The organism is Vitreimonas flagellata, from assembly GCF_004634425.1.
In the GTDB taxonomy this organism is placed as follows: domain Bacteria; phylum Pseudomonadota; class Alphaproteobacteria; order Caulobacterales; family Aquidulcibacteraceae; genus Vitreimonas; species Vitreimonas flagellata.
In genome coordinates this window covers 1,035,027-1,088,173 of the sequence record NZ_SBJL01000001.1, presented here as the reverse complement: position 1 = coordinate 1,088,173, position 53,147 = coordinate 1,035,027, and the positions used below count along the sequence as shown (strand labels likewise).

64 protein-coding genes and 1 tRNA gene (2 of these 65 cut by a window edge) are annotated in these 53,147 nt (G+C 63.0%); 30 read left to right on the top strand and 35 right to left on the bottom strand.

Annotated features, from left to right (window positions below; genetic code table 11):
* Positions 1-360, top strand: the 3' portion of a protein-coding gene (locus EPJ54_RS05600; protein WP_135210665.1) for a hypothetical protein. It extends 108 nt beyond the left edge of the window; only the last 360 of its 468 coding nucleotides appear in the window; its start codon lies beyond the left edge, outside the window; the stop codon is at positions 358-360.
* Here the strand turns inward: EPJ54_RS05600 and EPJ54_RS05595 are convergent.
* The 4 genes from EPJ54_RS05595 to EPJ54_RS05580 are packed head-to-tail and all read right to left on the bottom strand — an operon-like array spanning position 357 to position 4,452.
* Positions 357-1,574 (bottom strand): BaiN/RdsA family NAD(P)/FAD-dependent oxidoreductase, encoded by a 1,218-nt coding sequence (locus tag EPJ54_RS05595; RefSeq protein WP_135210664.1) that lies wholly within the window; start codon positions 1,572-1,574, stop codon positions 357-359. The genes EPJ54_RS05600 and EPJ54_RS05595 overlap by 4 nt on opposite strands.
* On the bottom strand, positions 1,571-2,281 hold the full coding sequence (locus EPJ54_RS05590) for an SDR family NAD(P)-dependent oxidoreductase (protein ID WP_135210663.1): 711 nt from the start codon (positions 2,279-2,281) through the stop codon (positions 1,571-1,573). Before EPJ54_RS05590 ends, EPJ54_RS05595 begins: the two co-directional genes overlap by 4 nt.
* 44 nt (positions 2,282-2,325) lie before the next feature.
* On the bottom strand, positions 2,326-3,846 hold the full coding sequence (purF, locus tag EPJ54_RS05585) for an amidophosphoribosyltransferase (RefSeq protein ID WP_135210662.1): 1,521 nt from the start codon (positions 3,844-3,846) through the stop codon (positions 2,326-2,328).
* A gap of 6 nt (positions 3,847-3,852) precedes the next feature.
* Positions 3,853-4,452 carry a CvpA family protein gene (locus EPJ54_RS05580; protein WP_135210661.1) on the bottom strand — a complete coding sequence of 200 codons (600 nt, stop codon included), beginning with the start codon at positions 4,450-4,452 and terminating at the stop codon, positions 3,853-3,855.
* Between the two features lie 134 nt (positions 4,453-4,586).
* On the opposite strand from EPJ54_RS05580, the gene EPJ54_RS05575 reads away from it, so the two are divergent.
* Both EPJ54_RS05575 and EPJ54_RS05570 read left to right on the top strand, forming a co-directional pair.
* On the top strand, positions 4,587-5,627 hold the full coding sequence (locus tag EPJ54_RS05575) for an MBL fold metallo-hydrolase (protein ID WP_135210660.1): 1,041 nt from the start codon (positions 4,587-4,589) through the stop codon (positions 5,625-5,627).
* A gap of 73 nt (positions 5,628-5,700) precedes the next feature.
* Complete coding sequence (locus EPJ54_RS05570; RefSeq protein WP_135210659.1) at positions 5,701-7,239, top strand: acyl-CoA synthetase; 1,539 nt, start codon at positions 5,701-5,703, stop codon at positions 7,237-7,239.
* A 199-nt stretch (positions 7,240-7,438) separates the two neighbouring features.
* Here EPJ54_RS05570 and EPJ54_RS05565 read toward each other — a convergent pair whose 3' ends face one another.
* The gene (locus EPJ54_RS05565) at positions 7,439-7,843 is read right to left on the bottom strand and encodes a hypothetical protein (protein ID WP_135210658.1); all 405 of its coding nucleotides are present in this window, start codon (positions 7,841-7,843) and stop codon (positions 7,439-7,441) included.
* 170 nt (positions 7,844-8,013) lie between these two features.
* On the opposite strand from EPJ54_RS05565, the gene EPJ54_RS05560 reads away from it, so the two are divergent.
* Entirely contained in the window at positions 8,014-8,382 is a 369-nt protein-coding gene (locus EPJ54_RS05560; RefSeq protein ID WP_135210657.1) for a hypothetical protein, read from the top strand.
* Positions 8,383-8,460: 78 nt separating this feature from the next.
* Positions 8,461-8,946, top strand: a complete 486-nt coding sequence (locus tag EPJ54_RS05555; protein WP_135210656.1) for a hypothetical protein — start codon at positions 8,461-8,463, stop codon at positions 8,944-8,946.
* A gap of 21 nt (positions 8,947-8,967) precedes the next feature.
* Here the strand turns inward: EPJ54_RS05555 and radA are convergent, their stop codons facing one another.
* Positions 8,968-10,335, bottom strand: coding sequence for a DNA repair protein RadA (radA, locus tag EPJ54_RS05550; RefSeq protein ID WP_135210655.1), 1,368 nt, complete (start codon positions 10,333-10,335; stop codon positions 8,968-8,970).
* A 54-nt stretch (positions 10,336-10,389) separates the two neighbouring features.
* Between radA and EPJ54_RS05545 the strand changes: the two genes are divergently transcribed.
* The 3 genes from EPJ54_RS05545 to EPJ54_RS05535 are packed head-to-tail and all read left to right on the top strand — an operon-like array spanning position 10,390 to position 12,019.
* Entirely contained in the window at positions 10,390-11,139 is a 750-nt protein-coding gene (locus tag EPJ54_RS05545) for a TMEM175 family protein (protein ID WP_135210654.1), read from the top strand.
* Positions 11,136-11,615: a glutathione peroxidase gene (locus EPJ54_RS05540; protein WP_135210653.1), complete on the top strand. Its 480-nt coding sequence runs from the start codon at positions 11,136-11,138 to the stop codon at positions 11,613-11,615. Before EPJ54_RS05545 ends, EPJ54_RS05540 begins: the two co-directional genes overlap by 4 nt.
* Positions 11,612-12,019 (top strand): NUDIX domain-containing protein, encoded by a 408-nt coding sequence (locus EPJ54_RS05535; protein WP_135210652.1) that lies wholly within the window; start codon positions 11,612-11,614, stop codon positions 12,017-12,019. The genes EPJ54_RS05540 and EPJ54_RS05535 overlap by 4 nt, the downstream gene beginning before the upstream one ends.
* On the opposite strand, the gene EPJ54_RS05530 is transcribed toward EPJ54_RS05535, so the two are convergent.
* The 9 genes from EPJ54_RS05530 to rpsF form a co-directional block, all read right to left on the bottom strand.
* Positions 12,016-12,498 (bottom strand): hypothetical protein, encoded by a 483-nt coding sequence (locus EPJ54_RS05530; RefSeq protein WP_135210651.1) that lies wholly within the window; start codon positions 12,496-12,498, stop codon positions 12,016-12,018. The genes EPJ54_RS05535 and EPJ54_RS05530 overlap by 4 nt on opposite strands.
* On the bottom strand, positions 12,495-13,256 hold the full coding sequence (locus EPJ54_RS05525) for an ABC transporter ATP-binding protein (protein WP_135210650.1): 762 nt from the start codon (positions 13,254-13,256) through the stop codon (positions 12,495-12,497). The genes EPJ54_RS05530 and EPJ54_RS05525 overlap by 4 nt, the downstream gene beginning before the upstream one ends.
* Positions 13,257-13,262: 6 nt before the next feature.
* Entirely contained in the window at positions 13,263-14,033 is a 771-nt protein-coding gene (locus EPJ54_RS05520; protein WP_420823034.1) for an MlaE family ABC transporter permease, read from the bottom strand.
* Complete coding sequence (alr, locus tag EPJ54_RS05515) at positions 14,033-15,070, bottom strand: alanine racemase (RefSeq protein ID WP_275574747.1); 1,038 nt, start codon at positions 15,068-15,070, stop codon at positions 14,033-14,035. The genes EPJ54_RS05520 and alr overlap by 1 nt, the downstream gene beginning before the upstream one ends.
* A 19-nt stretch (positions 15,071-15,089) precedes the next feature.
* Positions 15,090-16,553: a replicative DNA helicase gene (locus EPJ54_RS05510; protein ID WP_135210648.1), complete on the bottom strand. Its 1,464-nt coding sequence runs from the start codon at positions 16,551-16,553 to the stop codon at positions 15,090-15,092.
* Between the two features lie 140 nt (positions 16,554-16,693).
* Positions 16,694-18,613, bottom strand: coding sequence for a S9 family peptidase (locus tag EPJ54_RS05505; RefSeq protein WP_135210647.1), 1,920 nt, complete (start codon positions 18,611-18,613; stop codon positions 16,694-16,696).
* 115 nt (positions 18,614-18,728) lie between these two features.
* Entirely contained in the window at positions 18,729-19,310 is a 582-nt protein-coding gene (gene rplI / locus EPJ54_RS05500) for a 50S ribosomal protein L9 (protein WP_135210646.1), read from the bottom strand.
* A gap of 12 nt (positions 19,311-19,322) precedes the next feature.
* Positions 19,323-19,601, bottom strand: coding sequence for a 30S ribosomal protein S18 (gene rpsR / locus EPJ54_RS05495; protein ID WP_135210645.1), 279 nt, complete (start codon positions 19,599-19,601; stop codon positions 19,323-19,325).
* Positions 19,602-19,604: 3 nt separating this feature from the next.
* Positions 19,605-20,006 (bottom strand): 30S ribosomal protein S6, encoded by a 402-nt coding sequence (rpsF, locus tag EPJ54_RS05490; RefSeq protein WP_135210644.1) that lies wholly within the window; start codon positions 20,004-20,006, stop codon positions 19,605-19,607.
* Between the two features lie 212 nt (positions 20,007-20,218).
* Here rpsF and EPJ54_RS05485 point away from each other — a divergent pair, with 212 nt between their 5' ends.
* From EPJ54_RS05485 to mltG, 7 genes are all read left to right on the top strand, one after another.
* Positions 20,219-20,677: a hypothetical protein gene (locus EPJ54_RS05485; protein WP_135210643.1), complete on the top strand. Its 459-nt coding sequence runs from the start codon at positions 20,219-20,221 to the stop codon at positions 20,675-20,677.
* A gap of 11 nt (positions 20,678-20,688) precedes the next feature.
* Positions 20,689-21,630 carry an ACP S-malonyltransferase gene (fabD, locus tag EPJ54_RS05480; RefSeq protein WP_135210642.1) on the top strand — a complete coding sequence of 314 codons (942 nt, stop codon included), beginning with the start codon at positions 20,689-20,691 and terminating at the stop codon, positions 21,628-21,630.
* A complete protein-coding gene (locus EPJ54_RS05475; RefSeq protein WP_135210641.1) occupies positions 21,630-22,145 on the top strand; it encodes a DUF1697 domain-containing protein in 516 nt (171 codons plus the stop codon). The genes fabD and EPJ54_RS05475 overlap by 1 nt, the downstream gene beginning before the upstream one ends.
* A gap of 23 nt (positions 22,146-22,168) precedes the next feature.
* Positions 22,169-22,909: a 3-oxoacyl-[acyl-carrier-protein] reductase gene (gene fabG / locus EPJ54_RS05470; protein ID WP_135210640.1), complete on the top strand. Its 741-nt coding sequence runs from the start codon at positions 22,169-22,171 to the stop codon at positions 22,907-22,909.
* Positions 22,910-23,038: 129 nt separating this feature from the next.
* Complete coding sequence (locus tag EPJ54_RS05465; RefSeq protein WP_135210639.1) at positions 23,039-23,275, top strand: acyl carrier protein; 237 nt, start codon at positions 23,039-23,041, stop codon at positions 23,273-23,275.
* A 16-nt stretch (positions 23,276-23,291) separates the two neighbouring features.
* Positions 23,292-24,572 (top strand): beta-ketoacyl-ACP synthase II, encoded by a 1,281-nt coding sequence (gene fabF, locus EPJ54_RS05460; protein ID WP_135210638.1) that lies wholly within the window; start codon positions 23,292-23,294, stop codon positions 24,570-24,572.
* Positions 24,572-25,636: an endolytic transglycosylase MltG gene (gene mltG, locus EPJ54_RS05455; protein ID WP_135210637.1), complete on the top strand. Its 1,065-nt coding sequence runs from the start codon at positions 24,572-24,574 to the stop codon at positions 25,634-25,636. The genes fabF and mltG overlap by 1 nt, the downstream gene beginning before the upstream one ends.
* Before the next feature lie 73 nt (positions 25,637-25,709).
* Here mltG and EPJ54_RS05450 read toward each other — a convergent pair whose 3' ends face one another.
* Positions 25,710-25,979 (bottom strand): hypothetical protein, encoded by a 270-nt coding sequence (locus EPJ54_RS05450; RefSeq protein ID WP_135210636.1) that lies wholly within the window; start codon positions 25,977-25,979, stop codon positions 25,710-25,712.
* 107 nt (positions 25,980-26,086) lie between these two features.
* Between EPJ54_RS05450 and EPJ54_RS05445 the strand changes: the two genes are divergently transcribed.
* The 3 genes from EPJ54_RS05445 to EPJ54_RS05435 are packed head-to-tail and all read left to right on the top strand — an operon-like array spanning position 26,087 to position 28,207.
* Positions 26,087-26,956 (top strand): YicC/YloC family endoribonuclease, encoded by an 870-nt coding sequence (locus tag EPJ54_RS05445; RefSeq protein WP_167755587.1) that lies wholly within the window; start codon positions 26,087-26,089, stop codon positions 26,954-26,956.
* A complete protein-coding gene (gene gmk / locus EPJ54_RS05440) occupies positions 26,946-27,584 on the top strand; it encodes a guanylate kinase (RefSeq protein WP_135210634.1) in 639 nt (212 codons plus the stop codon). The genes EPJ54_RS05445 and gmk overlap by 11 nt, the downstream gene beginning before the upstream one ends.
* Entirely contained in the window at positions 27,584-28,207 is a 624-nt protein-coding gene (locus EPJ54_RS05435) for a D-Ala-D-Ala carboxypeptidase family metallohydrolase (RefSeq protein ID WP_135210633.1), read from the top strand. Before gmk ends, EPJ54_RS05435 begins: the two co-directional genes overlap by 1 nt.
* Here EPJ54_RS05435 and EPJ54_RS05430 read toward each other — a convergent pair.
* Positions 28,195-29,655, bottom strand: coding sequence for a M48 family metalloprotease (locus EPJ54_RS05430; protein WP_135210632.1), 1,461 nt, complete (start codon positions 29,653-29,655; stop codon positions 28,195-28,197). The two genes, EPJ54_RS05435 and EPJ54_RS05430, sit on opposite strands and share 13 nt — an antisense overlap.
* 144 nt (positions 29,656-29,799) lie before the next feature.
* Entirely contained in the window at positions 29,800-30,579 is a 780-nt protein-coding gene (locus EPJ54_RS05425) for a PhoH family protein (protein ID WP_135210631.1), read from the bottom strand.
* Positions 30,580-30,913: 334 nt separating this feature from the next.
* On the opposite strand from EPJ54_RS05425, the gene EPJ54_RS05420 reads away from it, so the two are divergent.
* Entirely contained in the window at positions 30,914-31,453 is a 540-nt protein-coding gene (locus tag EPJ54_RS05420; protein ID WP_135210630.1) for a gamma carbonic anhydrase family protein, read from the top strand.
* A 91-nt stretch (positions 31,454-31,544) separates the two neighbouring features.
* Here EPJ54_RS05420 and EPJ54_RS05415 read toward each other — a convergent pair whose 3' ends face one another.
* Both EPJ54_RS05415 and EPJ54_RS05410 read right to left on the bottom strand, forming a co-directional pair.
* A complete protein-coding gene (locus EPJ54_RS05415) occupies positions 31,545-32,075 on the bottom strand; it encodes a DUF4339 domain-containing protein (RefSeq protein ID WP_167755586.1) in 531 nt (176 codons plus the stop codon).
* Between the two features lie 90 nt (positions 32,076-32,165).
* Entirely contained in the window at positions 32,166-32,798 is a 633-nt protein-coding gene (locus EPJ54_RS05410) for a PilZ domain-containing protein (RefSeq protein ID WP_135210628.1), read from the bottom strand.
* 167 nt (positions 32,799-32,965) lie between these two features.
* Between EPJ54_RS05410 and EPJ54_RS05405 the strand changes: the two genes are divergently transcribed.
* Positions 32,966-34,627 (top strand): choline dehydrogenase, encoded by a 1,662-nt coding sequence (locus tag EPJ54_RS05405; RefSeq protein ID WP_135211192.1) that lies wholly within the window; start codon positions 32,966-32,968, stop codon positions 34,625-34,627.
* Positions 34,624-35,271 carry a Pr6Pr family membrane protein gene (locus EPJ54_RS05400; protein WP_135210627.1) on the top strand — a complete coding sequence of 216 codons (648 nt, stop codon included), beginning with the start codon at positions 34,624-34,626 and terminating at the stop codon, positions 35,269-35,271. The genes EPJ54_RS05405 and EPJ54_RS05400 overlap by 4 nt, the downstream gene beginning before the upstream one ends.
* Here EPJ54_RS05400 and EPJ54_RS05395 read toward each other — a convergent pair.
* Entirely contained in the window at positions 35,268-35,798 is a 531-nt protein-coding gene (locus EPJ54_RS05395) for a PAS domain-containing protein (protein ID WP_135210626.1), read from the bottom strand. The genes EPJ54_RS05400 and EPJ54_RS05395 overlap by 4 nt on opposite strands.
* Before the next feature lie 59 nt (positions 35,799-35,857).
* Between EPJ54_RS05395 and EPJ54_RS05390 the strand changes: the two genes are divergently transcribed.
* Positions 35,858-36,037: a hypothetical protein gene (locus EPJ54_RS05390; protein ID WP_135210625.1), complete on the top strand. Its 180-nt coding sequence runs from the start codon at positions 35,858-35,860 to the stop codon at positions 36,035-36,037.
* 82 nt (positions 36,038-36,119) lie between these two features.
* On the opposite strand, the gene EPJ54_RS05385 is transcribed toward EPJ54_RS05390, so the two are convergent.
* Positions 36,120-36,554, bottom strand: coding sequence for a hypothetical protein (locus EPJ54_RS05385; RefSeq protein WP_135210624.1), 435 nt, complete (start codon positions 36,552-36,554; stop codon positions 36,120-36,122).
* A gap of 118 nt (positions 36,555-36,672) precedes the next feature.
* On the opposite strand from EPJ54_RS05385, the gene gatB reads away from it, so the two are divergent.
* Positions 36,673-38,157, top strand: a complete 1,485-nt coding sequence (gatB, locus tag EPJ54_RS05380) for an Asp-tRNA(Asn)/Glu-tRNA(Gln) amidotransferase subunit GatB (RefSeq protein ID WP_135210623.1) — start codon at positions 36,673-36,675, stop codon at positions 38,155-38,157.
* 2 nt (positions 38,158-38,159) lie between these two features.
* On the top strand, positions 38,160-38,507 hold the full coding sequence (locus EPJ54_RS05375) for a gamma-glutamylcyclotransferase family protein (protein ID WP_135210622.1): 348 nt from the start codon (positions 38,160-38,162) through the stop codon (positions 38,505-38,507).
* Here EPJ54_RS05375 and EPJ54_RS05370 read toward each other — a convergent pair.
* Positions 38,504-38,683 carry a hypothetical protein gene (locus EPJ54_RS05370; RefSeq protein WP_135210621.1) on the bottom strand — a complete coding sequence of 60 codons (180 nt, stop codon included), beginning with the start codon at positions 38,681-38,683 and terminating at the stop codon, positions 38,504-38,506. The genes EPJ54_RS05375 and EPJ54_RS05370 overlap by 4 nt on opposite strands.
* Positions 38,684-38,818: 135 nt before the next feature.
* Positions 38,819-39,322, bottom strand: a complete 504-nt coding sequence (locus EPJ54_RS05365; protein ID WP_135210620.1) for an RcnB family protein — start codon at positions 39,320-39,322, stop codon at positions 38,819-38,821.
* Positions 39,323-39,632: 310 nt separating this feature from the next.
* Here EPJ54_RS05365 and EPJ54_RS05360 point away from each other — a divergent pair, with 310 nt between their 5' ends.
* From EPJ54_RS05360 to EPJ54_RS05350, 3 genes are all read left to right on the top strand, one after another.
* Complete coding sequence (locus tag EPJ54_RS05360) at positions 39,633-40,388, top strand: glutathione S-transferase family protein (protein ID WP_135210619.1); 756 nt, start codon at positions 39,633-39,635, stop codon at positions 40,386-40,388.
* A gap of 133 nt (positions 40,389-40,521) precedes the next feature.
* Positions 40,522-40,791: an SEL1-like repeat protein gene (locus tag EPJ54_RS05355; protein ID WP_135210618.1), complete on the top strand. Its 270-nt coding sequence runs from the start codon at positions 40,522-40,524 to the stop codon at positions 40,789-40,791.
* A 90-nt stretch (positions 40,792-40,881) separates the two neighbouring features.
* Entirely contained in the window at positions 40,882-41,571 is a 690-nt protein-coding gene (locus EPJ54_RS05350) for a thermonuclease family protein (RefSeq protein ID WP_135210617.1), read from the top strand.
* Between the two features lie 93 nt (positions 41,572-41,664).
* On the opposite strand, the gene EPJ54_RS05345 is transcribed toward EPJ54_RS05350, so the two are convergent.
* Positions 41,665-43,356 carry an exopolysaccharide biosynthesis polyprenyl glycosylphosphotransferase gene (locus EPJ54_RS05345; RefSeq protein WP_135210616.1) on the bottom strand — a complete coding sequence of 564 codons (1,692 nt, stop codon included), beginning with the start codon at positions 43,354-43,356 and terminating at the stop codon, positions 41,665-41,667.
* 131 nt (positions 43,357-43,487) lie between these two features.
* On the opposite strand from EPJ54_RS05345, the gene EPJ54_RS05340 reads away from it, so the two are divergent.
* Positions 43,488-43,578, top strand: a tRNA-Ser gene (locus EPJ54_RS05340).
* A gap of 453 nt (positions 43,579-44,031) precedes the next feature.
* Here the strand turns inward: EPJ54_RS05340 and EPJ54_RS05335 are convergent.
* From EPJ54_RS05335 to EPJ54_RS05295, 9 genes are read right to left on the bottom strand one after another with little or no spacing between them, the layout of a single operon-like run.
* The gene (locus EPJ54_RS05335) at positions 44,032-44,742 is read right to left on the bottom strand and encodes a PepSY domain-containing protein (protein ID WP_135210615.1); all 711 of its coding nucleotides are present in this window, start codon (positions 44,740-44,742) and stop codon (positions 44,032-44,034) included.
* A 22-nt stretch (positions 44,743-44,764) separates the two neighbouring features.
* Positions 44,765-45,619, bottom strand: a complete 855-nt coding sequence (locus EPJ54_RS05330) for a CopD family protein (protein ID WP_135210614.1) — start codon at positions 45,617-45,619, stop codon at positions 44,765-44,767.
* Positions 45,619-45,975: a copper resistance CopC family protein gene (locus EPJ54_RS05325; protein ID WP_135210613.1), complete on the bottom strand. Its 357-nt coding sequence runs from the start codon at positions 45,973-45,975 to the stop codon at positions 45,619-45,621. Before EPJ54_RS05325 ends, EPJ54_RS05330 begins: the two co-directional genes overlap by 1 nt.
* Before the next feature lie 22 nt (positions 45,976-45,997).
* A complete protein-coding gene (locus tag EPJ54_RS05320) occupies positions 45,998-46,369 on the bottom strand; it encodes a copper resistance CopC family protein (RefSeq protein WP_239590767.1) in 372 nt (123 codons plus the stop codon).
* Between the two features lie 17 nt (positions 46,370-46,386).
* Positions 46,387-47,259: a copper resistance protein B gene (locus EPJ54_RS05315; protein ID WP_135210611.1), complete on the bottom strand. Its 873-nt coding sequence runs from the start codon at positions 47,257-47,259 to the stop codon at positions 46,387-46,389.
* Entirely contained in the window at positions 47,256-49,058 is a 1,803-nt protein-coding gene (locus tag EPJ54_RS05310; protein WP_135210610.1) for a copper resistance system multicopper oxidase, read from the bottom strand. Before EPJ54_RS05310 ends, EPJ54_RS05315 begins: the two co-directional genes overlap by 4 nt.
* A 16-nt stretch (positions 49,059-49,074) precedes the next feature.
* The gene (locus tag EPJ54_RS05305) at positions 49,075-49,596 is read right to left on the bottom strand and encodes an RNA polymerase sigma factor (protein ID WP_239590766.1); all 522 of its coding nucleotides are present in this window, start codon (positions 49,594-49,596) and stop codon (positions 49,075-49,077) included.
* Between the two features lie 32 nt (positions 49,597-49,628).
* Entirely contained in the window at positions 49,629-50,072 is a 444-nt protein-coding gene (locus tag EPJ54_RS05300; protein ID WP_135210608.1) for a Spy/CpxP family protein refolding chaperone, read from the bottom strand.
* Complete coding sequence (locus EPJ54_RS05295; protein ID WP_135210607.1) at positions 50,069-50,344, bottom strand: hypothetical protein; 276 nt, start codon at positions 50,342-50,344, stop codon at positions 50,069-50,071. The genes EPJ54_RS05300 and EPJ54_RS05295 overlap by 4 nt, the downstream gene beginning before the upstream one ends.
* A 158-nt stretch (positions 50,345-50,502) precedes the next feature.
* On the opposite strand from EPJ54_RS05295, the gene EPJ54_RS05290 reads away from it, so the two are divergent.
* Entirely contained in the window at positions 50,503-50,757 is a 255-nt protein-coding gene (locus EPJ54_RS05290) for a hypothetical protein (protein WP_135210606.1), read from the top strand.
* Between the two features lie 10 nt (positions 50,758-50,767).
* On the opposite strand, the gene cueR is transcribed toward EPJ54_RS05290, so the two are convergent.
* On the bottom strand, positions 50,768-51,193 hold the full coding sequence (gene cueR / locus EPJ54_RS05285) for a Cu(I)-responsive transcriptional regulator (protein ID WP_135210605.1): 426 nt from the start codon (positions 51,191-51,193) through the stop codon (positions 50,768-50,770).
* A gap of 94 nt (positions 51,194-51,287) precedes the next feature.
* On the opposite strand from cueR, the gene EPJ54_RS05280 reads away from it, so the two are divergent.
* Positions 51,288-53,147 carry the 5' portion of a heavy metal translocating P-type ATPase gene (locus tag EPJ54_RS05280; protein WP_135210604.1) on the top strand. 537 nt of this gene lie beyond the right edge of the window, so 1,860 of the gene's 2,397 nt are visible here — the first part of the coding sequence; the start codon lies at positions 51,288-51,290; the stop codon falls past the right edge of the window.

Genomic DNA, 53,147 nt, shown 5'->3' with positions numbered 1-53,147 from the left:
CGGATATTCCAATCCGTGGCGGCTGGCTTGCTCGGACGCGACGCGGCGGTGGCGGGCGGCTGGAACACAGCCGCGCTTGGGCTCGCGCTTCACTTTGTCATGACGACGATCATGGCCGCGTTCTTCGTCGCGGCGAGCCGCGCCGCACCTGCGCTCAATCGCACGCCGCTGTTGAGCGGGATCGTGTACGGGCTCGGGCTCTACGCGGTGATGAATTTCATCGTCGTGCCGTTCTCTGCGGCGGGCGATGGCGTGATCCAGGCGCCCGAATTCAATCAATTCTTCTATGGCGGCCTGCTCGCGCACACGCTGCTCGTGGGCGTGCCGATCGCGCTTATCGCCAAGCGTTTCGAAAACTAGATTACTTGGCCCGCGGCCCAGCCGCTGGACCAGGCCCATTGGAAATTATAGCCGCCGAGCCAGCCGGTGACGTCGACGGCTTCGCCGATGAAGAAGAGGCCAGGTACGGCGCGCGCTTCCATTGTTTGTTGCGAGAGCGCGTTGGTGTCGACGCCGCCGACCATGACTTCGGCTTTCGCATAGCCTTCATCGCCATTCGGTGTGAGCGTGAAGGATTTGCAGCTGCGCATGAGGTCGATCAGTGCGCTGTCTTTGAACGCGCCAATTTCTTGGACCGCCGGCGTCTCGCCGGCGAGGATTCCGGCGGTCCAAGATTGGAGCAACGCCGTCGCCAAGCGCTCGGACATGAATTCCGCCATCACGGTTTTCAATTGCGCCTTTGGTCGTTCGCGTTTGCGGGCGGCGAGTGCGTCTTCGGGCGCGTCGGGCAGCCAATCAATGCTGATGCTCTCGCCTATGCGCCAATAGGACGAGGCTTGCAGGACCGCCGGCCCTGAGAGGCCGCGATGCGTGAAGAGTGCGGCTTCGCGGAATGACGCTTTGCCTGCGCGCGCGATCACGTTGGCGGAGACGCCAGAGAGCGGACGCATCCAAGCAAGGTCAGAGTCAGCGAAGGTCAGCGGCACGAGGCCGGGGCGGGTTTCAATGACGGGAATGCCGAATTGCTCGGCGATGTCGAAGGCAAAGCCTGTCGCACCAAGTTTCGGGATCGGATAGCCGCCGGTGGCGATGGTCAGCGTCGCGCTCTCGAACGCGCCCATCATCGTGTCGACGACAAAACGGTCGCTGCGTTGGACGGCATTGATGCGGTAGAGCGTGCGAATGTCCACGTTCGCTGCCGCGCATTCATCGAGCAGCATGCGCACGATCTTTTGTGACGAGCGCGCGCCGTCGCAGAAGAGTTGCCCGAGCGTCTTTTCGTAATGCGTGATGCGGTGCTTCTGGATAAGCGCGAGGACGTCGTGCTGCGTGTGCCGCGCCAGCGCCGAGCGTGCGAAATGCGGATTGGCGGAGATGAAGCGATCGGGGGCGGCGTGCAGATTGGTGAAATTGCAGCGCCCGCCGCCGGAGATCAAAATCTTCGCGCCGACTTCCGCATTGTGCTCCAGCAGCAAAACGCGCCGCCCGCGCCGGCCCGCATGAAACGCCGCATAAAGCCCCGCAGCGCCGGCGCCAATGATGATGCTGTCGTAGCGCTCCATCGCGCTGCTCATTTGCGCTCGAACTGAACCCACGCGCCGTTTTGCGTGTAGCTCGGGGCGAGCATGGCGACGATGGAAGGCGCGACATCTTCCGGGGTGGGCAGCGTCATCGGGTCTTCGCCGGGAAACGCCTTGGCGCGCATTGCTGTGCGCGTGGGGCCGGGGTTGAAGAGGTTGGCCTTGATCGGCGTCACGTTGAGTTCGGCCGCGTAGGACGTGACCATCGCGTCGAGTGCGGCTTTGGAGGCGGCGTATGGGCTCCAATACGCGCGCGGGTTCTTCGACGCGCCGGACGTCACGAACACGGCGCGGCCTGCATCGGAGGCGCGCAGCAGCGGGTGCATGGCGCGGATCAGGCGCCAATTGGCGATGTAGTTCACGCCGAACGTCTCTTCCATGATCGAGGGCGTGACTTGATGTGCGGGCGTCAGTGAGCCCAGCACGCCGGCGCAGGCGGCGAGACCATCGAGTTGGCCGAAGCGCTCGAACAGCGCCCCGCCCAAGCGATCGAGGCCATCATAATCGCGCAGATCGTGCGGCACGAGCGAGGCCTCGCCGCCGAGCGCCTTGATCTCGTCGTCCAACGCCTCAAGCGCCTTGGTGGCGCGGGCGATGACGATGACGCGCCAATTCTGGCGCGCGAGTTCAAGAGCAACAGCGCGGCCAATACCGCGCGAGGCGCCCGTCACCAGGGCAATGCGTTTGGATGTGTCAGTCATGATCGAAGCTGAGTTTAGCTCAGCGCCCGCGGTGTTGGATAAGTTTATTCCGCGGCGTTTTCGGCCAGCAGCGAGAGTTGGAAATCCTTGTCGGCGCGGTCGGCGCCATGGTCGGTCAGCGTCGTTGGATATTCGCCGGTGAAGCAATGGTCGGTAAATTGCGGCGCGGCGGCGTTGCGCTGCTCCGCGCCCATCGCGGCATAGAGGCCTTCGACCGAGAGGAAGCCCAGCGTATCGACGCCGAGCGACTTGCGCATTTCCTCAAGCGTCATCTGCGCAGCCATGAGCTGATCCACGCTCGGCATGTCGATGCCGTAGAAGTCTGGGAATTTGATCGGCGGCGAGGCGGAGCGGAAATGCACCTCGGCCGCGCCGGCTTCTCGCACCATCTGCACGATCTTGCGCGACGTGGTGCCGCGCACGATCGAGTCATCGACGAGCACGACGCGCTTGCCCTTGAGCACCTCGCGGTTGGCGGCGTGCTTCAGGCGAACGCCGAGTTGGCGGATCTCTTGCTTCGGCTGGATGAAGGTGCGGCCGGCGTAATGGCTGCGGATGATACCAAGTTCGTACGGGATGCCGCTTTCGAGCGCGTAGCCCATCGCGGACGGCACGCCCGAATCTGGCACCGGCACGACGACATCGGCTTCGACGCCGGTTTCCTGCGCCAGCCGGCGGCCCATGCGCTTGCGCACGTCATAGACGGAGCGGCCATCGACCACCGAGTCCGGCCGCGCGAAATACACGAACTCGAACAGGCACGAGCGCGCCGGGCGGCGCGGGAATGGGAAGTGGCTCTCGATGTTGATCTCGCCCATATGGCGGGTGATGGTGATCACTTCGCCGGGCTCGATCGTGCGCACGAAGCGCGCGCCGATCATATCGAGCGCACAGGTCTCGGAGGCAAGGATCGGCGAGCCGTCGCGGTCGCCCAGCACAAGCGGGCGGATGCCGATCGGATCGCGTGCGCCGATCATCATATTGTTGGTGAGCGCGACCAGTGCGTAGGCGCCTTCGATCTGGTGCAAGGCTTCAACGAAGCGTTCGACCACCTTGGCTTTCCGCGACTTGGCGATCAGCTGCAGAATGCATTCGGTGTCGGAGGTCGATTGGAAGATCGCGCCGGCTTCGACCAAGCGCTCGCGCAGATCGCGGGCGTTGGTGAGATTGCCGTTGTGGGCGACGGCGAAGCCGCCGAGTGCAAGATCAGCGAAGAGCGGCTGGACGTTGCGAAGAATAGTGCCGCCTTGGGTGGCGTAGCGCGTGTGGCCGATGGCCGAGGTGCCGGGCAGGCGCTGGGGCATGTTCTCGCCGGAGAAATGCTCGCCGACGAGGCCGAGGTGGCGCTCGTGATGGAAGCGGCCGTCATAGGAGACGATGCCGCAACCTTCTTGGCCGCGATGCTGCAGGCCGTGCAGGCCGAGGGCCGTGAGGACTGAAGCGTCCTCCGAACCAAAGACACCGAACACGCCGCATTCTTCGCGGGGCTTATCGTCGTCGGCCCATTTATCGACCGGGTCCGCCGGCGCCTGTTCAAATCGAAGGGAGGGGCGCTCGGCGGTCATGTGTCCTCAGGTCGGTGGGGCTTCCGGCTCCGGTTCCGCGGGAGGAATCGGGGCCGACTCGCCCTGTTGACGGTCTAGTATATCACGCGCGCGCGCCCCGGCCCGAGGCAAGACAGCCTCAAGCGCTGACGCAACGCCGTCATAGATAGGATAAGTGCGCGCTCCGCGCACGGCGTCTTGCATGGGATCTGCAGGCGTTTGGCTGTCCTGGCCAACCAAGCGCAGCGGCAGAATGAAGAAAATTGCCACGAACAACACGCCGCGCAGGACGCCGAAAGCGAGGCCGGCGGCGCGGTCGAATGAGCCGATCTCGGTGGATTGGTGAACGGTCTTGGCCATGGTCGAAACGACCACGGTAATGGCGATGAACACGACCAGGAAGATAAGCAGGCCGCCCGCTACCGCTGCGAGAAAGCCTTCAAGTGGCGTGAAGCGCTCGATGAAGGGAGCCACGAGGCCGGCGAAGAAATAGCCGGCGAGGCCGCCGGCGGCGAAGGCGATCAGCGAAAAGACTTCGCGAATCAAGCCCCTCGCGAAGGCCATGACCGCGGAAAGGCCGACCACGACCAAAGCGGCGAAATCAAACCAAGTGAAGCCGAGATCCATCCTGTGTCGCTCCCCACTCCTGCCTCACGGCTCTTGCCAGCCCGCGGCCCCTGCGTCCCCGTGTTCTCGGGCGCTTGGTGAATCGATAGACGCGCCCGAGGCCGATTGAAAGCCCGTAACGTGTCGTGGGCTTGATGCTGCTGGTCGATTTCGGCGGGCGCGAGGCGGGGCGGCGGGGGATGCTGCTCTCCATGTTCGCAGAGCTGCTCTTCGCCTTGGTCGCAGGCGACCAGGCCGCCGCCGCGCCTGAAATCGCGCCGCAGGAGATCGCCGCCGGCGTGACGCTTCTATCCGGAAGCTTCCTGCCCGAGCGCGGGCCGGACGGGAACACGATCATCTTCGATGCGCCGGAAGGCTTAGTCGTGATTGATACGGGACGGCACGGCTGGCAGAGCGATGCGATCCTGGCGTTCGCGCAGGCGAGGCGGCGCCCAGTGGCCGCAATTGTGAACACGCACTGGCATCTCGACCATACGAGCGGCAATGGCCGGGTGCAGGCGGTGTTTCCGAACGCACCCGTGTACGCGACCAACGCGATCGACGGCGTGCTGGCGCCGGGCGGCTTTCTCGCTCGCAATCTCGACGGTGCGCGCGGGATGCTCGTGGGCGATCAGCTGAGCGCGGTGCAGCGCGAAGAAGTGCAAATCTTCATCGACACGATGGCCGCATCAGATGATTTGCGGCCTGATGTGGTGATCGAGCGCGGTGAGCGCGCGCGGATCGCCGGCCGGCGCTTTGATCTGCACATCACGGACGGTGCGGTGAGTGCTGCGGACATCTGGCTCTACGACCAGCGCACGCGTGTCGTCGTGCTGGGCGATCTCGTGACGTTTCCGGCGCCCTTCTTCGAGACGGCGTGTCCGGACGCGTGGCGCACGGCGCTGGATGAAGTGTGGGCGACGCCCTTCCGCATCGCCATTCCCGGTCACGGGGCGGCGATGGATCGAGCGCAGTTCGATACCTATCGCCAGGCCTTTGGTGCGTTCCTGGATTGCGTGAGTAGCGACGCGGAAGCGTCCGTGTGCGCGAGCGCCTGGAGCACGAACATCGCCGCCTTCATCGCAGGCGACGAACGCGCCCAAATCATGGCCCGGCAAATGGCTGAGTATTACGTGGGCTTCCTCCGCGCCAATGGCGGGCGCAGCCCGGATTGCGCTGCGCCTTCCGCCACGTAGGGCGTTGACATCGCGCCGCCCGGCCCGGCCAATCCCGCCAACAAGCGGCAAACAATCCGCGCGGGAGGACCTCATGCATCCGGCGACCCACGCCAAGACTGACCCTGATCGCGTCGCCTATGTGATGGCGGGTTCGGGCGAGCAGGTGACCTACGGCGAACTCGACGCGCGCTCGAACCAGACGGCGCAATTGTTCCGCTCGTTGGGGCTGAAGGTCGGCGACGTGATCGCGATCTTCATGGAGAACAACGCGCGCTATCTCGAGATCGCGTGGGCCGCACAGCGCGCGGGGCTTTATTACACCTGCATCTCTTCGAAGCTGACGGCGGGCGAGGTGGAATACATCGTACGCGATTGCGGTGCGCAGGTGTTGATCGCATCGCCGGCGGTGGGCCCGGTGTTCGAGCAATTGCCAGCAGTGCTGGAAGGCGTGAAGCTCTTTGCTGTCGGCGGCGCGACGGGCGCCTATGCGAGTTACGAAGCAGCGCGCGATGCGATGCCGGCCGGGCCGATCGCCGATCAGACGGCGGGTTCGGACATGCTCTATTCGTCGGGCACGACCGGGCGGCCGAAGGGCGTGAAGCCGCCGTTGCGCGGCGTCGATATCGATGTCGCCGATGCGCTGACGGTGTTGCCGAAAGCGTTCTTCAACTTCCCGGATCAGAGCCGCTACCTCTCGCCCGCGCCGCTTTATCATGCTGCACCCTTGCGTTGGTGCATGAGCGTGCAGCGACTGGGCGGCACGGTCGTGGTGATGGAGAAGTTCGATCCCGAGCAAGCTTTGGCGCTGATCGAGAAACACAAGATCCAGACCGCGCAATTCGTGCCGACGCATTTCGTGCGTATGCTGAAACTGCCCGACCAAGTGCGCACGAAATATGATGTGTCGAGCTTGGTGTCGGCCGTTCATGCGGCGGCGCCGTGCCCGATCCCGGTGAAGGAGCAGATGATCGCCTGGTGGGGACCGGTGATCTACGAATATTACGCCGGCACCGAGGGTAATGGCTTTTGCTATATCGGTCCGCAAGCGTGGCTGGAGCGCAAAGGCTCGGTCGGCAAGGCCGTGATCGGCGAAGTGCGCATTTGCAATGACGACAACGAGCAAGTGTCGGCGCGCACCGAAGGCGTCGTCTATTTTGCCAACGGCCCGCCGCTTGCCTATCACAACGATCCCGGCAAAGCGGCGGAGAACACCAATCAGCACGGTTGGACGACATTGGGCGATGTCGGTTGGGTCGATGAGGATGGCTACCTTTATCTGACCGATCGCAAGAGCTTCATGATCATCTCGGGCGGCGTGAACATCTATCCGCAAGAGATCGAAAATTTGCTCGTCACGCACCCGAAGGTGACGGATGTCGCCGTCGTCGGCGCGCCAGATGAAGAGATGGGCGAGAAAGTCGTCGCCGTGATTCAGCCTGCGGATTGGAGCGAAGCGGGCGATGCGCTGCGCGAGGAATTGCTGGCCTATGCGCGGGCGAATTTGAGCCACGTGAAAGCGCCGCGCGTGCTCGATTTCATGGAAGAGTTGCCCCGGCATCCGACGGGAAAGCTCTACAAGCGCCTGATCCGTGACGCGTATTGGGGCAAGACGGATTCCAAGATCGTGTAAGCGCGCAGCACGTTGGCCGCGTGAAGCTCGGCTTCACACGGTTGAGTCTGGACTGCCGGCGCCCGCGCCGGCATGGCTGGTTTGCGCGCTCATCTTTGACGATCGCGCGCGCTGAAAGATGCCGGCGCGGGCGCCGGCGGTCCGGGTTTAGGAGCTATCGGAGGCGAGCACGGGCGGAGTCGCCAGCGTGCTGATGCGCTCATGCGGTGGGCGTACGAGGCGGGCGGATGCCGAAGAGGCGTGTGAGGCCGCGCGCGAGACGACGTGCTGCACGGTCGGCCAACGAATCGACATTGTTGAGCGCGTTCACGATGAGCAGGAAGCGTGTGAGCAGATCGCGATGCTGCAAACGCTTGCGTAGCCAGGAGCCGCGGCCGGCGCGGGTGATGGAGCGGACGCGGGTGCGTCGGGAGAAGCCGGCGCTGGCGTAATGCGCAGTTTCGGCGGATGCCCCTTGCCCTCCGCGCGCCAGTAGATGGCGTTCGCTGATGCGGCCGAAGCTGTCGCGAAAGATGAGCGCGCCGACCCAGAAGAGCAGCAGACGAGCCCAGGCGATCAGCCTGGTCTTTCTATGCTCTGTGATGGTGGGCGCGGTGTGTTTCATGCGGGCCAGTGTGCGGTCGGTTTGAACTCGGTCGGATAGAGTCCTGCCGCCTTCGGCGCGCGCGGCGGGCAAACTGCCGATTGCGTTCGGGTTTTTCCACGATTGCCAGTCGTAATGTAGCGCTTCAGAGTGGGATAGACGGCTGCAATGGCCGCATATTGGGGATTTGGATGAAGCAGATCGGCGTGTCGGTTTTGGTGTTCGCAATTGCATGCTGCGGTGCAGGCGAAGCTCTGGCGCAATTGCCTGGACGTCCGGCGCTTGATTTTTCCCAACGCGGGTCTGCTTCGGGAAATGGCGAAGACAGCGCCTTCGCGCGCTCGGTGACGGCGCGCTACGCGTCGGGCGTGACGCGCGCGCAATTGCTGGCGGACCTTCGCGCGCAGGGCTTCAGTTGCGAAGCGTCCGGCGCGTCATGCACACATGTGGCGATGCAGGAGGCGTGCGCTGACGTGCGCGCCGTCGATATCGCGCAAGACGGAACCATCAGCGCCAGCCACGTCTTACGCTGCATGGGCGCTTTGGCGGACGACGAATAGGCGTCGCCTTTCAATTCATCTTAAGTCGCCCCCTCTTAAGCTCTTTACTCGGCTGGAGCGGCGCAAGGGCAAAGCAACGTGGCTATCGGGGCGTTCCTGGAGCAAGTGTATCTTGCGACTGTCGGCGTTTTGGCGTTTGCCAGCTTTTATGGCTTTGCGCTTTTCCGAAACAGTTGGCGTTGGAGGCGCTTGGCGGAGGTCTATGCCGCACCAGACGATCAGCGGCCGCTCAAGCGGCGCTGGACGAACATGGTGTTGCAGGGGTTAAGTTTTGGCTGGGTAAACTACGCTGGGATTACGCTCTTCGGCGTCAATCGAGAGGGATTGTTCGTAAGTCTGTTGCCGGGCTTCTCGCTTCTGCATGAGCCGCTATTTTTTCGATACCAAGAGATCACCATCGCGCCCACGCGCTGGCTTCTTCAGGACGCGTGCGCCATTGAATTCCGTGGATGCCCAGGCCTTCGCCTCATTACGAATTTGGCCACGCAGCGCTGGATCGAACAGCAGCGTGAGGAGCTTGGATCGTTCAGCGCGCCAACGGCGCTGTCGCCACGCAACGGATAGCTTCGTCTGCGTGGGCGATGCTCAATCCTCAACGCCCAGCGCCGCAGCCAAGTCGGCGATGTGTTTGAGCTCGCGGAGTTTCACGCCGGCGCCGCCGCCGCTCTTTTTTTGTGGGGGCGCAAATGCGCTTTGGAAGCCCAGCTTCGCCGCTTCTTTCAAACGCAGATCCGTGCGGCCCGCGGGGCGGATTTCGCCGGAGAGGGCGACTTCGCCGAAAACGACGCTGTGTGTCGGCAGGGGGCGATCGACGAGCGCGGAGATGAGCGCTGCAGCGACGGCGAGGTCGGCGGCGGGTTCGGTGATGCGCAGGCCGCCAGCGACGGAGAGATAGACGTCGCGACCAGAGAACGAGAGCCCGCAGCGCGTTTCCAACACGGCGAGGATCATGGCGAGGCGCGCGCTGTCCCAGCCAACGACGGCGCGGCGCGGCGTGCCGTAGGCGGTGGGGGCTGCGAGCGCTTGGATTTCCACGAGCACAGGGCGCGAGCCTTCAACGCCGGCGAATACGGCCGCACCTGATGGCCGATCGCCGGCGCCGCCCATGAAGAGCGCGGATGGGTTGGGCGTCTCAATCAAGCCTTGCTCGACCATTTCGAACACGCCGATTTCGTCGGTGGGGCCGAAGCGATTTTTGACGGCGCGGAGAATGCGGAACGGAAGCCCGCGCTCGCCTTCGAAATAGATCACGGCGTCGACCAAGTGTTCGACCACGCGGGGGCCTGCGATCTGGCCGTCTTTCGTCACGTGGCCGACGAGGATGAGCACGCTGCCGCTCTTCTTGGCGAAGCGCACGAGTTCGTGCGCGCAGGCGCGGACTTGCGCGACTGTGCCAGGCGCGGCTTCGACGCCGTCGGCCCATACGGTTTGAATCGAGTCGACGATGACGACGTCGGGCTTCATGGCTTTGAGGCCGTCGAGGATTTTACGGAGATCGGTTTCCGCGGCGAGTTGCACGGGCGCGTCGGCGGCCTTGAGGCGGCGGGCGCGGTCTTGCACTTGCGCTTCGGCTTCTTCGCCGGTGACGTAAGCGACGCGCGCGCCGGAACGAGCGATGGCGGCGGCGGCTTGCAGCAGCAACGTGGATTTGCCGACGCCTGGATCGCCGCCGATCAGGATGGCGGAGGCGGGCACAAGGCCGCCGCCGCAGACGCGGTCGAATTCGGAAATGCCGGTAGGCAGGCGTGGGGGCGGATCGGCTTCGCCGGTGAGCTCAACAAAGGTGAGGGCTTTGCTCTTCTTGCCGGTGGGCGCCGCAAGCGCGCCGGGCACGGCGGTGCGCGAGGTCTCCTCGACCAACGTATTCCATTCGCCGCACGCCTCGCACTTGCCGGCCCATTTAGGCCAGATCGCGCCGCACGCCTGGCAGGTGAATACGTGGTCTTTGGCCATTCTCGAATCCTTCGCCATTGAGCCTAGCGCGCCGCCTCTGCTAACGCATGTGGTATGACCAGCGTGCGTGATCTGCATCCATTACAGGGCGAGGCCGGCTTTACTTGGCGCGGGGTGAATCCGACGCGCGTGGAAGCGCTGTCGGATATGGTGTTTGCGTTCGCGCTGACGCTACTTGTGGTGTCGAGCCAGCCGCCGGGATCTTTAGCGGAATTGGAGGCGCAGCTTTGGGCGTTTCCGGGCTTTGCGGCGGCGTTCGCGATCCTGCTCGTCATTTGGCATTCGCACTACATCTTCTTTCGCCGCTACGCGCTGCAAGATGGGTGGACGACGATCCTGAATGCGGGCCTGCTTTTCATCATTTTGTTCTTCGTTTATCCGCTCAAATATCTGGGCACGATGTTTGCGGAATTCGTGCGCTCGCTGATGGCGGGCGCGCCAACGGCGCCGTTCACGTTGGCGGAGGCGGAATTTTCGCTAGCGCTGATGTCGCTGGGCTATGCGGCGGTGTTTGGCGTGTTCTTTGCGCTCTATGCGCATGCGCTGAACAAGGGCGATGCGTTGGATCTGACACAGCGTGAGCGCGAGCTGACGCGGTTTGCGATCTGGCAGCAGGGCGTGCATGTGTTTGTCGGCGTGTTGGCGGCTTTGGGCGCGCTGCTTCTGCCGGCGCCGTGGTCCGCGTTCTCGGGCTTTGCGTATGCGTTGATTGGACCGCTCATCTTTGTGGGCGGCGCGCGTTTGGCGCAGGACCCGAAGCCGGCGCGCAAGCCGACGCCGGCGATGCAGGAGAGAGAGCTTTGACGTCGATCTATGATTTCACCGCGCGCGATATTGACGGCAAGGAGCGGTCGCTTGGCGAGTATCGCGGCAAGGTGCTGCTGATCGTGAACACGGCGAGCCAGTGCGGGTTCACGTATCAATATAAGGGCCTGGAAGCGCTGCATCGGAAATATGCGGCGCAGGGCGTCGAGGTGCTGGGCTTTCCCTCCAACCAGTTCGGCAAACAAGAGCCCGGCGACGAGAACGAGATCAAGAATTTCTGCTCGCTCACCTATGACGTGACGTTTCCGATGTTCGCGAAGATCGACGTGAACGGGCCGAACGCACATCCGCTCTATGACTATCTGACGCGCGAGAAGGGCGGCGGGCTGTTGGGGCGCAAGATCAAATGGAATTTCACGAAGTTCCTGGTCGGCCGCGATGGCCGCGTGTTGAAGCGGTTTCCGCCGACGGCGAAGCCGGAAGCGCTCGATGGCGAGATTGCGCGGGCGCTATGAAAGGGCCGCCGAAGACGCCGCTGCTGACGGTCGATTGCGTCGTGTTCGATGCGTCGGGCGCGTTGCTGTTGATCGAGCGCGGGCATGAGCCGTTCAAGGGTTGCTATGCGCTGCCGGGCGGGTTCGTCGATGTGGGCGAGACGGTAGAGCAGGCTGCGTTGCGCGAGCTGAAGGAAGAGACGGGCGCATCTGGGCGCGTGGAGCGGTTGATTGGGGTTTATTCCCATCCGTCGCGTGATCCGCGCGGGCACAATGTGAGTGTCGCGTTCTTGGTGGAATGGGATGGTACGGCTGTGAGCGGCGGCGATGATGCGGCGTCGGCGGCATTTGTGTCGGATTGGCGTGAGAAGACGCTGGCGTTTGATCACGCGACGATCGTGGCGGATGCGCTGAGGGGCGCTTAGGACCAGATATCCGCAACGTCCCAATACGCACTTGCGGCGGGCGCCAACCCGAAATCGACGCGGCGGAATTGGAGCCAGCGGCCGCGCTTGGAGATGCGGCCGGGTGGATCGCCGTTTGTTGGCGTCACGCCATCCGCGCCGTCGGGCCAGAAATCTTTTTCTTCGTAGGGCTCGTCGATCCAGGCGCGGAATTTAAGTTCGCCGACGATGAAGAGCTCGGCGCGCACCCAGAAGCTGGGATCGATGCTGAGATCGATGTGGCCGTCGCCTTGGTCTGAGACGAAGAGGAGCCGCGCGCTGGTTTTGTCGACGCGCTGGCGCCAGATGCGGCCATTGGCATGGCCGCGAAATTCGTACGGCTTGGCGACCCAGCCCGCGAGCGTGTCGATCAGGAAGCCGGCGCACGTCTCAAGCGGCCAGCCATGATCTTCGTTGTCGATGTAGTGCGGCGCGCGCGTGGGTGGCGCGGGCGCGATCACACCACAGCCTGGATTGGACCGTCGGCGCGGCCGGCGACGAATTGGTCGACCATCGCGTTGCCGCTGGTGTCGAGCGTGCTCGTTGCACCCCGCCAGACGATTTTGCCGTTGTGGAGCATGGCGATTTCGTCGGAGATTTTGCGCGCGCTGGGCATGTCGTGCGTGATCGAGACGGCGGCGCAATTCAGCTCTTTCACCATTTCGACGATGAGGTCGTTGATGGCGTCGGCGGTAATGGGATCGAGGCCGGTGGTGGGCTCGTCGAAGAAGAGGATGTCGGGCTTGGCGATGATGGCGCGGGCGAGGCCTGCGCGCTTTTGCATGCCGCCGGAGAGTTCGATCGGGCGGACGTCGGCGAATTCGGGCGCCAGGCGGACTTTGCGCATCGTCTCGATGGCGCGTTCGCGCGCTTCCTTACGGGGCGTGTTGTCGGCGTAGATCAGGCGAAAGGCGATGTTTTCCCAGACGCTGAGCGAGTCAAAAAGCGCTGCGCCCTGGAACAGCATGCCGAATTTGCGCATCACGCGGGCGCGGATCTCGGCCGGCATTTTGGTGATCTCGGCGCCGTCGACCAACACTTGGCCGGCATCGGGCTTCATGAGGCCAAGCGTGCATTTCAGCGTGACGGATTTGCCTTGGCCCGAACCGCCGATGATGACGAGCGATTTGCCGGGCGCGACATCGAGATCGACACCATCGAGCACTTGGCGGCCGCGGAGCTTTTTCTTGAGGCCAATGAGTTGGAGTTTCGCGGTCATGTGCGCCTACTCCACGAAGAACGCGGTGATGAGGTAGTTCACCGCCAGGATCAGCACGATGGCGCCGACGACGGCATTGGTGGTGGCGCGGCCAACGCCGAGCGCGCCGCCGGAGCTGTTGTAGCCCTGATAGGCGCCCATCACGGCGATGATGAAGCCGAACACAGCGGCTTTGGTGAGGCCCAGCACCACGTCCTGCGTTTCGAGGAAGTTGAATGTGTTGCGCAGATAGGTCGCGCCGTTGAAATCAAGGCTGTTCACGGCGACGAGATAGCCGCCCATGACGCCGATAATGTCGGCGACGGCCACGAGCACGGGCAGGGTCAGCACGGCGGCGAGCACGCGCGGTGCGATCAGGAATTTGAACGGGTCGGTCGAGAGCGTGGTCATCGCGTCGATCTGTTCGGTGACGCGCATCGTGCCGATCTCAGCCGCGATGCCGGCGCTGACGCGGCCGGCGAGCATGAGGCCGGCGAGCACGGGACCAAGTTCGCGCGTGATGCCGAGCACGACGATGTTGGGCACGAAGCTCTCAGCGTTGAAGCGCGCGCCGCCAACATAAATGTTGAGCGCGAGCGCTGCGCCAATGAACACGGCGGTGAGGCCGATCACGGGCAACGAGAGATAGCCGATCTGAAAACATTGGCGGCCGAGTTGGCCGGCGAAATAGGGCGGCGAAAAGATCGCAGCGACCGCGCGCGCGGCGAACATGGAGAAACGGCCGATCTCGGCGAAGATGCTGAGCGTCGAGCGGCCGATCGAGGTGAAGGGATTGATCACGTGCGGGCTCCGGTCTTGCGCACAGTGCCAGCGAATGTGGTGAGGATTTCGTAGGATGCAGTACCCGCCAGTGCGGCGATATCGTCCAATGGTGCATTGGGGCCGAGAAATTCGACCATCGCGCCGGGCTGCGCTTCCGCGCAGCCGGTGACATCAAGGATGATCAGATCCATCGAAACGCGTCCTAGAATTGGGCGCTTTACGCCCCCCAGAACGCCATAACCGCGCCCGCTCAGCGACCGCAAGTAGCCGTCCGCGTAACCGAGTGCGACGGTGGCGGTGCGCATCTTTTGTGCCGCAGTGAACGTGCCGCCATAGCCGAAGCTTTCGCCCGGCTCGACGTCGCGCACTTGCAGGATGGGCGCTTCGATGAGCGCCGCAGGGATGAGTTGCGGATTGTCTGCGTCCAGCCCGCCGGAGCCGTAAAGGCCGACGCCCGGACGAATGAGATCGAAATGATAGTCGGGGCCGATCAGGGCGCCCGCGGTGGCGGAGAGCGAGAGCGGCGCTTGCGGAAAGAGCGAGGCGGCGTCGATGAAGCGCTTCAGCTGGGTGGCGTTCATCTCGTGCTTCAGGTCAGAGCCGCAAGCGAGATGGCTCATCACGAGGGCGAGCGAGGCGCCTTTCAGCGCGACCATGCTTTGCGTCAGCTCTTCGGGGCCAAGCCCAAGTCGGTTCATCCCGGTGTCGATGTGCAGACCGGCAGGGCCGCGCGCGTCCCAGATTTTGATTTGCGCGATCGAGTTCAGGATCGGCGTGAGCTTGGCGTCCGCGTAGTGCGCGAGGTCTTTCTCGCTTGGGCCGTTGAGCACGAAGATTTGCGGGCCTTCGCCGAGCGCCTTGCGCACGCGCAGCGCTTCGCCGGAGGTTGCGGTGAAAAACGCGCGCGCGCCCGCTTGCGCCAAAGCGCGTGATGCGGCCACCGCGCCTAGCCCATACGCGTCGGCTTTGACGACGGCAGCGACAGCAGCGTTCGGCGCGCGCTTTTTGAAGAAGCGCCAGTTCTCCGCCACAGCGTTGTAATCGACGCGCAGACGCGCGAGCCGCGGTGCTTCAGCGGGCGATGGAGCTGAATCGGGTGAATTGACCGTGGAAATTGAGATGCACCGTTTCGATGGGGCCGTGGCGGTTCTTGCCTATAATGAGCTCAGCCCGGTTCGCAACCGCGGCGCGCTTCTGCTCCCAGGTGAAGTGCGCCTCGGTGCCTTGTTCGGGCTCGGCGCGGCTTAGGTAATATTCCTCGCGATACACGAACATGACGATGTCGGCGTCCTGCTCGATCGAGCCGGATTCGCGCAGGTCTGAGAGCTGCGGGCGTTTGTCTTCGCGGGATTCGACTTGGCGCGAGAGTTGGGAGAGCGCGATGACCGGGACTTGCAGATCCTTGGCCAACGCTTTGAGGCCCTGGGTGACTTCCGAGACTTCCTGCACGCGGCCGTCGGTCTTGCCGGAGCCGGTGACGAGCTGGAGGTAGTCGACGACGATGAGGTCGAGGCCAGAGGTGCGTTTCAAGCGCCGCGCGCGATTGGTCAGCGCGCCGATGGAAATGCCGCCGGTTTCGTCGACGTGCAGCGGCAGCATTTGTAGTTCGGTGGCGGAGTCCGCGAGGCGGACATATTCGTCCTTGTCGATTTTGCCTTGGCGAATGCGATGCGACTCGATTCCGGCGAAGTCCGACAGAATACGTGTCGCCAATTGCTCGGCCGACATTTCGAGTGAGAAGAAGCCGACTGTGCCGCCGAGATGTTCGGCTTCGGGATTTTCCTGCAGCGCTTTCTGTTTGATGCGCGCCACGTTCATCGCGAGGTTCAGCGCGAACGCGGTTTTGCCCATCGACGGACGACCGGCGAGAATGATGAGGTCGGAGCCGTGCAGGCCGCCCATCAGATGATCGAGATCGCGGAAGCCGGTGGAGATGCCGGAGACGTCTGAGCCGCGGTTTTTGGCGGCGGTGGCGACGTTGATCGAGGCGGTGAGCGCGGTGCGGAAGTCCTGGAAGCCTTTGTTGGCGCCGCCGCTTTCGGCGAGCGTGAAGAGCGTGCGCTCGGCTTCTTCGATGATGTCCTTGGCGTCGTGGCGCTCTGGCGGGTTTTCGGCGAGATCGGCGATGACATTGCCGACGCGAATGAGTTCGCGGCGCAGCGCCATGTCGTAGATGAGTTCAGCGTAGGATTGCGCCTGCGCCGAAAGCGGTGCTGCGAGATCCATCAGCTTCATCAGATAGACGGCGCCGCCGATCTCCTTGATGCCGCCGTCGCGCGCGAAGCGCTCCTTTAGCGTCACGCCGTCGGCGATGTGGCCGGTGGCGATCATCTCTTGGCAGGCGGCGAAGATGCGGCCGTGCACGGGATCGTAGAAATGCTGCGGGCGCAGCTGCTGCGTGATCCGGTTCAGCGTTTCATTGTCGAACAGGATGGCGCCGAGCAGCGCCTGCTCGGCTTCGAGATTGTGCGGGGTGACGCGCTGTTGTGGGGCCGAGGCCGGCGCACCAAGCGGAAGCGCTTGTTGGGAACTCATGGCCGCATCTTGCGCCGATTCGGGCCGCCAATCGTTGACGGCCCGAAACCTTGACGCGTGCTTTTGCTGAGTCGTGCACTTATTTTTGTTGTTGACGCGGAACGGAGAATCCTCCCCCGCGGGCGGGGGAGGTTCTGAGCTTACGACCGGCTGCGGAGATATTGATCCAGGAAGCGCAGATACGCCTCTTGGGCGGTGATGCGGTTTTCTTTGCGGAGGAAGCCGTGGCCTTCGTCGGGGAAGAGCACGTATTCGACCGGCACGTTGTTGGCGCGCACGGCGGCGACCAGTTCGTCGCTCTCCACTTGCAACACGCGCGGATCGTTCGCGCCTTGCACGACGAGCAAGGGCTTCCGAATGTTCTGCGCGTGGAAGAGCGGCGAGATGCGGCGGTGGCGTTCGGCGTCCGTCGCCGGATCGCCCATTTCGTCATAGAGGGCTTCGCGGAAGCTCGCCCACCACGGCGGGATTGAGTTGAGCGTGCGCTCCCAATTGGTGACGCCGAAAATGTTAACGCCGACATCGAACGCGTCCGGGCGGAAGGCGAGCGCCGCCGCGACCATGTAGCCGCCGTACGAGCCGCCCATGATGCCGATGCGTTCGCCATCCACCCAATCGAGGGTTTCGAGATAACGGCGGGCATAGACGATGTCGTCGAGATCGACTTCGCCGTGACGGCGATCGTCGAGATGGAAGAAGGTTTTGCCGTAGCCCGACGAGCCGCGATTGTTGGCCGCGAACACAGCGTAGCCGTGGTTCACGAGATGCTGGATCATCGCCGAATAACCGCGACGGCTTTGTCCGCCTGGGCCGCCGTGCACCAGTACGATCGCGGGCGCGCGGTTTGATGCGCTGGCCGTGCGCGGGCGATAGAGAATGCCGGGGATTTGAAGGCCGTCGAAGCTCGGATAGCGCTGGACCGTCGCTTCAACGAGCAGATCTTCGTTGATCGCCGGATTGAGCGCGTGGGTGAGGCGCGTGGCGACGCCGGTGTTGAGCGGCGCCGTGAAGACGTCCGACGGCGAGGTGTCAGAGGCGACGGTGAAGGCGAGGCGGGTTTCGTCGCGGTTGAATCGCACGCCGCCCAGATCGCCCGCTGGCACGCCGCTGAGACGCACGGCTTGGTTGCTGCGCGTGTCGAGGATCGTCACTTCCGTTGAGGCGTCCGCGTTGATGGCGGACACGCGATAGCGGCCGCTCGGCGAATGGACGACGAACATCACGTCCCATTCGGCCTGGATCAAAGGCGTTTTCTCGGCGGTGGCGAGATCGTAACGCCAGGCTTGATTGTACTCGCCGTGCTCGTCCGTGCCGTAGATCAGCGCTGAACCATCGGGTGTGAATTCATAGACGCCGTAAGAGATGTTGCCGGTATGCTCAGTGATGAGGCGTGGCTCGCGCATATCGCGCGCGTGCAGATTGACCAGGAAGACATCGCTGTCGGCGCTGGTGCGCGGGCGTACGAGCGCCAGCCAGCGGCCGTTGCGCGTGATGTCGGCGATTTCCATGCCTGGGTTTTGATAGACAAGCTGGCTTGCGTACGTGGTCGCGTCGTATTCGTAGAGATCGAACACTTGCGGGTTGCGCGCGTTCGACGTGATCCAGAACGCATTACCGTCCGCGCGCCAGGCCAGGAAATCGGCTTTGACGTTTTCGCCCGGCGTCAGATCGCGCAGCGTGCCGTCGCGCTCACGCACATAGACGTGATTGAGTTCGTTGCCGCCTTGGTCGGCGCTGACGAGGATGCGCTCGTCATTCGGGAAATACGAGATCGCGAACGTGGCGTTGTCGGCCGATTGGGTGAGCTGCTGCGGTGCGCCGCCTTCGATCGACAGCGAATAGGCATTGAAGACGCCGCTTGAATCGTTGGCGATCAGGATGCGGCGCCCGTCCGGCGAGAAGGCGAAGCCGGCGGGGGCGGCTTGAGCGTAGGACGTTGTCTGGAAGAAGGCCTGCGCGGAATAGGTTTGATGCGGCAGCGCGCTATTGCCGCCGGTGCTGGCGCAGGCGGCGGCGAACGTGGCGGCTGTGCCGGCGAGCAGGGTGCGTCGGTTGATCATGAGGTCCCCTCGGATGGTTTGGCGCGATCTTAGACGCGCGCAGACGCTGGGCCAAAAGAAAAGGCCCGCGCATCGCTGGATGCACGGGCCTTCGCGTTTGGATGCCTGATCGCGCTTATTCGGCGCGGGCGCTCGGATCGTTGGTGATCGAGTTGGCCGCGAGTTCCTTCGCCGCAGCTTCCGCGTCAGCGCGTTGCGCTTCGGCGGCGGCCGTGATGACGTTCTCGCCCTTGGCTTGGCGTTCAGCTTCGTCAGCCGAGCGCGCCACGTTGGCCTTCACCGTCGCGTACACTTCCGCGTGGAGGCGGACGCGCACGTCATAGACGCCAACCGTCTTGATCGGCTTGTCGAGAACGACCGCGTTGCGATCGATCTTGCCGCCGGCCTTGGCGATTTCGTCGGCGATGTCGCGCGACGAGACCGAGCCGTAAAGCTGACCAGCTTCACCCGCTTGGCGGATGAGCACGTAGCTTTCGCCATCGATCTTCTTGGACGCCTTTTCGGCGGCGGCCTTGGCTTCGGCGTTCTTGGCTTCGAGTTCGGCGCGGCGGCCTTCGAAAACCTTGCGGTTCGCGTCGGTGGCGCGTAGCGCCTTCTTTTGCGGGAGAAGGAAGTTGCGGGCGAAGCCGTCGCGCACCTTCACTTCGTCGCCAATGACGCCGAGATTCTCGACGCGTTCGAGCAGGATGACTTGCATGGGCTTGCCTCCTTACTGAACGGCGAACGGCAGAAGCGCGAGTTCACGAGCCAGCTTAATGGCGCGCGCGAGTTCGCGTTGCTTCTTGGCGGAAACGGCGGTGATACGCGCCGGGACGATCTTGCCCTTTTCGCTGATGTAGCGTTGGAGCAGCTTCACGTCCTTGTAGTCGATCTTCGGCGATGCGTTGCCCGAGAACGGGCAAACCTTACGCCGACGGCCGAACGGGCGGCGGGCCGGAATGTTCGAGATGTTGAACTTCGGGGCGCCTTTTGCAGCTTTAGCAGCCATGGATTAGTCCTCCCCGCCTTCAAACTCACCACCATCCTCACCGTCGCGGCCTTCACGGCGCGAACGGCGACGCTCTTCACGGTCCCGGCGGGCCAGGATCGGAGAGGGCTCTTCGTCGAGTTCCTCGACGCGGATGGTCTTGAAGCGCATGATGTCTTCGTTGATGCGCAGGCGCCGCTCAAGCTCGTGCACGGCCGGGGCCGGGGCGTCGATATTGATGAGGGCGTAGTGGCCCTTGCGGTTCTTGCGGATGCGGTAAGTCAGGTTGCGCAGGCCCCAATACTCGGTCTTGGTGGTCGTGCCGCCCAATTCCTTGATCGTATTGGTGATTTCTTCGACGATGGTGTCGACCTGCTGCGGCGAGATTTCCGGCCGCGCGATAAGCACGTGTTCGTAATAAGCCATATTGTCCTCTTCCGGAGACCCGCGGCGCTCGGACCGGGGAAGAACCGGCCAAAACGATGGACCCCAGGTAGCGGATGCTCCTGGGGCCGCGGATCGAAGGCGCGGAAAATACGCATTTCGGCCCCGGAAGCAAGGGGATGGCTGGGGATTTGGGGTTGGGATTGGTGCGGGACCGCTTGTGCGGGGGATTTCGCTGCCTTAGCAGCCATTGAATGCGTATGGCGGTACTGGCTCTGCTCGTTGCGTTCATCACTTTCGCGCCGCCAGCGCGGGCGATTGATAAACCAACGCCATTGCCCAGCACTGCTGACCTCATGGATCCGGTCGCATGCGCTGATCGCGAGCAAGTCTCGGGGCTGGTCTGGATACGTCGGCCGCATAATGGGCAGTTCGTCGAACAATACCCACACGAGGCGTTGGCCGAGCCAATTGACGGCGCGGTTGAGCTTGCCTGCCGTGTTCGAGAGGATTTTGGGCTCTCCTGCGCCGTGTCTCGTGAGACGCCGCAGGGACGCGGGTTCGACCAGGCGGCGCTGAATTTGGCGGGGCGTTTTGAAGTCGCGCCGGTGCTCGTCTCGGGCGCCTCAACCGAAGCGATGAGCATCTGTCTTAGGCTGAATTTTCCAGCGGAGTTGGCCGCGCACGTTGCTCCGGCTCAGCCAAGGCGATAAGCCGCCGCCCCATGAGCATTTCCTTTATTTTCCCCGGTCAGGGGAGCCAGGCGCCCGGCATGGGCAAGTCTCTTCACGACGCATTCGGCGCCGCGCGCGAGGTGTTTCAGGAGGTCGACGAGGCGCTGGGCGAGAAGCTGTCGAAGCTGATCTTCGAGGGCCCGGCTGACGATCTGACGCTGACCGCCAATGCCCAGCCGGCGCTGATGGCGGTGAGCTTGGCGGCGATGCGCGTGCTCGATCGCGAGTTTGGCGTGGGCGCTGGCAAGGCCGCGTTCGTGGCGGGCCATTCGCTCGGCGAATATTCAGCACTCGCGGCTGCTGGCGCTTTGTCAGTGACGGATGCCGCGCGGCTGCTACGCACGCGCGGCAACGCGATGCAAGCGGCGGTGCCGGTCGGTGAAGGCGCGATGGCGGCGTTGATCGGCAAGGTCGATGTCGCGTTGGCCGAAGAGATCGCGGCGAAGGGCGCGGAAGCGGGGCCGTGCGTTGTCGCCAACGACAATAACGTCGGCAATGTCGTGATCTCCGGCTCGAAGGCGGGCATCGACGCGGCTTTGGCCTACGCGAAGGAAAAAGGCGCGCGCGCGATTGCGCTCAACGTGTCGGCGCCGTTTCACTCGCCGCTGATGCAGCCCGCGGCCGACGCGATGGCGGAAGCTCTGGCTGGCGCCTCGATCGCCCCGTTAGCCGCGCCTGTAGTGGCGAACGTCACGGCGCGCCCAGTGAATGAGCCGACGACGATCCGCAAGCTGCTTGTGGAGCAAGTGACCGGCCGCGTGCGCTGGCGCGAGAGCATCGAATGGATGGCGACAGAAGGCAGTGTCGCGCGCTTCATCGAAGTTGGCGCGGGTAAGCAGCTGTCCGGCATGGTGAAGCGCAATGCGCCGGATGCGGAGACTCTGGCGCTGAATGAGCCCGCTGATTTGGAAGCGTTCGCGAAGAGCGTTTGATGCGCCAGGTTGCGCTCCTGCGCGGCGTGAACTTAGGCAAGCGCCAAGTGGTGATGGCGGAATTGCGCGAGGTGCTTGAGGCGGCGGGCTTTATCAATGTGCGCACGCTGCTGGCGAGCGGCAATGTCGTGCTCGATGCTAAGCTCGAGGGTGCGAAGCTGGAGTCGAAGCTCGAACGGGTGATCCTCGATGGGCTCGGTCTGGCGACGGATGCGCACGTGCGCGACGCCGATCAGCTGGAGGCGGTGATCGACGCCAATCCATTCGCGCCGTTCACGCGTTCTACGCCGCAATTCATGGTCGTCGCCTTCATGCGCAAGGCGGCGTCGGCGGCGGAGCTTGAGGCGATGGGGAAGACGGCGCTGACCGGCGAGGAATGGGTGCAGGGCGAGAATTGCCTCTACATCAAGTTTCCACAGGGCCAAGGTCCATCCAAGCTGAAGACTCCTCAGCTGGCCACGTCGCGGAATTGGAACACGGTCACCAAACTTGCGGCGGCGGCGCGCGCGGCATAAGGGACCGGCTAGAAGAGGGTTTCATGTTTAATCTCAGCGGAAAGACCGCGCTCGTGACGGGCGCTTCGGGCGGCATTGGCGGGGCGATCGCCAAGGCATTGGCGCAGAGCGGCGCGAAGGTCGCGCTCTCGGGCACGCGCGTGGAAGCGCTGGAGAAGGTGAAGGCGGAGCTCGGCGGCGATCACGTGATCACGCCGTGCAATCTCTCCGATCCGGCTGCGGTGGACGCGCTCATCGGGCAAGCGGAGACCGCACTGGGTGGGCGTTTGGACATTCTGGTGGCCAATGCCGGCATCACCAAGGACGGTCTTCTGCTGCGCATGAAGGACGACGATTTTCAGAACGTTCTGAAGATCAATCTGGAGAGCTATTTCCGGCTCTCGCGCGCGGCGCTGCGCAATATGATGAAGAACCGTTGGGGCCGGATCATCGGCATCACTTCGGTTGTGGGCGTCACCGGAAACCCCGGACAGGCGAATTATGCGGCGTCCAAAGCGGGCATGATCGGCTTCACCAAGGCGTTGGCCGCCGAAGTCGCCAGCCGCAACGTCACCGCCAATTGCATCGCGCCAGGCTTCATCAGCTCGCCGATGACGGACGTGCTCAACGAAGCGCAAAAATCCGCGCTTTTGGGCAAAATCCCCGCCGGCCGGCTGGGCGAAGGGTCTGATGTAGCGGCGGCTGCGGTTTATCTGGCCAGCGACGAGGCCGGCTACATGACGGGCCAGACGCTCCACGTAAACGGCGGCATGGCGATGATCTGAGGCGCCTTCAAGGGCGCCGAAAGAGAGAAAAAGGCTTGCGTGGCGGGCCGCGTGTGGTCAAAAGGCCGCTCACAAGCGTTCTTCGGAACGTGAATGATTATTCAGCCCAATCTTCAAGGCGAGGCGTGCATGTCGGAAGTTTTTGAGCGCGTGAAGGCGATCGTGATCAAGCATCTCGAAGCCCCGCCGGAGAAGGTGGTCGAGAAGGCTTCGTTCATCGATGACCTCGGCGCGGACAGCTTGGACAACGTCGAGCTTGTCATGGCGTTCGAAGAAGAATTCGGCATCGAGATCCCGGATGATGCGGCCGAGCACATCCAGACGGTCGGCGACGCCGTGAAATTCATCAGCGAAAAGCAGGGCTGAGGCTCTGAGTACGCGCATGAGGCGCGTTGTCATCACAGGGATCGGGCTTGTTTCCCCGCTCGCTGGCAATGCGCCGGCGACGTGGGAGCGGCTCATCGCGGGCAAATCCGGCGCGAACAAAATCGAACACTTCAAAGTGGACGATTTGCCGTGCCGGATCGCTTGCGTTGTGCCCCGCGTCGATGGACGCGGCGGCGGCTCTGGCGATGCGCACGCGTTCGACGCGGACAAGACGCTGTCTCCAAAGGAGCAGCGCCGCATCGAGGATTTTATCCTGTTCGCGATCGCCGCGGCTGACGAAGCGGTGGCCGATTCCGGCTGGAAGCCGCAAGACGATGAAGCCAAGAACCGCACCGGCGTACTGATCGGGTCGGGCATTGGCGGCATCGAAGCGATCGGCAACAACGCGCTCATTCTGGAGAAGGATGGCCCGCGTAAGATTTCGCCGTTCTTTATTCCGAGCGCGCTTATCAATTTGGCGTCGGGCCAAGTTTCCATTCGCCACGGTTTCCGTGGACCGAACCATGCGGTCGTCACCGCGTGCGCCACCGGCGCTCATGCTGTCGGCGATGCGGCGCGTTTGATCATCTACGGCGATGCGGACGTGATGATCGCGGGCGGCGCTGAAGCTGCGGTATCGCGTCTGGCGATGGCTGGTTTCTGCGCACTGCGCGCGATGTCCACCGAATACAACGACACGCCGGAGAAGGCGTCGCGTCCGTATGACAAGGGCCGCGATGGTTTCGTCATGGGCGAGGGCGCAGGCTGCTTGGTGCTCGAAGAGTACGAGCACGCCAAGGCGCGCGGCGCGAAGATTTACGCCGAAGTGAAGGGCTATGGCCTCTCGGGCGACGCCTATCATATCACGGCGCCGGCCGAGGACGGCGACGGCGGCTTCCGCGCCATGAGCGCTGCGTTGAAGAACGCCGGCATGAGCGCGAGCGACATCGATTACGTCAACGCGCATGGCACATCGACCCCGCTGGGCGATGAGATCGAATTGCGCGCGATCGAGCGTCTGTTCGGCAATTCGGCGGCGAACCTCTCGATGTCGTCCACCAAGTCCGCGATCGGGCACTTGCTGGGCGCGGCCGGCGCGGTCGAGACCATCTTCTGCGCGCTGGCGATCCGCGATGGCGTGATCCCGCCGACGCTGAATTTGGACAATCCCTCGGTCGAGACCGCCATAGATTTGACGCCGCTCACGGCAAAGAAGAAGCCTGTGAAGGCGGCGATGTCGAACTCGTTCGGGTTCGGCGGCACCAACGCCGCTGTGATCCTGACCGCGGTGGATTAATGGCACGGGCGCCAGCGCCTCGCCGCAAGAGCGGCGGCTTCTCATCTTTCCTGTTTTGGGGCGCGGTCTTCGTCGTGCTCGGCGCGGTGTTCGCGGGCGCGTTCTTCTATAGTGCGATTTCGCGTCCTGGCCCTTCCACGCAAGATACGGCGTTCATGGTCGAGAGCGGCGCCACGGGCGCCTCGATCGCCGCTGATCTGCAGCGCGAGAATCTCATCACTGATCCGCTGCTTTTCCGTGTCGCCAATCGCATTTTCGCGGCGGGCTCCACGTTGCAAGCCGGCGAGTATCAAATCCCGGCGGGCGCTTCGGTGCGCGAGATCGTGGAGATGATGGCGAGTGGCGATGCATTGCAGCACGCCATCACATTTCCGGAAGGCATCACCATCGCCGGTGTGATGCGCATTCTCGAAGAGAGCGATGTGTTGACCGGCGAGATGCCGGAAGCGCCGCCAGAAGGGTCGATCCTGCCGGATACGTATCACGTGCAGCGCGGCATGACGCGCGCGGCGTTGCTGCAGCAGATGCGCGAGGCGCATGATGAAGCGGTCGCTGAAATTTGGGCCAATCGTGCGCCCAATTTGCCGCTCGAGACGCCGGCTGATCTCGTAAATCTCGCGTCAATCGTGGAGCGCGAGACGGGCATTGCGGCCGAGCGGCCGATGGTGGCGAGCGTGTTCATCAATCGCTTGCGCCGGCCGATGCGTTTGGAAACCGATCCAACGATCATTTACGGCGTTTGCCTGCGTTATCCGGATCGCTGCGTTGATGGCCGTTTGGTCAATGCGCAAGGCCAGCGCCGCACCATTCGTCAAAGCGAGATCGCGCTCGATACGGGCTACAACACCTATCGCATCGACGGCCTGCCGCCGACGCCGATTTCCAATCCCGGCCGCGCGGCGCTCGAAGCGACGGCCAACCCGGCGCAAAGCGATGCGATCTTCTTTGTCGCCGATGGCAGCGGCGGCCACATCTTCGCGTCGACGTTGGCGGAGCACAATGCGAACGTCGCGCGCTGGCGTGTGATCGAAGCCGAGCGGCTGGCGCAAGAGCGCGCAAACTAAACCAAAAGAAACGCCTCCCGAAGCTTGGGAGGCGTTGAGGTGCGGCCAGGGTCGAGGCCGCGGGGCTGTACGGTCAGACGAGCGCCGTGAGCGCATCGTGAAAGAAGGCGGCGAATAGAGCGCCGACGAAAAGCCCGGCAAATGCGCCTGAGAGCGCAGTTCTCGGATTGCGCGCGCTGAACCAGGCGCCGACGCCCGCGCCGATCAAGGCATCGAGGCCACCCTGGAAAAGCAAGGCGATGCAGAGTGCGACGGCAAGGACAAAGAGCATGAGATCAGGGGTGTAGCCGGTGCGCGCCAAGCGCAGGCCCGTCGTCGCGGATGTCGTGGTCGCCAGCGTCATGGGCCAAGCCCCTGTCTTACCCGCGCCCTGGATGCCTGAGTCGCATAAAGGTCGCGTGACACTTGGGGCAAAAATACGCGACAAGGTCGCTCATGAGCATTTCGGGCATGACAGGATTCGCGCGGAGCGAGGGAGAACACGCCGGCCAGCGTTGGATCTGGGAAGTGAAGAGCGTCAACGGGCGCGGGTTGGATCTGAAGCTGCGCCTGCCGCAGGGCTTCGACACGCTGGAGCCAGCGCTGCGCGCGGCGGCGAACGCGAAGTTCAAACGCGGCTCGTTGCAGGCGTCGTTGAATTTGGCGCGAGATGCGGCGGCCGCGGCGGCGTTGAAGATCGATTTCGCTTTAGTGGAGCGTCTGCTGCAAGCGGGCGAGACGTTTGGCGATCGCGTCGGCAAGCCGTCCTGGGATGGACTGCTCAGCGTGCGCGGCGTACTGGCCGCAGAAGATGGCGTCGAGCAGAGCGAGGAAGAGCGCGCCGCGTTGGAAGCGACATTGCTCTCTGGCTTCAACGATACGTTGGCGAAGCTCGCGCAGGCGCGTCAGGCCGAGGGGCGTGCGTTGCGCGCGGTGTTCTCGGACGCGGCGGACCGCATGGAGACGCTGATCGCGGCGGCGCGGACGTCCGCTGCGGCTGCGCCGACGGCGGCTTTGGAGCGGATCAAGCAGCGGCTGGACTCGCTTTCTCCCGAGGTGAAGCTCGATCCCGCGCGCGTAGCGCAGGAAGCGGCGATCGCGGCGACGCGTGCGGACGTGCAGGAAGAATTGGAGCGGCTTTCGGCGCATACGCTTGAGCTGCGCCAATTGCTCACGAAGCCTGAGCCCGCGGGGCGTCGGCTCGACTTTCTGAGCCAGGAGCTTACGCGCGAAGCCAACACGCTATGTTCCAAATCGGCCGATCTCGAACTCACGCGGATTGGGCTCGATTTGAAAACGTTGGTCGATCAGATCAAGGAGCAAGCCGCCAATGTTGAATGAACACGTCGCGCGGCGCGGGCTGATGTTCGTGCTGTCGAGCCCGTCGGGCGCCGGCAAATCCACCCTGGCGCGGAAACTTCTAGAGTCGGACGACAACATGTCGTTGTCGGTGTCGGCCACCACGCGCGCGCCGCGACCGAGCGAGGTCGACGGCCGCGAATACAAATTCATGCAGCGCGAAGCGTTCGAGGAAATGGCCGATCGCGGCGAGTTTCTCGAGCACGCCCTTGTGTTCGGCAATCATTACGGCACGCCGCGCGCCCCGGTCGAAGCGATGCTGATTCAAGGCAAGGACGTGTTGTTCGACGTCGATTGGCAGGGCGCGCGCGCCCTGCGCGCGGCTGAGCCGCAGGACGTGGTTGGCATCTTCATTCTGCCGCCCTCGATGGCGGAGTTGGAGCGGCGTCTGCGTGCGCGCGCGGAAGACAGCGAAGAGGTGATCAATTCGCGCATGGCGCGCTCGCTGAACGAGATCAGCCATTGGGAAGAATACGATTACGTGCTGGTCAACACGCTGCTGGAGCAGACGCTGGCGCAAGTGAAGCAAATCCTGGCGGCGGAGCGGCTGAAGCGGAACCGTCAGCTCTGGCTCAAGCTGCACGTGGAGCGGCTGAAACAGGGGATTTGATGCGGCGTTGGCTCATCGCACTGATGTTGTTTGTTGGTGCGTGCACGTCCGAGATCACGCCTGCGGGACAGTCTGAATTTGAACGATGGTTGTCGGCGCACGCTTCGCGTGCCCCGGCCTTCGCACGGTTCGAAGCAATGCTGGAGCGCGAAGGCGTCGCCGATGTCGTCCCGGCGCGCGAGCTTTGGTTGACGGATCGCCTTGCGCCGCAATGTGTCGTCGAGCCGTTCACGATGCCGCCGGAAGAAACATGGCCGCACATAGTGCCGACGCTGCGCTTTGTGCGCGATCATGTTGAGCCGATGATCGGTCAAGTGACGGTCGCCTCTGGCTATCGTGATCAGGCGTTCAACGATTGCGTGCGCGGCGCGTCTCGAAGCACGCATCGCGCCTTCCATGCGCTTGATCTTGTGCCACGTAATCCATCGGTCACGCGCGAGCGGTTGATCGCGGTGCTGTGCCCGCTCCACGCACGCCAGGGTGCGCGGTTCGACATCGGCATGGGCATCTATCAGGCCCGCCGCTTCCATATTGACGCGACCCGCTATCGCCGCTGGGGCGCGGACTTCCGCGCCGCAAGTTCGCCCTGTGGTTCGACCGATGATCCTGATCAGCGCGCGTAAGTGACGATCTTCACCGCTTCGCCGGCGCGGAGCGCGCTTGCGCTGTCGAGCCCGTTGATCGCGAGGAAGCGCTCGAGCTGGTAATCGTCATAGGCCATGCGGCGTGACAGACTTTGCGCCGTGTCGCGCGCACCGACTTGCACGAGTTCGATGCGGCGCGGGCGCAACGCGGCGGCTTGCTGCGTGGTGAGCGTGCGCATGGAGCCGAGCATCGGCGTCATCGCCGCGCCGCCGCCTTGCGGCGCCAGCGTGAGGAAATGATAGACGCGATCGTTCACGCGATAAGCGGTGACCGAGACGTCCACGATCTGGCCCTGCTGTGTCTGCGCGCGTGCGGGAATGGAGACAGTCTCTAAGCCATTCGTGGTGCTGCGCTGTGCCTGGCCAATTTGCGCGCGGGCTTGGCCGATGAGTTGGCGCAGGCGCGCATTGGCGTAGGCTTCCAATCCTTCCGACGGCAGCACGCCGCCTGAGAATTGCGCCCGCGCATTGTTTGGTCCAGCGATCAGCACGGCGGTGGTTGTGTTGGTGAGCGTAAAGCCCTGCGGCGCATCGAAGGCGATGCGCATGCCGGGATGCGCAAACGTGCGGCCATTGACGAAGCCCTGCGCGGGATCGTCGCCATAGATCATGCCGCTGATGGCTTGCAGATAGGGCTGCGTGCGTTCCGGCGGCGCACCGCGTACGGCGCCGGCGGCTTGTGCCCGGCCCGTCGCGCGGGTGACGCGGTCGGCGGAGAGCGGGTGCGTGCGCGCCCAGGCTGGAATGGCGCTTGCGGTGTCGCGCTGGCTGGTGCGCGTGGTGAGCGCGTCATTGAGGCCCAGCGCATGCAGCATGTCGGCGGCCGCGTAGGCGTTGTAGCCGTTGGTGAGCAGATAACGGACGCCAAGATCGTCGGCCTCGTATTCCTGATCGCGCGAATAATTCAGCGCGTAAAGTTGGCCGGCTTGCCCCGCGAGTTGCGCGATGTCGCCCGAGCCGGTGAGTACGCCGGCGACGATGGCGCCCAGCGTGGTCATGGTGGCGGTGTTTTGCCGGCGCGCGGAGTGGTCGGCGACCACGTGGCCGACTTCGTGGCCGAGCACGGAGGCGAGTTCGTCTTCCGAGTTCATGATCGCGAGCAGGCCGCGCGTGATGTAGATGTAGCAGCCGGGTACGGCGAAGGCGTTGACGACGTCGGAATTGATCACTGTGAAGGTGCATTGGCCGGGAATGCCAGCTGCCGCCGCCACGCGCTCGCCGACGCTGGAAACGTAAGTTCCAAGCGGGCCTTCCACCGCGCCGCCGAATTGCGCGACGACTTGGGGATGCTGTTGGCCAGCGCGCACGCGCTCGTTGGCGGCGACTGAGGGCGCGTCTGCGGTGGAGTCGATGGTCGCGCAGGCGATAAGCGGGAACGCGAGCGCTGTGAGGATGACGCTGCGGATGAAATGGCGCGTACGCTGCATATCGGCCCTCCTGCGCTTGGTGCTAGCGTAGTGCAAAGCACAGGACAAGAAAAAGCCCCGGCGACGCCGGGGCTTTTGAGTCAATTCGTATCATCCAACACAGTCACAACGCGCTCGCTTGAGGAAGCGGCGCGGACGTGGGCGCTATAAGACACCCAACATGGACGCGACGAGCGGGTGGCGGACGATATCGGCGTCGCCGAGGCGGCAGACGGCGATGTTCTTCACGCCTTCGAGCTTGTCGGCGACAGAGTGCAGGCCGGAGAGATCGGGCAGAAGATCGGTTTGCGCGGGGTCGCCGGTGACGACCATGGTTGAATTCCAACCCAGGCGCGTCAGCAGCATTTTGATCTGGCCGTAGGTGCAATTCTGCGCTTCGTCGATGACGACGAACGCATTGTTGAGCGTGCGGCCGCGCATGAAGCCAACCGGCGCGATTTCGATCAGCCCTTCGGCCATCAACGCTTTGAGGCGCTTCGGCGAAAGGCGATCTTGCAACGCGTCGTAGAGCGGGCGCAGGTACGGTGCGAGCTTGTCTTCCATCGCGCCGGGCAAGAAGCCGAGTGATTCACCCGCTTCGACGGCAGGGCGTGAGAGCACGATGCGGCCGACTTTGCCGCTTTCGAGAGCTTCTACTGCTTTGGTGATGGCGAGATAGGTTTTACCGGTGCCGGCGGGGCCGAGCGCCAGAACGAGCGAATGTGAGTCGATCGCTTCCATCAAAGCGGTTTGGCCTTTGGATTTCGGCCGTACATTTTTTATGAAGCTTTGGTCGCGTGCGCCAGCGCCTTGTGATGGGGTGTCTTGGCCTTGCCAGCCGCCATCGAGCACTTTCAAATTCCTTGCGCGCCGATCTTCACGTTGGAATTCTTCCACGTTGAGCACGCCTTGTGCGTGCCGACGCTTCGCTGGACGCTTCGCCATAGATTTCTCCTTCCTGGAGATGGACGAAAAAGCCGCAGGCTTTTGGCCTGCGGCTGGGGAGTCGAAAAAGATGTCGGCGGTATCGACGGCCGAATCTGGGGAGTCGAAGACTCGTGCGCCGGGGGGCGGTGCTAAGCTGGTTTGCTTCCTGCGCTTCGCGCCCACGCTCTCCCCCACATTAGGATGCTCGCGCATCCAGGAGACCGGACAATTCAGAAAATCTGAACTGTGATGTTCTCAGGAGACGCTGATCCGGTTAACGACGTATTGCGTTCGGCGGGCGTCACAAACATTTCGCACAAGCGATAAGGCGCGCCGCACAAGGAGCATATCGATGGCGATCTACGCTTTGGCCGATGCGGATCTGGAAGTGGAAGATGAAAATGCCTTCTGGGTGGCGCCGGGCGCCGTTCTCGTGGGCAAGATCATTCTGAAGCGCAACGCATCGGTGTGGTTCGGCGCGGTTTTGCGGGGCGATAACGAACCGATTCTCGTCGGCGAAAACTCAAACGTGCAGGACGGCAGCGTGTTGCACACCGACATGGGCGCACCGCTGACGATCGGGAAGAACGTCACGATCGGCCATCAAGTTATGCTGCACGGCTGCACGATCGCAGATAATTCGCTGATCGGCATCAAGGCGACGGTGCTCAACCACGCTGTGATTCCTTCGCATTGTTTGGTGGGTGCGCACGCTTTGGTGACGGAGCGCAAGACGTTCGAGGAAGGATCGCTGATCACGGGCGCGCCGGCGCGCGTGGCGCGTAGGCTCGAAGATGTGCAGCGCCAGGTAATCGAAGGCTCGGCGCATCATTATGTCGAGAATTGGAAGCGCTATAAGCGCGATATGAACAAGAGCGGGTTCAACGTTTAGCGGACCGCCGGCTTGCAGCCGGCAATCTGCTCAAACTTCTCAGGTCTATGCAGTTTCACGCATGCCGGCTGGAAGCCGGCGGTCCGAAGACTTAGCGCTTTGCTTCGGGCAGTGGGCCGTTCCAGACTTTGCCGATGCGCACGTCTGTCTCCGGGCCAAGATTGAACCAGGCCAAGCGATCGCGCGTCGCATCGATCACGACGAAGCGGTCGCCGCGCTCGAGCGTTTGCGAGAGCGTGTTGCGGATGACGCCCGCAGAAAGCCGCGTGCGCAAAATCCAAAGGCCTGGCGCGAGTTCGCAGACGTGCCCCATCGACGTGAGTGCGGCCATGTACGCGTCCCACGAGCCCGAGAAGATTTCGGCGTGCACGAAGACATTGGCGCCTTCGTTGTTTTCGTTAGCGGCGTCACTGCGCGGTTGCGCCATCAGGCCGACGACGCGGCGCGCCTCGATCCACGGGCCGTCCGCTGCGTCGGAGACTTTGGTCGCGGGCCGGATGCGACCTTCAGTAACGAAGTCGGAGAGTTGGGCCATGGTGTACGGGCCATAATTCTTGCCGCGCACCTGCACCCACCATTGGCTGGTGGCGACAACGCGGATCGGCGCGGCGACGTCTGACACGGTTACTGCTCCGTTTCGAAACGGCGCGCGGTAAGGCGGCGCCGACGAGACGAGCGGGTGCAACCGGCGTGCCGGTTGGTGAGTGAAAGGTTAAGCGCTCTTCGGGCGGTTTTCGAAATCGACGGCGAAGCCGCCTTCGATCAAGCGCGCGACACGGCCGTGGATCGAACCGATGCGCACCCAGGCGCCGATAAGCGGCGGGTTGCGGCCTGTGCGGACGGTGACGCCGGCCAGCGAGAAATCGAGAATTTCGCCCATGCAGGTTTGGCCGTCTTCGAATTCGATGCGCGTCATGTGATCGGGGCGCGCCGCGACGATCGGCTTTTCGTCCTCAACGATGGCGCCGTCGAACAATTGCTTGTTCATGGCGATCGTCAGTTGTTCGGCCATTTTCTCGCGCTTATGGGCGCTGAAATCGAAGATCACGGCGGCTTCGCCTTCGCCGCAATGGCGGGCGACCGAGCCGGAGACGCGGCCAAAGCCGTCAAGGTAAAGCACGACGCGCTCGCCGACGCTGGGGAGCGCCGGGGCGGCGATGCGGATGTCGCCGGGGGAGATGTCGGCGGTGCGGCAGTCGAGCTCGCGGCCGAGCGTGTCGAGAAGGCGGCCGTTCACCTCGATCGGGATGCGGCGGAAGCGGCGGCGCTCGCGGATACCGACTTGGGCGGCGGTCAGGCGGCGCGCGGCGGCGGCCAAATCGAGTTTCGGGGCGGCGTTGGACATGGTGTGATGAAAGCCCGTTCACCGTAAAGTTTGGCTTAAGGATTAAACTTGACGCCTGCGTCATCTCGCCGGGGCGGGTTTGATCTGCTAATCGGGGACGAGCAGACAAAAGTGACGCCCGACGACCTTTGGTTTTATGGGCGCGAAGGGAGCGACACGTGGCCGAAATCGAGGACGGGCAGAAATTCGATTATGTCATCGTCGGCGCGGGCAGCGCGGGCTGCGTGCTCGCCAACCGCCTCAGCGAAGATCCAAGCGTCACCGTCGCGCTGCTGGAAGCGGGCGGTAAGAACAATTCGTTGCTGGTGAAGATGCCGGCGGGCGTGGGCAGCCTGATCAAGGCCAAGGGCGCCAGCAATTGGGGCTTCGAGACGGTCCCGCAGCAATTCATGAACAATCGCCGTTTGTATCAGCCGCGTGGGCGCGGTTGGGGCGGATCGTCGGCAATCAACGGCATGATCTATATTCGCGGCCACGCGCGCGATTACGATCAATGGCGCCAGATGGGCCTCAATGGTTGGGGCTATGCGGACGTGTTGCCGTATTTCAAGCGTGCGCAGCATCACGAAGACGGCGCGGATTCCTTCAATGGCGAAGGCGGACCGCTCTGGGTGTCGCGCGGGCCGCCCGGCGATCCGATCTACAAGGCGTTCATCCAAGCCGGCAAACAAGCCGGCTATCCGGTGACGCGCGATTTCAACGGCTATCAGCAAGAAGGCGTCGGCCCGTATCACCTCACCATCCGCGACGGTGAGCGTTGGAGTGCGGCGGCGGCGTATTTGAATGCGATCGTCGCATCGCGCCCGAATCTGAAAGTGATCTCAAACGCGTTCGCGGGGCGCGTGCTGTTTGAGAAGAAGCGCGCGATCGGCGTCGAATTCTCAGGCGGGCCGGGCAAGGTCACGCAGAAGGTTTACGCCAACAATGAAGTGCTGGTCTGCGGCGGCGCATTCCAATCGCCGCATCTGTTGCAGCTTTCGGGCATTGGCCCTGCGGACGAGTTGAAGAAGCTTGGCATTGATGTCGTGCAGGACGCACCGGATGTCGGGCGCAATCTGCAGGACCATTTGGACGCGTGCATCATCTACGAGATGACCAAGCCGATTTCGATGTATTCGAAGACGAAGGGCCTGAAGCAGCCGATGATCGGGCTGCAATATTTGTTCACCAAACAAGGCCCAGGGCGGACCAACCATTTGCATGCCGGCGCCTTCTTGAAGACGCGCGGCGAGTTGGATCGTCCGGACATTCAGCTGCACGTCGTCAACGCCGTGATGATCGACCACGCCAAGGTGACGCCGGATCGCGACGGTTTCACGGTGCACACCTGCCAGCTGCGACCGGAGAGCAAGGGCACGGTGACGCTGGCCTCGACTAATCCGTTCGACGCGCCGCTGATCGATCCACGTTATCTGGCCGAAGAGAATGATCGCCGGACGATGCGGGATTCGGTGCGCATGGTGCGCGATATTTGCAGCCAGGAGGCGCTCGACCTCTATCGCGGCCCGGAATATCGCCCCGGCCCACACGTGCGCACGGATGCGGAAATCGATGCGTGGATTCGCGACAACGCGGAGACGATCTATCACCCGGTCGGCACCGTGCGCATGGGCGTGGATGACAAAGCGCCGCTGGACGAGCAATTGCGCGTGCGCGGCGTCGAAGGTTTGCGCGTCGTTGATGCGAGCGTGATGCCGACTTTGGTAGGCGGAAACACCAACGCGCCGACGATCATGATTGCCGAAAAGATCGCCGACGTGCTGCGCGGCAAGAAGCCTCTGCCGCCGCAAGATGTGCGCGTGGCGGAAGACGCGCGGGTGGCGGTGTGACCCCCGCCCGCGTGGTCGCAACACTGGGCGCTTTGATCGGTGTTGCGGGGCTTGGGCTGCAATATTTCCTGATCGTGCGGAATATGGGCGCGGAGGGTGCGACGCCGCTTGAGGCGACGTCGCGCTATTTTGCATATTTCACGATCCTTACGAACACGTTCGTCACACTCGTGATGGCGCGCGCGGCGCTGAAGCCCGAGAGCCGTGTCGGCTTGAACTCACCGCGCGGTGAGTTGATGGCGACGGTGTCGATCCTGTTTGTGTTTGCGGTTTACAATCTGCTGCTGGCGTCTCGCTGGGACCCCCAGGGCGCGCAGAAGGTGGCGGATGTGATCGTGCACCAGATCGTGCCGCTGACGACGGCGTTGTTCTGGATCTTGCGTCCGCACGGCGGGCTAACGTGGCGCGGGGCGTTGTTCTGCGCTCTGTGGCCCACCGCTTACACTGTGTATGCGCTGGTGCGCGGGCAGTTCGACGGCTTCTACGCCTATTATTTCATGGACCCGAGTGCGATGTCGTGGGGCGCGTTGGCGCTCAATGTTGCGGGCCTATGCGCGGCGTTCGTGGCTTTTGCGTTCTTGCTGGTGGGCGTGGATCATGCGCTGGCGAAGCGCGCCGGCGCGGCTGCTGCCGCACAAGCTTAGTCGTTCACGACAACGAGGCGCATGCCTTTAGGCGCTTTGGCGGCGGGCGGGTGCAGCGAGCCTAGGCGCAGGCGTTGGATTGGGCGACCGCCGAGAAAGTTTTCGCCGCCCAGCATCTGAAACATGCCGAGGAAGCGATGGCCGAGTTGATGATCGACTTTGAGCGGCGTGATCAGGATTTCCGCGCCGAGCATTTTCCCACACGCGGTCTCCGCGATGACGCGCAAAATGCCCGGTTCGCCCGCATCGGTGCAGGCGTCAATCAGTGCGTTCACCAAGGCGAGGTCCGCTGGGAGGAAGAAGCGCCGAAAATCGTGCTCGCGCATGTCGCGGCCGAACACGTCGATGAGCTCCGTGCCGAAGGTGCGGATGGGCAGGCGGCCATCGCTGGTGCGTTCAAGCACGAACAAGCGTTCGAGCACCTGATCGGCGCCGCCCTTCTTGGGCGCTTCAGCCGTGCCGGCGAGCGCGCGGCCATAGGCCAGCAGCGCGCGTGTGTCTGGATGAAAAGTCTCTTCGCCGAGCATCGTCGTTAAGCTTGGAACCTGCGTCTGTGGTCCAAGCGTTTACGCAAGCGCCGCGCCCAATGTTTCCGGGGGAATTGCGTGCTGCGGCGGGGCGCATTCTCGCGCTGCGCGAAGCTTGGCTTTCCGCTTGCAGCCTGGGTGGCGAGGTGAAGGAGATTTTCATCGTGAACGTATCGTTACGATACATTCTGGCCGCGATCGCTTTTGGCGTCGCGGCTTTGGGATTGTTCTTACTCTAACGCCTGCGACTTCAGAGAAACCTCTTTGGCCGTTGTCTTGGCCAGCCCCGCGCAGCGATGCGCGGGGCTTTTACTTTGCGGCTCATTGCACGTCTGGGATTTCGTTGATCTCGGCGATCTGGCGACCGCCGCACATCACGCGAATGGCGCGGTAGCTCGGGGCAATGATGGGGCCGACATAGTGCACGTCGGCGGTGATCACGGCTTGGGTGAACATACCGCTGCGTTGCGACGTCTCGAGCATGATCTGTTGCACGGGCTGGGCGCTGCGGTCGGCGGGGCCGTCGCGCACGGTGACGCTGTAGCCGGGATTGGGCAGATCGACTTTACCGGTGACGTGCAGCGTCGACGTCGCGTTCGGGCCGGGCATACGATTGACCCAGGCTGACCAATCGCGGCTATCGAGCACGGCGCAGGCGGCGGAGGGCGTGGGCGTCGGCATTGGAACGGGTTCCGGTGCGGGCGTATGGCAGGCCGCGAGGGCGGCGAGGGCCGCGGATAGGATCAGTGCGCGCATGAAATTCTCCGCCATTTCGTTCCGCCCGGCGGCATAATTGCGCACCACATGCGGCAATGGAAGCGCGCTGGGCCTGGAACCCTGGACAAGCGCGCGCGGGCTCCCCTAATCCAAGCTTATGACCAGTCTCGATATTCGCTCCGCCCGCCCTGACCAGCTTGTGTCCGGCGAGAAGTCCCAATGGGAGATCATTGTGGGGCTCGAAGTGCATGCGCAGGTGACGTCGAACGCGAAGCTGTTTTCGGGCGCGAGCGCTGCCTATGGCGGTGATCCGAACGCGCACGTCTCGCTGGTGGACGCGGCGATGCCGGGCATGCTGCCGGTGATCAACAAATTCTGCGTCGAGCAAGCGATCCGCACGGGGCTCGGGCTGAACGCGGAGATCCATCGCGTGAGCCGGTTTGATCGGAAGAATTATTTCTACCCGGATTTGCCGCAAGGCTATCAGATCAGCCAGTTCGCGATGCCGATCGTCGGCGAAGGCGAGATCGAAGTGGAGCCGGACGGCGAAGAGCCGCTGACGATCCGCATCGAGCGCCTGCATCTGGAGCAAGACGCGGGTAAGTCGATCCACGATCTCAGCCCAAGCGAGACCTATGTCGACCTTAATCGCTCGGGCGTGGCGCTGATGGAAATCGTGTCGCGTCCGGACATGCGCTCGTCGAAAGAGGCGGCGGCGTATTTCAACAAGCTGCGTGCGATCGTGCGCGCGCTTGGCACCTGCGACGGCAACATGGAAGAAGGCTCCATGCGTGCGGACGTGAACGTGTCGGTGCGCAAGGCTGGCACCAAGGAATGGGGCACGCGCTGCGAGATCAAGAACGTCAACTCGACGCGCTTCATGATGCAGGCGATCGAGTACGAAGCGCGCCGCCAGATTGAGATTCTGGAGAGCGGCGGCACGATCGATCAAGAGACGCGCCTGTTCGATGCGAACACTGGCGAAACGCGGACGATGCGCTCGAAAGAAGACGCGCACGATTATCGCTATTTCCCGGACCCGGATCTGCTGCCTTTGGTGCTTGAGGAAAAATGGATCGAGGACATCCGCAAATCGCTGCCGGAATTGCCGGACGCGAAGAAGAAGCGCTTCATGAGTGAGTATGGGCTCTCGGCCTATGACGCGCGCGTGCTCTCATCCGACATGGATGCAGCGACCTATTTCGAAACGGTGGCCAAAGGGCGCGATTCGAAAGCGGCGGCCAATTGGGTGACGCAAGAACTGGCGGGCGTGCTCAACAAGAAGGGCTTGGAACTGGCGGATTCGCCGGTGAAGGCCGATGCGCTGGGCGCACTGCTCGATCTGATCAAGGACGGCACGATCAACGGCAAGATCGCCAAAGAGGTGTTCGCGAAAATGGTTGAAACCGGCGAGGCGCCGGGCGCGATCGTTGAGCGCGAAGGCTTGAAGCAAGTCACCGATACGGGCGCGATCGAAAAAGCCATCGACGATCTGATCGCCGGCAATCCCGATAAGCTCGAAGACGTGAAGAAGAACCCGAAAGCGTTTGGCTGGTGGGTTGGTCAGACGATGAAGGCGACGGGAGGCAAAGCCAATCCCGGCGTCGTGAACGAGATTCTAAAGAAGAAACTCGGCGTCTAATATTGAGCGCAGCGACCGAACGCCTCTTCTCGTACGGCACGTTGCAGCTTGAGAGCGTGCAGCGGGCGCAGTTTGGGCGGGTGCTGGAGGGGGTGGCCGACGCGTTGGTGGGGTTTCGCCAGGATATGGTGGAGATCACCGATCCTGATGTGCTGGCCAAGAGCGGCGAGCGCTTTCATCCTATCGTGTCGCGTTCCGGCGATGACGCGGATCGCGTGGCGGGCATGGTGTTTCTGATCACGCCGGAAGAGCTTGCGGCGGCGGATGCCTACGAAGTCAGCGACTACGCCCGCGTGGAGGCGCCACTGGCGTCTGGCTTGCGTGCTTGGGTGTACGTGAAGCGCGCTTAGATCGCGCGCGCGACGAGCGGCGTGTAGCGGGCCATGTGGCCGATGGCGCCGAAGGGCTGCGCCGATTCCATCCCAGCGTGGAGATGCGCTTCGAAGGCGCCGGCCTCATAAGAGGCGATGCGGTCGGCGCTCGGCATGAAAACTTGCATCAGCATGAACAGCCACAAAGAGATCATCGCGCGCCTCCTTCGTTGAAGCGTGCAAAGTGGCGGCGTTTGGTTTCTGCTGCGTTAACGTAACGATCGCGCGCGTGAAATCACCCCGACGCCGGGGAGCATCGGGGCGATTGGTTGTGTCACGTCAGAACGTGATTATTGGCTGGCGATGATGCCCAAGATCACGCCGGTGGCGATGCCGACCAGCAAGAGCTCGCCGCGATCATCGCGCACGTAATGGTAGCCGCGCGGCGGCGGGCGCAGGCGATAATAGCGATAATCTACCGGGCGATAATGGTCGCGGTAATACGCCGGCAGACGGTCGCCGCGACGCCAGGCGCGATAGTCATAACGCGCGTGATCGCGCCAATGGGACGGCGGCGGGCCGTAATACCAGCGGCCGTTGTAGTGATAGCCATTGTAGCGGCGATCATCCCAGCGGTCGCGATCATGGCGGCCGTCACGGCGGCCTTCGCGATAGGCGCGCCGCTCGTCGCGGCGATCATCGCGATTGTCCCAATCGTTGTTGCGATCCCAACGATCGTCGCCACGATGGTTGCGGTGATTGTCGCCGCGACGGTCGTGCGCGGCGGCTTCGGTGGAAATGGCGAGCGGCGCCGTAAAGGCCACCGCCAGCGCAGCAAGCGCATAACGTTTCATAGCGAGGTCTCCTTCCTGCTTCCCATCGAACGGCCAACGTTCGAGGAAAGGTCCCTAGCTCTGAGAGGAGTGTGGCGAGGTGTGACTGAACCCGGTCTGAATCCGGATGGGAACTCGCCGTCAGTAAAATCGCGTAAGCGCTTGGTTTTGCAGGGCGCGGCTTTTCCAGATGAATCCAAGCTGAATCAACGCGGTTTCATCTCACGGGCTTGTGACGCTGGGATTCGCCGGAGGTTTGGCGGAATGTGTCCCTCTAGCGCGAGTTTAGGGAAGCGCCCATGTTGATCGCGAGCCAATCTAAGGGACGCCCATGACAAAGCCGATCGAACTCTATTTCTGGCCGACGCCGAATGGCTGGAAGATTTCCATCGCGCTTGAGGAGATGGGGCTCCCCTACGAATTGAAGCCCGTGAACATTGGCCGCGGCGAACAATTCGCGCCGGCGTTTCTGAAAATCTCACCGAACAATCGTATGCCGGCGATCGTCGATCCCGAGGGGCCGGGCGGTGAGCCGATCTCAGTGTTTGAGTCCGGCGCGATCCTTCAATATCTCGGGCGCAAGTCGGGCAAGTTCTATCCAAGTGATGAACGCGCGCGCACGAAGGTCGATGAGTGGTTGTTCTGGCAGATGGGCGGCTTGGGCCCGATGGCGGGGCAAGCGAGCCACTTCATCAATTACGCGCCGAAGATCGTCGATGATCCGAAGCTGATTGAATACGGCCACACGCGTTACGTGAACGAGCTCAACCGTTTGTGCGGCGTGATGGAGCGGCGCTTGGAAGAGAGCGCCAATCTTGGCGGCGATGAGTATTCGATCGCGGACATTGCGTCATGGCCGTGGGCGCGCATCGCCCACAAGCTCGGTCAGAGCTTCGATGATTTCCCAAAGCTTAAAGCCTGGGTCGATCAGATCTTTGCGCGTCCTGCGGTTCAACGTGCGCTCGCGGCGGGCGATGAGCTGCGGCAGAAGCAAGAATTGAGTAAGGATCAGGTGCGCGACATGGCCAAAAGCCTGTTCGGGCAAACATCTGCTTCGGTAAATGACGCGAAATCAAAACAAGGCTGATCGCGCTTAAGCTTATCGCAATTAAAGCATGACATTGATCCACTCCGACGGCGCGAGAAATGCACGTCGATGGGGTGGAGCGTACATCGGGCAATCCGGGGCGTTCCCAATTGACACCAAGGGAGCCGCCAAAATGGCGTTCACGGATTCTGAGATTGCGGAAGCACACGCTGCTGTGCGCGCCGCTGGTGATTGCGACAATCTTTACAAGCTCGGCCTGATCTATTCGACGGGCCCAGAGGTCGACCTGGTGCAAGCGCACATGTGGTTCAATCTCGCCGCTGTGCGCGGTTCGGATGCGGCGAAGGAATGCCGCCGCGAACTGTCGGACATGATGTCGAAGGACGAGATCGCCCAAGCCCAGCGCAGCGCGCGCGAGTGGCTGAGCGTGAAGCACCACTAGGCGTCAAGGCAGTAGGCAAAGCGCGAGCGCCGCTTGGCTCGCGCGTGCAATGTCGTGGGCGTTTGGCGCCTGCTGCTTTGCGTGACAGCCATGACGGTTGTCCCTCCCTCTCGACACACGCGAAAGCGCGCGCCGCTCTTGTTCTGGCGCGAGCGCTGGATGCTGGCGTTTGTGTTCGCCGCGGTGCTCCTTGTGGGGTTGATCGCGACCTATGAGCCTGTGCTGAGCGCGCGCACCACGCCGGCGGAGATCGTTGAAGCGATCCTGTGGGGCGTGCTCACCGCAGCACTCGTGAGCTTGGCGCTAGAACGCGTCGGCCGCCGGCTGTGGCACGCACTCGCCAATCGCTTTCCTGAAAAATTGCATCTCGTTGTGATGAGGCCGTGCGTCATTGACGGGGACACGATCTTGGACGCCGCCAGCGGCGTGCGCTATCGCGTCGCCAACATCGATGCGCCCGAGACGGGCGACGACGCCAGATGCGCAAACGAGGCGCAACGCGGCGAGCTTGCACGGCTTGCTGTCGTGGCGATGGTCAATCGCGCAAAGGCGGTGACCGTGCGCCGGACTTGGCGCTGGGATCAGTACGGCCGACGCATCGCCTTTGTGTATGCCGACGGCGCTGATTTGGGCGAAGCGTTGGTGGCGAAGGGTTTCGCGCGGCCATGGCGCGGCAAGCGTGAGAGATGGTGCGGCCCGCATGGCGGTCTTGCACAGATCGGCCAAACGCGCGCGATGCCGATCTCTTGCAAAGCTTGCGGCGCGTGGAGCAAGTACTAGCGCATGGAGCGCGGGTCTTCAGACCCGTGTCTTCTCACGACTTTGAAGGTACGGCGCCATCGCTGGTCTGAAGACCCGCGCTCCTTCCTCCACTTAGCGCGTCGCTTCCTTGTCGCCGAGCAGCGATGGGGCGGTGCGCAGGAGGATTTGCAGGTCGAGCCAGAGCGAGGCGTTCGACACGTATTCGAGATCGAGCTTCACGCGGCGGCGCAATTCAGCGGGCGTTTGCACTGGGCCGCGCGAACCATTGATCTGCGCCCAGCCGGTGAGGCCTGGCTTCACGCGGTGGCGGTGCGCATATTCAGCGACGATGTGTTGTAGATCGCGCTCGGCCGTCTTCATGCCGACAGCGTGCGGACGTGGGCCGACGAGGCTCATGTCGCCCAGCATCACGTTCAGCAATTGCGGCAGCTCATCGAGGCTGGTCTTGCGCAGGAAGCGGCCGAGACGGGTGATGCGTGGGTCGGCGGCTTGCACTTGCACCAGGGTCTTCTCTTCTGGGCGCACGCGCATCGTACGGAATTTGAAGACGGTGAAGACACGATTGTTGAAGCCGTGACGTTGCTGGCGATAGAGGATCGGGCCTTTGCTGTCTAAGCGGACCGCAATCGCGATGATGAGCATCGGGATTGCGAAGCCAATGAGCATGGCGCCGCCAATGATGAGGTCTGAAGCGCGCTTGATCATGGCGCGGCGATAATTGTGCGGTCGACCAGAGACGCACGCGACAGCTGTTCCATTCAAGCGCTCGATGCGACGGCCTTGAACGCCTTGGTTCTGGTAATCGAGCAGCAGATCGACGCGGTTCGGGATCGGGCGTAGGCGCTCGATCATGGCGCGCACGCGCGTTTCGGCCTTTTGCGTCACGGTGATGATGATGCGGTCCACGTGCGGCAGGCCGTCCCACGCCATCAGGTCATCGATATTGCCGCCGACTGGGGCTGCCGAGAGCTTCGACGGCACGCGTGAGAGGCGATCATCCACGATGGCGACGACGCGCATATCGCCCGATCGTTTGGCGCGGGCGATGATGCGCTTGGCGGCTTCGGTGGCGCCGATGATGACGACGTTCTCGGCGAACATGCCCTTTTTGTGCGCGGCATTGCTCCATACCGCGATCGCGGCGTGGATACCGGCGAGCAGCATGGCCGCGATCGGCAGCGTGGTGGCGAGTGCGGCGGAGGCGCGCGCGTCAGGTGCGATCAGATTGGCGATGATGATGCCGGCGATGACGCCAAGGGCGAGGCCGCCCACTGCGCCTTCCGGGCGCATCGTTGCAGGCGTGGCGCGATAGGTTTCGGTCAACCAGAGGCCCGCCTTCAGCGCCCCGGCGGCGAGGACGAAGGTCGCGGCTTCACCAAGCGACAGCGCAAAGAGGCCAGCGCCAACGCCCCAAAGGGCGGCGACGTGCGCGATCAGCAGCACCGCCGCCCAATCGATCACGCGCAGCGCCTGCATCGGCAGGCGCGGGCTCACATGCACGCCGCGGCGGCCAAGCTTGGGGAAGGCGAAGGCGGTGGCGGGGGCCACGTGCGCGGGATCGTTGGCGGGCATGGGCGGGGTATCGGCGGCGGCGAGATAGGGCTCGGCCGCGTCGCGCCAAGCGTCTTCCTCAAGCGCGATACGCAGGCCGAACAAGCAGAACGAGGCGGCGAGGTCACCAATTCGCTGCGCCTCGCGTTGTTCGATGGTTAATGCGTCGTCAATCGGCGGCGGCGACGGCTCAAAGCGCGCCGCATCCTGGGCCATATTGGCGCCAGCGCGGAGCAAGGCAGCTGGAAACATGGGTATTTTCGCCCTTGGGACTAAATTCTTCGAGTCCGCTCGCGCAAAGCCCGCGCCACTTAACCATGTATGCGGCGCGACAAGGCGCCTTGCGGTGCGAAGGGGCGCCAGCTAAGCGTTCCGCCCCCGCCGGAGACGTGGCCGAGTGGCTGAAGGCACTCCCTTGCTAAGGGAGCGTACCTTAACCGGGTACCGAGGGTTCGAATCCCTCCGTCTCCGCCAGCGGGCCGTCCGCGTGGTGTGCGCTTGCATACGCCACAGATCTCAAAACTCATTGAAAACAGAGCATTATCAAGGAGCGGGCGCCGCAGGCGTCCGTTGATGTCGTCTGTCTGTCGGCCTAACGCGGTGGGTACGTGGTAGGTACGGGAGCGGCCGTGTGGCCAAGCAGATCGAACAATTGACCGATTTGAAGCTACGTCAGCTTCGGGCGCCCGGCCGCTACGCCGACGGCCAAGGGCTCTATGGCCAGGTCACGGCCTCCAAAAAGGTCAGCGGCCAATTCAATCGGTCGTGGCTTGTGAGAGTTCACGTCCCAGTTTCCATCTCTTGGCCGATGTTGGGCGGGTGTAAGGCTAGGATGCGATTGGTTGGCTGGACACCGGCTTCCGCTGTCAGGGTGCAATTGATTGCGCGACGCGGGCGGCAGACTCTCTGCCGAGGCAAATCCTACGGCTATGGGGATTGCAAAGACTTCGGCCGCGCGCGGAAGCGGATGCGGTAGGGAATAAGTACAATCCCCGCGATCACCGAGAGTAGCGTGATCGTCGTGACGATGATGATGAGCGGATGATTGAAGTCTTCGTGGTTCTGCCAGTCCATGATGTGCAGGGCCCATAGTGTATCGTAGAGGCGCCATAGATCGGAACGGCGTGCGGTGACGGCGCCGGTGTTCTGGGCGACGTATACCGAAAGGCCGCCGTCCGGGAATTGCACGCGCCACGCGGGCAACGCGCCACGGTATTCCGCCGTCTCTTCAGTTACGAGTGTTGCGCCGGTGGGGGCGGAAGTGAGCGTGACGTGTGCGCGGGCGACGGCGTTCGCTTGTTCGGCGCTGAGTGGCGAAAGGCGTTGCAGCGTAGTGGTATCGAAGAGGATGGGCGAAGCGTCGGCAAATTCCGCCACGACGACCTGGCCTATCGGGCGTCTCTCGATCGTGAGCTTCGTTGGAAGCGCGTTCTGGTCTCCGCGCAGGCTGGCCAGAGACGCAAGCGTTGCAGTGTCGAGGGTTTGCGCCTGCGAGGGCCGGATGAGGTTCTCGCTGCGTATCTGTTGAATTGGAAAGATCGTGAAGAAAAGGCCGCTGACGACCCAAAACACGATCTGAATGCCGACGAGCAACGCGAGCCACTTATGAACGAACGATGCAAGACGTGCGAGTGACATAAAATTTCCCCCAAACGAAATTCTAAGGTGACGGTGGTCCCGTCAAGCTGGTCGCTGCGGCGATGGCTGCGAGCGCAATGAGAAATAGAACGGCGTCGAGGCCAAGTGTGAGTCTCAACGCGCGCTGGCCAGTTTCGGGGGCGGTCTGCAAGCGCGCCGTGACCACAGATTTGTTGTAAGCGCCGAGTGCGAGAGCGAAGTTGGCGGCGGCAAGCTTTGCGATCAGCAATTGGCCGTACAGGCTCGTCAGCAACGGCGTCCATCCGCCCGCGAGAAGTAACCCCAGCCAAACTCCAAGCGCGAAGAGCGCGGGAACGGCGGCGACGGCGAACTTGGAGAACCGCGTCACGCGCGCGGCGAGCGTTGCCTCTTCAAGACTGCGAGCTGGCCAAAGTGTTATCGGCCCAGCAAACCAGAATGCGGCGATGAGCACGTGCGCGCCTAGCGCCCACGGTGCAAGGCCAGGAGACTCTAAGGCTTGGGTATGACCGGTTAGACCAAAGGAAATGGAAAATGCGATGGCGCCGATGGCAGTGGCGATAGACGAGCGCAGCAACCATCCGGCCGCCATAGCAACAGCGCCAACGACAACAGCTGTCGAGCTGGGACCAAGCGCGGGCCATGTCCACGACAGCGTTGCGGGATCGAGAAGCGCGTTAGCGCCGCCCAACTGCACGTTCGCGAGGCCGAGCCGAAGCGCAGCAAAGATGAGCGCAGTTAGACCTGCGACCGCCGCGGTGCGCAGCGCGCGCGGACGGTCCTCGCGTGCGATGATGTTTAAGCTCGCGTGCAGGCCAAGACCTGCTGCGAGGAGTGCCGATCCGTAGAGCCCAAGCTTGATCGCAAAAAGCGCGGGCGCGAGCGGATCGGCCTCCACTAGTCAGCCACTGTGAAATGGATGGCGCCTGGCATGACGTGGCCATCATGGGCCATTGTCCGCCACGAGATTGTGTAAGCGCCTGACGCGAGCGTGGGCAGCGGGATCGTGAATGATGTCGTCATCGCGTGGGGTGGCGTGTAGTCGAGGGCGATGTTGCGTCCCGCTGCGTTGGTGAGCGTCACGTTCGCCAGTCCAGTCGCAACGGAGAACGTGACCGTGAAGTTCTCCGGCGCTGCTGAGAGCGTGGAATTGTCAGTGATGCTCGTCTCACGCACAGCGGTGTGCGCCAGAGCGGGAGGGGCGGCGACGAGCGGTAGCATGATCGCCACGAGCGCCAGCAAGAGACGTTTCATGAGGAGTGCTCCCGTGCTGTGCTCAATGCACCATGTAGCGAACGCGGCCGGTCATCGTGTGATTGTCGTCGCCGCTGGCGGTCCACGTGAACGTGTAGTTGCCCGGCGCTAAGCGCGGTAGCGCTACGCTTGGCGTGGTTGCAGCCGCGCTGGCTGGGACGGTCACCGCGATTGGATCGCCACCGCTGGGCGTGATGACGAGTGCGGTCAGCCGCATTGGATGTTCAAACGTTGCGCTGAATGTTTGTGGCGCCGCGCCCATCGTGCCGTCCGCTGGATTGGTCTGGATGGTGCTCTGCGCGCCGTGGCTGCCGTGATTGTGTTGGGCCGCTGCGATCGGCGCTGTGGCGAAGAGCGCAAGCACCGCGCCGAGCATGAGGGGGAGTTTGGACATGATATTCTCCATTCAGATCAGAAGAGGGCGCGCAGTCCGATGACCGTGCGTGTTGATTGAGTGTCTGCGCCGAGAGATTCACGAATCTCGCGGGTCTCGCCGAGTGCGCTTGTCCATTCGACGCCGACGTAAGGGGCAAAGCTTCGGCTGATTTCATAACGCAGGCGCACGCCTAAGTTCGCGTCTGTGAAGCCCGCGCCTACATCAAGATCGGGGATGTCTTGCGCCGCGAAATGGAGTTCGGCGCTTGGTTGCAGGATGAGCTTTTGAGTGAGCCGAAGATCGTATTCGGCCTCAGCACGCGCAGTCACGTCGCCCTCAGTGGAGACGAACGCCGCTGCGCCGACTTCGAACCAATGGGGCGCGAGTCCTTGAATGCCGACAACCAAATCGGTGCGATCTTCGCCGTCGAGATAGGACTGCCGAACGCCCGCTTGCAGATCGAAGTAGGGTGTTACAGCACGGCTGTAGAGGAGCTGCAGCTCGGCGTGTTCGATTTCTTCGCCAAACGCGCTTTCGCCCTCGGATTTCCACCAGAACCGGTGGACGTCGCCCCCATACCAACCTTGGACGTGCCAAGCGTAAGTCTCGCTCTCATCGTCGAATCCGGCCTCCAACTCCTCAAGGATGATGGCGTGAGTTCGCATGCCGCCGTTCTCGGTGACCAGTTGCTCTCGCGCGCGGGCCATCGCGGCAGGGTCAAAATAGAGGTCGGCGGCGTTCGCCTCGCCGCTGGCTGGCGGCGTCGCTTGCGGCGTTGTTGCGCGGGTATGCCCAGCGTGCGGATCGGGTGCGGGCGTCTGGGTTTCATGTTGCGCGTGGTCTTGGGCGGCGGCAGGCATGGCTGTTGCGAGAACCAATGGCGCGACGAATGCGGCCATCATCTTCATGATGCGACGCCATCCAATGGCCGAATGCTCACGACGTTGAACATGCCCGAGTGCATGTGCATCATCATGTGGCAGTGAAACGCCCAATCGCCGGGCGCGTCGGCCGTGAGATCGAAAGACAAGCGACCGCCTGGCGCGACGTTCACAGTGTGCTTCAGAGGTTGATTGGGTCCATGTCCGTTGACCAGTTCGAAAAAGTGTCCGTGCAGATGGATCGGGTGTTGCATCATTGTGTCGTTCACGAGCGTGACGCGGACGCGCTCGTTGCGCTCGAAACGGAGTGGCTCGACGATCTCGTTGAAGCGGCGGCCGTCGAAGCCCCACATGTAGCGTTCCATGTTGCCGGTGAGGTGGATCTCCAGCGTGCGTGATGGCGGGCGCGTGTCGCGGTTGGGATTGAGCGCGACGAGATCGGTGTAGACCAGAACGCGGTGCGGTTCGTTCTCAAGCCCGAGCGGGCGTTCGGCCAGACGATTCTCCGGCATGGGCGAGATGCTCTGCACGCCAACGCCGACGGCCATACTCGGCGGCGCGAGCGATGTGTCGCGCATGTTCATGTCGCCATGGTCCATGTTGCCGTGATCCATGGCGCCCATATCCATACCCATGTCCCGCATGGTGAGATTTGGCACCTGGCGGACTAGTGGGACTTCGGCGCTCATGCCGAGGCGCGGCGCGATGGTGGCGCGGCCCATGCCGGAGCGATCTACGGCTTCTGAAACGAGCGTGTAGGCGCGATCTTCACGCGGGTTGACCATGACGTCGTAAGTCTCCGCCACCGCGATCTGAAACTCATCGACTTCGACTGGGCGGACGTTTTCACCATCCGCTTGCACGACGGTCATCGGCAAGCCCGGGATGCGCACATTGAAGTTGGTCATCGCCGAAGCGTTGATGATGCGGAGACGGACGCGCTCGCCGGGCTCGAACAGGCCGGTCCAATTCTCGTCAGGCCCGTGGCCGTTGACGAGATAAGTGTATGTAGAGCCGGTGACGTCTGAGATGTCGCGCGGATCCATGCGCATCCCGGCCCACATGCGGCGTTGCGAAGCGCCCATGCGGTCCTCGCCGGAGAGGAGGCCAGCGACGGTGGTGCGCTGTTGGTTGAAATAGCCGGGGCTTGCCTTCAGACGGCGCAGGATTTCGTGCGGATGCAAAAAGCTCCAGTCGGAGAGCACGATCACATGTTCGCGGTCATAGGCGACAGGATCGGCGCCCGCAGGATCGATAATCATCGGACCGAAATGGCCCATCGCTTCCTGAAGACCTGAGTGGCTATGATACCAATAGGTGCCAGCCTGGCGAACCGGGAAATCATAGACGAACGTTTCGCCCGGGCGGATGCCGGGGAAGCTGATGCCCGGCACGCCGTCCATTTGGAATGGCAGCAAGATGCCGTGCCAATGAATTGAAGTGTCTTCGTCGAGCGTGTTGGTCACGGAGAGCTGCGCGCGCTGACCTTCGCGAAGACGCAGCAGCGGGGCGGGGAGTGTGCCGTTAACGGTTACGGCATGGCCAGTGCGCCCGCCGACGCTGAACGGTGCGTGGCCAACGGTGAGCGCGATGTCAGGTCCGCTGAGCGTTGTGATTGTTGGCGCGATGCCGCGCGATCCGGTTTGCGCCCATGCGGGAAACAGACCCTGCACGCTGGCGAGCCCGGCGCCGCCGGCGATTGCTTTCAGTAAGGTCCGGCGCTCAACCGACACGATGATCTCCTTGGCCGTCGTCCGCAGCCCACGATGTTCTGCACCTTCCCACCGCTGGAAGGTCAAGCCATCGCGGTCAGTGGAAATACGCATTATGGCCGCAAACCCCTCAACGGGTCGCCAGCGCTCCTGCGAGGGCTCGTTTGGCGCGGTAAATGCGGACCTCAACGGCCTTGGCGGTCATTCCCAACGCCTCGGCGATGTCACGATGAGACATCTCTCCCATGAGCGAGAGGAGCAGCGGTTCCTTGAGGTTCGCGGGAAGTGCGGCGATGGCATCGTCGAGCCGGGCCAATTCATCTTCGCGTTCTTTCGCGGCGGCGATCGGTTGAGCAATGTCGAGGCCGGGACGATCAATATCCTCGGCATCGTAAAAGAACGCGCGCACGGCGCGGCGGCGGCGCCAATCGCGGCACTTGTTGATGGCGATGCGTTTCAGCCAGATTCCGAAAGAGCGTTGCCGATCATAGCGGGCGAGTGCGTGCCAGGCGGCGACGAAAGATTCCTGCACCAGATCATAGGCTTCGCTCGCATCACCCACGTAACCCCGCACGAAGCGATAGAGGCTGTCCTTGTGTCTCCGCATAAGCTGTGTGAATGCACGTTGATCGCCCGCCAGAACGGCCGCCACGAGCGCGGCGTCGTCGCGCTCGTCTGGTTCGGTCATTGTTGCTCTGCGGTGAGGGCGTCAACGACAGTGGTGTCAAAAATCGCTTGCTGTTCGGGCGTCAGCACCTCGCGCATCGCGAAGACATGGCGGATCGTTTCCGATTGAAGCTCGCCCATGGCGTGGTGGAAGCGTTCAATTGCGGCCGTTACGCGCGGGCCGTAGCCGTGTTCTTCGCGAATTGCGGCGGCCAAGTCAGCGTTGGCGGCTTGCATTTCCATCTCGAGTGCGCGCCGACGCGTCGCGAACTCGGCTTCGATGGCTTCAATTCGGGTTGTTTGCTCTTCGGTGAGATCAAGCCGCTCGTGCACAACATCATGTAAGCCAGGGCGGCCATGATGAAATGCGTGCATCCCGGTCATCCCGACCCAGACGCCGCCGGCGCCAGCAGCAAAGGCCACAAGCGCAGTGATCGCCAGTCCCCGCCACGAGAGGTTCACTTGCCACCTTCAAGCAAGGTCGAAGGCGCGTAAGCTGAGTGTGTCGCAAACGGCGAGACTTCGGGTTCGGCCGTGGCGCTTGCCGCTCCGCCGGCGATGACGCCAAGGGCCATGACAGAGGCGACGAGGGCGACCCGAAAGCCGAGCACCCCACGGGCCGAGCTGCGATCGCTCGTGCCGACACGCGCCCATACTTGCGGCTCAAGTTGGCTGAGATCGGCAGGGGCTGGGCGAGCTGACCATGTGGCCAGCAACCTATCAAGATCGGACATGGGCTTCTCTGGAGCTCCTCGGCGCGACGGCTCGCAGACCTATTACGCGCCATCTGTTGATTTCCCTCAACATCGCCCGCGTCTGGAGGGATTTCTTCGTTGGCTGCGTATTTTGACTGACTGCAGTCTTTTGCTGCAAGCCTGCCAGGAGGATTACGATGCGGTCTGGATTTATTGCGGTGTTTCTGTCTGCGGCGGCTCTTGGCGGTTGCGCGACGGCCCAGGGGATGGGTCATCAGACGATGAGCCATGAGGAGATGATGCGGCACTGCCAGATGATGGAGCAGCATCAGGCGCAGGGCGGTCACGATCCCGCTCACCATGATCCGGCACAGCACGGCGGCATGAGCCACGAGGAGATGATGCGGCATTGCGCCGAGATGCGCGCACAAGGCGCGCTACATCAACACTAGCGATCGGGCGCTAGGCTTTAGCGCGCTTTGCGGCTGGCCGTTTGGTGCGGGGCTGAGAGAGGTCATCGAGGATAGGGCAATCGGGGCGATCGTCGCCGTGGCAAGCGCCGGCGAGTTTCTTCAATGTCTTTGAGACTTCGCGCATCTCCGCCATGCGAACCTCCAAGTCCGCGATGTGCTTTTCTGCGAGCTTCTTCACCTCGCGTGATGGCCGTTTCGTATTGCTCCATAGTGCAAGAAGGGATGAGACCTCTTCGAGCGAGAAGCCGAGGTCGCGTGTGCGGCGAACGAATTGGAGAACGGCAACTTCCTGATCGCCATAGTCGCGATAGCCGTTTGCGCGCCGAGCCGCCGAGGGCAGAAGGCCGACGCTCTCATAATAGCGAATCATCTTGGCCGAGACGCCTGACCGTTCGGAAGCTTGACCTATGTTCATAGAAACGCGCCTGATTTTTCCGTGTTGACCTTCCCATTGTGGGAAGGTGCAGGCTGAGTTTCAAGCGAAGAACTCAAACACGCAGAGCAAAGCCATGCAGGAACACCATACACATCACTCCAGCACCGCCAGCCAGACGCTTCGAGATCCTGTTTGTGGCATGACCGTCAGTGCCGACACGCCGCACCGCCTGTCTCACAAGGGCGAGGACGTGTTGTTCTGCAGCGCACACTGTAAAACGAAATTTGCGGCTGAACCCGAGAAGTACGCGAAGGCGAATGAGGCAGGCGTCTGTTGCTCAGCGCATAGCTCTGGTGACGGGCATCACGTGGGCCATTCGCACGATCATCATGCCGCGACTTCATCTGCTGACGCTCCGAAAGGCGCGAAGTGGACGTGCCCGATGCACCCGGAGATCATACGCGACAGTCCCGGTTCATGCCCGATCTGCGGCATGGCGCTAGAGCCGATTACGCCGACGGCCGATAGCGGTCCAAACCCCGAACTCATCGATATGACGAGGCGGTTCTGGGTGGGCGCTGCGTTGGCGGCGCCAGTGCTTCTGCTCGAAATGGGTAGGCACTTCCTTGGCATCGATCGATTTGTGCCGCCCGCATGGAATCCTTGGATTCAATTCGCATTGGCGACGCCCGTTGTATTGTGGGCGGGTTTTCCATTCTTCGAGCGCGGCTACCAATCGCTGAAGACCCGCAACCTCAACATGTTCACTTTGATCGCGTTGGGAACGGGCGTGGCTTGGGTCTACAGCGTTGTCGCGTTGTTCGCTCCAGCACTGTTCCCGCCCGAGTTTCGCGATCATCACGGTCTGGTTGCCGTCTATTTCGAGGCGGCCGCTGTTATCAGCGTGCTGGTTTTGCTCGGCCAGGTGTTGGAGCTGCGGGCGCGTGAGCAAACTGGCGGCGCAATTCGCGCGCTTCTTGATCTCGCGCCGAAGACCGCGCGGCGTATCAAGGACGGCTCTGAAGAAGAAGTTACGCTCGACCAGATCGTTGTCGGCGATCGCCTCCGCGTACGCCCTGGCGAGAAAATTCCAGTGGATGCCATTGTTCGAGACGGACGCTCGACGATCGATGAGTCGATGGTCACGGGCGAATCCATGCCCGTTACGCGTGAGGCCGGGGCTCGTGTGATCGGCGGGACGCTCAATCAGACGGGCGCGTTGGTGATTGAAGCCGATCGCGTCGGCGCGGACACGATGCTGTCGCGTATCGTTCACATGGTGGCGGAGGCCCAACGGTCGCGCGCGCCGATCCAACGACTCGCGGACAAGGTCTCTGGCTGGTTCGTGCCGGCCGTCATCGCCGTGGCCGTAGTGGCTCTGATCGCGTGGTGGGCGTTCGGACCGTCGCCGGCATTCTCCTACGGGCTCATTGCAGCGGTCTCAGTGCTGATCATTGCCTGTCCCTGTGCGCTTGGCTTGGCGACGCCGATGTCGATCATGGCTGGGGTCGGGCGCGGTGCGCGCGCTGGCGTGCTGATCAAGAATGCTGAAGCGCTCGAACGCTTCGAGAAAGTGGACACGCTTGTTCTTGACAAGACCGGAACGCTGACCGAGGGCAAGCCCGCGGTCGTCGCCATTCAAACGATATCCAATCAATCCGAGGCAAATGTGTTGCGTTTCGCCGCGAGCTTGGAGAACCAAAGCGAGCATCCCTTGGCGTTGGCCATCGTCTCGGCCGCAAAGGACCGCGGCTTGACGCTTGCTGAAGCCTCTGACTTCGACTCGCCAACGGGCAAGGGCGTGATAGGAGTTGTGGAAGGCCATGAAGTGGCGCTTGGCGCAGAGAAGTACCTCACCGAGCTAAACGTGGACACTGCGGCCCTAAGCGCGAAGGCGGAAGAGCTGAGACGCGAGGGGGCGACGGCCATCTTCTTGAGCGTCGATGGCGTTGCGGCAGCCGTCTTTGGCATTGCTGATCGCATCAAGGCGACA

Coding starts and splice junctions, on each gene's coding strand:
- EPJ54_RS05580 (WP_135210661.1), bottom strand. CDS start 4,452: ATGGATCTCGGCTTCACTTGGTTTGATTTCGCCGCTTTGGTCGTGGTC.
- rplI (WP_135210646.1), bottom strand. CDS start 19,310: ATGCAAGTCATCCTGCTCGAACGCGTCGAGAATCTCGGCGTCATTGGC.
- EPJ54_RS05575 (WP_135210660.1), top strand. CDS start 4,587: ATGCTGCTGGTCGATTTCGGCGGGCGCGAGGCGGGGCGGCGGGGGATG.
- EPJ54_RS05485 (WP_135210643.1), top strand. CDS start 20,219: ATGCGTATGGCGGTACTGGCTCTGCTCGTTGCGTTCATCACTTTCGCG.
- EPJ54_RS05360 (WP_135210619.1), top strand. CDS start 39,633: ATGACAAAGCCGATCGAACTCTATTTCTGGCCGACGCCGAATGGCTGG.
- EPJ54_RS05315 (WP_135210611.1), bottom strand. CDS start 47,259: ATGAAGATGATGGCCGCATTCGTCGCGCCATTGGTTCTCGCAACAGCC.
- gatB (WP_135210623.1), top strand. CDS start 36,673: ATGACCAGTCTCGATATTCGCTCCGCCCGCCCTGACCAGCTTGTGTCC.
- EPJ54_RS05390 (WP_135210625.1), top strand. CDS start 35,858: ATGTTTCCGGGGGAATTGCGTGCTGCGGCGGGGCGCATTCTCGCGCTG.
- EPJ54_RS05510 (WP_135210648.1), bottom strand. CDS start 16,553: ATGAGTTCCCAACAAGCGCTTCCGCTTGGTGCGCCGGCCTCGGCCCCA.
- EPJ54_RS05570 (WP_135210659.1), top strand. CDS start 5,701: ATGCATCCGGCGACCCACGCCAAGACTGACCCTGATCGCGTCGCCTAT.
- EPJ54_RS05430 (WP_135210632.1), bottom strand. CDS start 29,655: ATGCAGCGTACGCGCCATTTCATCCGCAGCGTCATCCTCACAGCGCTC.
- EPJ54_RS05295 (WP_135210607.1), bottom strand. CDS start 50,344: ATGTCCGATCTTGATAGGTTGCTGGCCACATGGTCAGCTCGCCCAGCC.
- EPJ54_RS05410 (WP_135210628.1), bottom strand. CDS start 32,798: ATGTCCAACGCCGCCCCGAAACTCGATTTGGCCGCCGCCGCGCGCCGC.
- EPJ54_RS05445 (WP_167755587.1), top strand. CDS start 26,087: ATGACAGGATTCGCGCGGAGCGAGGGAGAACACGCCGGCCAGCGTTGG.
- rpsR (WP_135210645.1), bottom strand. CDS start 19,601: ATGGCTGCTAAAGCTGCAAAAGGCGCCCCGAAGTTCAACATCTCGAAC.
- EPJ54_RS05595 (WP_135210664.1), bottom strand. CDS start 1,574: ATGAGCAGCGCGATGGAGCGCTACGACAGCATCATCATTGGCGCCGGC.
- EPJ54_RS05465 (WP_135210639.1), top strand. CDS start 23,039: ATGTCGGAAGTTTTTGAGCGCGTGAAGGCGATCGTGATCAAGCATCTC.
- EPJ54_RS05370 (WP_135210621.1), bottom strand. CDS start 38,683: ATGATCTCTTTGTGGCTGTTCATGCTGATGCAAGTTTTCATGCCGAGC.
- cueR (WP_135210605.1), bottom strand. CDS start 51,193: ATGAACATAGGTCAAGCTTCCGAACGGTCAGGCGTCTCGGCCAAGATG.
- EPJ54_RS05425 (WP_135210631.1), bottom strand. CDS start 30,579: ATGGCGAAGCGTCCAGCGAAGCGTCGGCACGCACAAGGCGTGCTCAAC.
- purF (WP_135210662.1), bottom strand. CDS start 3,846: ATGACCGCCGAGCGCCCCTCCCTTCGATTTGAACAGGCGCCGGCGGAC.
- EPJ54_RS05565 (WP_135210658.1), bottom strand. CDS start 7,843: ATGAAACACACCGCGCCCACCATCACAGAGCATAGAAAGACCAGGCTG.
- EPJ54_RS05355 (WP_135210618.1), top strand. CDS start 40,522: ATGGCGTTCACGGATTCTGAGATTGCGGAAGCACACGCTGCTGTGCGC.
- EPJ54_RS05395 (WP_135210626.1), bottom strand. CDS start 35,798: ATGCTCGGCGAAGAGACTTTTCATCCAGACACACGCGCGCTGCTGGCC.
- fabG (WP_135210640.1), top strand. CDS start 22,169: ATGTTTAATCTCAGCGGAAAGACCGCGCTCGTGACGGGCGCTTCGGGC.
- EPJ54_RS05345 (WP_135210616.1), bottom strand. CDS start 43,356: ATGTTTCCAGCTGCCTTGCTCCGCGCTGGCGCCAATATGGCCCAGGAT.
- EPJ54_RS05385 (WP_135210624.1), bottom strand. CDS start 36,554: ATGCGCGCACTGATCCTATCCGCGGCCCTCGCCGCCCTCGCGGCCTGC.
- EPJ54_RS05320 (WP_239590767.1), bottom strand. CDS start 46,369: ATGTCCAAACTCCCCCTCATGCTCGGCGCGGTGCTTGCGCTCTTCGCC.
- radA (WP_135210655.1), bottom strand. CDS start 10,335: ATGGCCAAAGACCACGTATTCACCTGCCAGGCGTGCGGCGCGATCTGG.
- mltG (WP_135210637.1), top strand. CDS start 24,572: ATGGCACGGGCGCCAGCGCCTCGCCGCAAGAGCGGCGGCTTCTCATCT.
- EPJ54_RS05420 (WP_135210630.1), top strand. CDS start 30,914: ATGGCGATCTACGCTTTGGCCGATGCGGATCTGGAAGTGGAAGATGAA.
- EPJ54_RS05290 (WP_135210606.1), top strand. CDS start 50,503: ATGCGGTCTGGATTTATTGCGGTGTTTCTGTCTGCGGCGGCTCTTGGC.
- EPJ54_RS05450 (WP_135210636.1), bottom strand. CDS start 25,979: ATGACGCTGGCGACCACGACATCCGCGACGACGGGCCTGCGCTTGGCG.
- EPJ54_RS05365 (WP_135210620.1), bottom strand. CDS start 39,322: ATGAAACGTTATGCGCTTGCTGCGCTGGCGGTGGCCTTTACGGCGCCG.
- rpsF (WP_135210644.1), bottom strand. CDS start 20,006: ATGGCTTATTACGAACACGTGCTTATCGCGCGGCCGGAAATCTCGCCG.
- EPJ54_RS05475 (WP_135210641.1), top strand. CDS start 21,630: ATGCGCCAGGTTGCGCTCCTGCGCGGCGTGAACTTAGGCAAGCGCCAA.
- EPJ54_RS05505 (WP_135210647.1), bottom strand. CDS start 18,613: ATGATCAACCGACGCACCCTGCTCGCCGGCACAGCCGCCACGTTCGCC.
- EPJ54_RS05590 (WP_135210663.1), bottom strand. CDS start 2,281: ATGACTGACACATCCAAACGCATTGCCCTGGTGACGGGCGCCTCGCGC.
- EPJ54_RS05525 (WP_135210650.1), bottom strand. CDS start 13,256: ATGACCGCGAAACTCCAACTCATTGGCCTCAAGAAAAAGCTCCGCGGC.
- EPJ54_RS05325 (WP_135210613.1), bottom strand. CDS start 45,975: ATGAAACGTCTCTTGCTGGCGCTCGTGGCGATCATGCTACCGCTCGTC.
- EPJ54_RS05435 (WP_135210633.1), top strand. CDS start 27,584: ATGCGGCGTTGGCTCATCGCACTGATGTTGTTTGTTGGTGCGTGCACG.
- EPJ54_RS05310 (WP_135210610.1), bottom strand. CDS start 49,058: ATGCGTATTTCCACTGACCGCGATGGCTTGACCTTCCAGCGGTGGGAA.
- EPJ54_RS05560 (WP_135210657.1), top strand. CDS start 8,014: ATGAAGCAGATCGGCGTGTCGGTTTTGGTGTTCGCAATTGCATGCTGC.
- EPJ54_RS05545 (WP_135210654.1), top strand. CDS start 10,390: ATGACCAGCGTGCGTGATCTGCATCCATTACAGGGCGAGGCCGGCTTT.
- fabD (WP_135210642.1), top strand. CDS start 20,689: ATGAGCATTTCCTTTATTTTCCCCGGTCAGGGGAGCCAGGCGCCCGGC.
- EPJ54_RS05535 (WP_135210652.1), top strand. CDS start 11,612: ATGAAAGGGCCGCCGAAGACGCCGCTGCTGACGGTCGATTGCGTCGTG.
- gmk (WP_135210634.1), top strand. CDS start 26,946: ATGTTGAATGAACACGTCGCGCGGCGCGGGCTGATGTTCGTGCTGTCG.
- fabF (WP_135210638.1), top strand. CDS start 23,292: ATGAGGCGCGTTGTCATCACAGGGATCGGGCTTGTTTCCCCGCTCGCT.
- EPJ54_RS05335 (WP_135210615.1), bottom strand. CDS start 44,742: ATGTCACTCGCACGTCTTGCATCGTTCGTTCATAAGTGGCTCGCGTTG.
- EPJ54_RS05350 (WP_135210617.1), top strand. CDS start 40,882: ATGACGGTTGTCCCTCCCTCTCGACACACGCGAAAGCGCGCGCCGCTC.